Annotated in this window: 54 protein-coding genes and 4 tRNA genes (2 of these 58 cut by a window edge); 38 read left to right on the forward strand and 20 right to left on the reverse strand. The window is 70.4% G+C overall.

The features are described from left to right. Positions 1 to 910, forward strand: the 3' portion of a protein-coding gene (locus ACFSVL_RS18015) for an acyltransferase family protein (protein WP_378305548.1). The gene continues 227 nt to the left of window position 1, outside the view; the window shows 910 of its 1,137 coding nt (coding positions 228-1,137); its start codon lies beyond the left edge, outside the window; it ends in the stop codon at positions 908 to 910. 142 nt (positions 911 to 1,052) lie between these two features. After that, positions 1,053 to 1,724: a DUF4097 family beta strand repeat-containing protein gene (locus ACFSVL_RS18020; RefSeq protein WP_378305550.1), complete on the forward strand. Its 672-nt coding sequence runs from the start codon at positions 1,053 to 1,055 to the stop codon at positions 1,722 to 1,724. Positions 1,725 to 2,138: 414 nt separating this feature from the next. Here ACFSVL_RS18020 and ACFSVL_RS18025 read toward each other — a convergent pair whose 3' ends face one another. Continuing rightward, positions 2,139 to 2,414: a YggT family protein gene (locus tag ACFSVL_RS18025; protein ID WP_378305552.1), complete on the reverse strand. Its 276-nt coding sequence runs from the start codon at positions 2,412 to 2,414 to the stop codon at positions 2,139 to 2,141. Between the two features lie 141 nt (positions 2,415 to 2,555). Between ACFSVL_RS18025 and ACFSVL_RS18030 the strand changes: the two genes are divergently transcribed. The 15 genes from ACFSVL_RS18030 (at position 2,556) to ACFSVL_RS18100 (ending at position 17,809) form a co-directional block, all read left to right on the forward strand. Further along, the gene (locus tag ACFSVL_RS18030) at positions 2,556 to 4,265 is read left to right on the forward strand and encodes an IlvD/Edd family dehydratase (RefSeq protein ID WP_378305554.1); all 1,710 of its coding nucleotides are present in this window, start codon (positions 2,556 to 2,558) and stop codon (positions 4,263 to 4,265) included. Beyond that, positions 4,265 to 5,098 carry a fumarylacetoacetate hydrolase family protein gene (locus ACFSVL_RS18035; protein WP_378305556.1) on the forward strand — a complete coding sequence of 278 codons (834 nt, stop codon included), beginning with the start codon at positions 4,265 to 4,267 and terminating at the stop codon, positions 5,096 to 5,098. Before ACFSVL_RS18030 ends, ACFSVL_RS18035 begins: the two co-directional genes overlap by 1 nt. A gap of 87 nt (positions 5,099 to 5,185) precedes the next feature. Next, on the forward strand, positions 5,186 to 6,490 hold the full coding sequence (locus ACFSVL_RS18040; protein WP_378305558.1) for an alginate lyase family protein: 1,305 nt from the start codon (positions 5,186 to 5,188) through the stop codon (positions 6,488 to 6,490). 49 nt (positions 6,491 to 6,539) lie between these two features. Next, positions 6,540 to 6,875, forward strand: coding sequence for an isoamylase early set domain-containing protein (locus ACFSVL_RS18045; protein WP_378305559.1), 336 nt, complete (start codon positions 6,540 to 6,542; stop codon positions 6,873 to 6,875). Between the two features lie 242 nt (positions 6,876 to 7,117). Then, positions 7,118 to 7,726: a TetR family transcriptional regulator gene (locus ACFSVL_RS18050; RefSeq protein WP_378305561.1), complete on the forward strand. Its 609-nt coding sequence runs from the start codon at positions 7,118 to 7,120 to the stop codon at positions 7,724 to 7,726. A gap of 1 nt (position 7,727) precedes the next feature. Next, the gene (locus tag ACFSVL_RS18055; protein WP_378305563.1) at positions 7,728 to 8,390 is read left to right on the forward strand and encodes an enoyl-CoA hydratase/isomerase family protein; all 663 of its coding nucleotides are present in this window, start codon (positions 7,728 to 7,730) and stop codon (positions 8,388 to 8,390) included. A 128-nt stretch (positions 8,391 to 8,518) separates the two neighbouring features. Beyond that, positions 8,519 to 8,986 (forward strand): fluoride efflux transporter CrcB, encoded by a 468-nt coding sequence (crcB, locus tag ACFSVL_RS18060; protein ID WP_378305565.1) that lies wholly within the window; start codon positions 8,519 to 8,521, stop codon positions 8,984 to 8,986. Beyond that, positions 8,986 to 9,354: a fluoride efflux transporter CrcB gene (gene crcB, locus ACFSVL_RS18065; RefSeq protein ID WP_378305567.1), complete on the forward strand. Its 369-nt coding sequence runs from the start codon at positions 8,986 to 8,988 to the stop codon at positions 9,352 to 9,354. Before crcB (ACFSVL_RS18060) ends, crcB (ACFSVL_RS18065) begins: the two co-directional genes overlap by 1 nt. A 112-nt stretch (positions 9,355 to 9,466) precedes the next feature. Next, positions 9,467 to 10,792, forward strand: a complete 1,326-nt coding sequence (locus ACFSVL_RS18070) for a purine-cytosine permease family protein (protein ID WP_378305569.1) — start codon at positions 9,467 to 9,469, stop codon at positions 10,790 to 10,792. Between the two features lie 25 nt (positions 10,793 to 10,817). After that, complete coding sequence (locus tag ACFSVL_RS18075) at positions 10,818 to 12,368, forward strand: hydantoinase/oxoprolinase N-terminal domain-containing protein (protein ID WP_378305571.1); 1,551 nt, start codon at positions 10,818 to 10,820, stop codon at positions 12,366 to 12,368. A gap of 3 nt (positions 12,369 to 12,371) precedes the next feature. After that, complete coding sequence (locus ACFSVL_RS18080; RefSeq protein WP_378305573.1) at positions 12,372 to 13,442, forward strand: DUF917 domain-containing protein; 1,071 nt, start codon at positions 12,372 to 12,374, stop codon at positions 13,440 to 13,442. Beyond that, the gene (locus tag ACFSVL_RS18085; protein ID WP_378305575.1) at positions 13,439 to 14,533 is read left to right on the forward strand and encodes a DUF917 domain-containing protein; all 1,095 of its coding nucleotides are present in this window, start codon (positions 13,439 to 13,441) and stop codon (positions 14,531 to 14,533) included. The genes ACFSVL_RS18080 and ACFSVL_RS18085 overlap by 4 nt, the downstream gene beginning before the upstream one ends. After that, complete coding sequence (locus ACFSVL_RS18090; RefSeq protein WP_378305577.1) at positions 14,530 to 15,249, forward strand: SDR family oxidoreductase; 720 nt, start codon at positions 14,530 to 14,532, stop codon at positions 15,247 to 15,249. Before ACFSVL_RS18085 ends, ACFSVL_RS18090 begins: the two co-directional genes overlap by 4 nt. A 14-nt stretch (positions 15,250 to 15,263) precedes the next feature. After that, positions 15,264 to 16,334 (forward strand): DUF917 domain-containing protein, encoded by a 1,071-nt coding sequence (locus tag ACFSVL_RS18095; RefSeq protein WP_378305579.1) that lies wholly within the window; start codon positions 15,264 to 15,266, stop codon positions 16,332 to 16,334. Beyond that, entirely contained in the window at positions 16,331 to 17,809 is a 1,479-nt protein-coding gene (locus tag ACFSVL_RS18100) for a PucR family transcriptional regulator (protein ID WP_378305580.1), read from the forward strand. Before ACFSVL_RS18095 ends, ACFSVL_RS18100 begins: the two co-directional genes overlap by 4 nt. A 49-nt stretch (positions 17,810 to 17,858) precedes the next feature. On the opposite strand, the gene ACFSVL_RS18105 is transcribed toward ACFSVL_RS18100, so the two are convergent. Both ACFSVL_RS18105 and ACFSVL_RS18110 read right to left on the reverse strand, forming a co-directional pair. Continuing rightward, entirely contained in the window at positions 17,859 to 19,088 is a 1,230-nt protein-coding gene (locus ACFSVL_RS18105; protein WP_378305582.1) for an alpha/beta fold hydrolase, read from the reverse strand. Positions 19,089 to 19,288: 200 nt separating this feature from the next. Further along, positions 19,289 to 19,582 (reverse strand): hypothetical protein, encoded by a 294-nt coding sequence (locus tag ACFSVL_RS18110; RefSeq protein ID WP_378305584.1) that lies wholly within the window; start codon positions 19,580 to 19,582, stop codon positions 19,289 to 19,291. A gap of 122 nt (positions 19,583 to 19,704) precedes the next feature. Here ACFSVL_RS18110 and ACFSVL_RS18115 point away from each other — a divergent pair, with 122 nt between their 5' ends. Next, positions 19,705 to 19,893: a hypothetical protein gene (locus ACFSVL_RS18115; protein WP_378305585.1), complete on the forward strand. Its 189-nt coding sequence runs from the start codon at positions 19,705 to 19,707 to the stop codon at positions 19,891 to 19,893. 21 nt (positions 19,894 to 19,914) lie between these two features. Here ACFSVL_RS18115 and ACFSVL_RS18120 read toward each other — a convergent pair whose 3' ends face one another. Continuing rightward, positions 19,915 to 20,532, reverse strand: coding sequence for an RraA family protein (locus ACFSVL_RS18120; protein WP_378305587.1), 618 nt, complete (start codon positions 20,530 to 20,532; stop codon positions 19,915 to 19,917). Positions 20,533 to 20,598: 66 nt separating this feature from the next. Between ACFSVL_RS18120 and ACFSVL_RS18125 the strand changes: the two genes are divergently transcribed. Beyond that, positions 20,599 to 21,099: a methylated-DNA--[protein]-cysteine S-methyltransferase gene (locus ACFSVL_RS18125; RefSeq protein ID WP_378305589.1), complete on the forward strand. Its 501-nt coding sequence runs from the start codon at positions 20,599 to 20,601 to the stop codon at positions 21,097 to 21,099. A gap of 4 nt (positions 21,100 to 21,103) precedes the next feature. Here ACFSVL_RS18125 and ACFSVL_RS18130 read toward each other — a convergent pair whose 3' ends face one another. Next, positions 21,104 to 21,901 (reverse strand): siderophore-interacting protein, encoded by a 798-nt coding sequence (locus ACFSVL_RS18130; protein ID WP_378305591.1) that lies wholly within the window; start codon positions 21,899 to 21,901, stop codon positions 21,104 to 21,106. A 609-nt stretch (positions 21,902 to 22,510) separates the two neighbouring features. Between ACFSVL_RS18130 and ACFSVL_RS18135 the strand changes: the two genes are divergently transcribed. The 4 genes from ACFSVL_RS18135 to fgd all read left to right on the forward strand — a co-directional run bounded on the left by ACFSVL_RS18135 (position 22,511) and on the right by fgd (position 26,576). Next, positions 22,511 to 23,434, forward strand: a complete 924-nt coding sequence (locus ACFSVL_RS18135; RefSeq protein ID WP_378305592.1) for a hypothetical protein — start codon at positions 22,511 to 22,513, stop codon at positions 23,432 to 23,434. Positions 23,435 to 23,515: 81 nt separating this feature from the next. Continuing rightward, positions 23,516 to 23,890 (forward strand): YciI family protein, encoded by a 375-nt coding sequence (locus tag ACFSVL_RS18140; RefSeq protein ID WP_378305594.1) that lies wholly within the window; start codon positions 23,516 to 23,518, stop codon positions 23,888 to 23,890. Positions 23,891 to 24,002: 112 nt separating this feature from the next. Continuing rightward, positions 24,003 to 25,430, forward strand: a complete 1,428-nt coding sequence (locus ACFSVL_RS18145) for a glycoside hydrolase family 76 protein (RefSeq protein ID WP_378305596.1) — start codon at positions 24,003 to 24,005, stop codon at positions 25,428 to 25,430. A gap of 141 nt (positions 25,431 to 25,571) precedes the next feature. Continuing rightward, positions 25,572 to 26,576 (forward strand): glucose-6-phosphate dehydrogenase (coenzyme-F420), encoded by a 1,005-nt coding sequence (gene fgd, locus ACFSVL_RS18150; RefSeq protein ID WP_378305597.1) that lies wholly within the window; start codon positions 25,572 to 25,574, stop codon positions 26,574 to 26,576. Positions 26,577 to 26,728: 152 nt separating this feature from the next. On the opposite strand, the gene ACFSVL_RS18155 is transcribed toward fgd, so the two are convergent. Beyond that, positions 26,729 to 29,185: an SdrD B-like domain-containing protein gene (locus ACFSVL_RS18155; protein ID WP_378305599.1), complete on the reverse strand. Its 2,457-nt coding sequence runs from the start codon at positions 29,183 to 29,185 to the stop codon at positions 26,729 to 26,731. 192 nt (positions 29,186 to 29,377) lie between these two features. Here ACFSVL_RS18155 and ACFSVL_RS18160 point away from each other — a divergent pair, with 192 nt between their 5' ends. Continuing rightward, a complete protein-coding gene (locus tag ACFSVL_RS18160; protein ID WP_378305600.1) occupies positions 29,378 to 30,106 on the forward strand; it encodes a hypothetical protein in 729 nt (242 codons plus the stop codon). 8 nt (positions 30,107 to 30,114) lie between these two features. Here the strand turns inward: ACFSVL_RS18160 and ACFSVL_RS18165 are convergent, their stop codons facing one another. Next, positions 30,115 to 31,434: a right-handed parallel beta-helix repeat-containing protein gene (locus tag ACFSVL_RS18165; protein ID WP_378305602.1), complete on the reverse strand. Its 1,320-nt coding sequence runs from the start codon at positions 31,432 to 31,434 to the stop codon at positions 30,115 to 30,117. 233 nt (positions 31,435 to 31,667) lie between these two features. Between ACFSVL_RS18165 and ACFSVL_RS18170 the strand changes: the two genes are divergently transcribed. Both ACFSVL_RS18170 and ACFSVL_RS18175 read left to right on the forward strand, forming a co-directional pair. Next, on the forward strand, positions 31,668 to 32,780 hold the full coding sequence (locus tag ACFSVL_RS18170; protein ID WP_378305604.1) for a Dyp-type peroxidase: 1,113 nt from the start codon (positions 31,668 to 31,670) through the stop codon (positions 32,778 to 32,780). A gap of 78 nt (positions 32,781 to 32,858) precedes the next feature. After that, the gene (locus tag ACFSVL_RS18175; RefSeq protein ID WP_378305606.1) at positions 32,859 to 33,506 is read left to right on the forward strand and encodes a DsbA family oxidoreductase; all 648 of its coding nucleotides are present in this window, start codon (positions 32,859 to 32,861) and stop codon (positions 33,504 to 33,506) included. On the opposite strand, the gene ACFSVL_RS18180 is transcribed toward ACFSVL_RS18175, so the two are convergent. Continuing rightward, complete coding sequence (locus tag ACFSVL_RS18180; protein ID WP_378305607.1) at positions 33,476 to 33,907, reverse strand: winged helix-turn-helix transcriptional regulator; 432 nt, start codon at positions 33,905 to 33,907, stop codon at positions 33,476 to 33,478. The two genes, ACFSVL_RS18175 and ACFSVL_RS18180, sit on opposite strands and share 31 nt — an antisense overlap. An 88-nt stretch (positions 33,908 to 33,995) precedes the next feature. On the opposite strand from ACFSVL_RS18180, the gene ACFSVL_RS18185 reads away from it, so the two are divergent. Next, a complete protein-coding gene (locus ACFSVL_RS18185) occupies positions 33,996 to 35,396 on the forward strand; it encodes an FAD-dependent monooxygenase (RefSeq protein WP_378305609.1) in 1,401 nt (466 codons plus the stop codon). Between the two features lie 66 nt (positions 35,397 to 35,462). Here the strand turns inward: ACFSVL_RS18185 and ACFSVL_RS18190 are convergent. The 4 genes from ACFSVL_RS18190 to ACFSVL_RS18205 form a co-directional block, all read right to left on the reverse strand. Next, positions 35,463 to 35,537: transfer RNA gene (locus ACFSVL_RS18190), tRNA-Val, on the reverse strand. Position 35,538: 1 nt separating this feature from the next. Then, positions 35,539 to 35,609 (reverse strand) — tRNA-Cys (locus tag ACFSVL_RS18195). 21 nt (positions 35,610 to 35,630) lie between these two features. Then, positions 35,631 to 35,703: transfer RNA gene (locus ACFSVL_RS18200), tRNA-Gly, on the reverse strand. A 137-nt stretch (positions 35,704 to 35,840) separates the two neighbouring features. Beyond that, on the reverse strand, positions 35,841 to 36,266 hold the full coding sequence (locus ACFSVL_RS18205; protein ID WP_005159130.1) for an SsgA family sporulation/cell division regulator: 426 nt from the start codon (positions 36,264 to 36,266) through the stop codon (positions 35,841 to 35,843). A gap of 391 nt (positions 36,267 to 36,657) precedes the next feature. Here ACFSVL_RS18205 and ACFSVL_RS18210 point away from each other — a divergent pair. Then, positions 36,658 to 36,729 (forward strand) — tRNA-Val (locus ACFSVL_RS18210). Positions 36,730 to 36,972: 243 nt separating this feature from the next. Here the strand turns inward: ACFSVL_RS18210 and ACFSVL_RS18215 are convergent. From ACFSVL_RS18215 to ACFSVL_RS18240, 6 genes are all read right to left on the reverse strand, one after another. Continuing rightward, positions 36,973 to 38,043: an LLM class flavin-dependent oxidoreductase gene (locus tag ACFSVL_RS18215; protein WP_378305611.1), complete on the reverse strand. Its 1,071-nt coding sequence runs from the start codon at positions 38,041 to 38,043 to the stop codon at positions 36,973 to 36,975. 7 nt (positions 38,044 to 38,050) lie between these two features. After that, the gene (locus ACFSVL_RS18220; RefSeq protein WP_378305613.1) at positions 38,051 to 38,470 is read right to left on the reverse strand and encodes a lasso peptide biosynthesis B2 protein; all 420 of its coding nucleotides are present in this window, start codon (positions 38,468 to 38,470) and stop codon (positions 38,051 to 38,053) included. Continuing rightward, positions 38,467 to 38,724 carry a lasso peptide biosynthesis PqqD family chaperone gene (locus ACFSVL_RS18225; protein WP_378305615.1) on the reverse strand — a complete coding sequence of 86 codons (258 nt, stop codon included), beginning with the start codon at positions 38,722 to 38,724 and terminating at the stop codon, positions 38,467 to 38,469. The genes ACFSVL_RS18220 and ACFSVL_RS18225 overlap by 4 nt, the downstream gene beginning before the upstream one ends. Continuing rightward, positions 38,721 to 40,580 (reverse strand): asparagine synthase-related protein, encoded by a 1,860-nt coding sequence (locus tag ACFSVL_RS18230; protein WP_378305617.1) that lies wholly within the window; start codon positions 40,578 to 40,580, stop codon positions 38,721 to 38,723. The genes ACFSVL_RS18225 and ACFSVL_RS18230 overlap by 4 nt, the downstream gene beginning before the upstream one ends. 111 nt (positions 40,581 to 40,691) lie before the next feature. Further along, positions 40,692 to 40,823 (reverse strand): lasso RiPP family leader peptide-containing protein, encoded by a 132-nt coding sequence (locus ACFSVL_RS18235; protein ID WP_378305618.1) that lies wholly within the window; start codon positions 40,821 to 40,823, stop codon positions 40,692 to 40,694. 62 nt (positions 40,824 to 40,885) lie between these two features. Then, positions 40,886 to 41,023: a lasso RiPP family leader peptide-containing protein gene (locus ACFSVL_RS18240; RefSeq protein ID WP_378305620.1), complete on the reverse strand. Its 138-nt coding sequence runs from the start codon at positions 41,021 to 41,023 to the stop codon at positions 40,886 to 40,888. Positions 41,024 to 41,308: 285 nt separating this feature from the next. Between ACFSVL_RS18240 and ACFSVL_RS18245 the strand changes: the two genes are divergently transcribed. Further along, positions 41,309 to 44,968, forward strand: a complete 3,660-nt coding sequence (locus tag ACFSVL_RS18245) for an nSTAND1 domain-containing NTPase (protein WP_378305622.1) — start codon at positions 41,309 to 41,311, stop codon at positions 44,966 to 44,968. Positions 44,969 to 45,055: 87 nt separating this feature from the next. Here the strand turns inward: ACFSVL_RS18245 and ACFSVL_RS18250 are convergent, their stop codons facing one another. Together ACFSVL_RS18250 and ACFSVL_RS18255 are read right to left on the reverse strand one after the other, a co-directional pair. Continuing rightward, complete coding sequence (locus ACFSVL_RS18250; RefSeq protein ID WP_378305624.1) at positions 45,056 to 45,313, reverse strand: hypothetical protein; 258 nt, start codon at positions 45,311 to 45,313, stop codon at positions 45,056 to 45,058. Next, a complete protein-coding gene (locus ACFSVL_RS18255) occupies positions 45,310 to 45,849 on the reverse strand; it encodes an RNA polymerase sigma factor (RefSeq protein ID WP_378305626.1) in 540 nt (179 codons plus the stop codon). Before ACFSVL_RS18255 ends, ACFSVL_RS18250 begins: the two co-directional genes overlap by 4 nt. Positions 45,850 to 46,237: 388 nt before the next feature. Between ACFSVL_RS18255 and ACFSVL_RS18260 the strand changes: the two genes are divergently transcribed. The 9 genes from ACFSVL_RS18260 to ACFSVL_RS18300 form a co-directional block, all read left to right on the forward strand. Then, positions 46,238 to 47,134, forward strand: a complete 897-nt coding sequence (locus ACFSVL_RS18260; RefSeq protein WP_378305628.1) for a nitroreductase/quinone reductase family protein — start codon at positions 46,238 to 46,240, stop codon at positions 47,132 to 47,134. 563 nt (positions 47,135 to 47,697) lie between these two features. Then, the gene (locus tag ACFSVL_RS18265) at positions 47,698 to 49,251 is read left to right on the forward strand and encodes a sugar transferase (protein ID WP_378305630.1); all 1,554 of its coding nucleotides are present in this window, start codon (positions 47,698 to 47,700) and stop codon (positions 49,249 to 49,251) included. Positions 49,252 to 49,361: 110 nt separating this feature from the next. Beyond that, positions 49,362 to 49,973, forward strand: coding sequence for a malonic semialdehyde reductase (locus ACFSVL_RS18270; protein WP_378305632.1), 612 nt, complete (start codon positions 49,362 to 49,364; stop codon positions 49,971 to 49,973). 147 nt (positions 49,974 to 50,120) lie between these two features. Further along, positions 50,121 to 52,148 carry a threonine--tRNA ligase gene (gene thrS, locus ACFSVL_RS18275; RefSeq protein WP_378305634.1) on the forward strand — a complete coding sequence of 676 codons (2,028 nt, stop codon included), beginning with the start codon at positions 50,121 to 50,123 and terminating at the stop codon, positions 52,146 to 52,148. Continuing rightward, complete coding sequence (locus tag ACFSVL_RS18280; protein ID WP_378305636.1) at positions 52,145 to 52,687, forward strand: HIT family protein; 543 nt, start codon at positions 52,145 to 52,147, stop codon at positions 52,685 to 52,687. The genes thrS and ACFSVL_RS18280 overlap by 4 nt, the downstream gene beginning before the upstream one ends. A gap of 50 nt (positions 52,688 to 52,737) precedes the next feature. Beyond that, on the forward strand, positions 52,738 to 53,268 hold the full coding sequence (locus ACFSVL_RS18285) for a MarR family winged helix-turn-helix transcriptional regulator (protein WP_378305638.1): 531 nt from the start codon (positions 52,738 to 52,740) through the stop codon (positions 53,266 to 53,268). A gap of 100 nt (positions 53,269 to 53,368) precedes the next feature. Continuing rightward, positions 53,369 to 54,016: a phosphatidylinositol phosphate synthase gene (gene pgsA, locus ACFSVL_RS18290; protein WP_378305640.1), complete on the forward strand. Its 648-nt coding sequence runs from the start codon at positions 53,369 to 53,371 to the stop codon at positions 54,014 to 54,016. Next, on the forward strand, positions 54,013 to 54,924 hold the full coding sequence (locus ACFSVL_RS18295) for a phosphatidylinositol mannoside acyltransferase (protein ID WP_378305642.1): 912 nt from the start codon (positions 54,013 to 54,015) through the stop codon (positions 54,922 to 54,924). Before pgsA ends, ACFSVL_RS18295 begins: the two co-directional genes overlap by 4 nt. Positions 54,925 to 54,941: 17 nt before the next feature. After that, positions 54,942 to 55,514, forward strand: the 5' portion of a protein-coding gene (locus tag ACFSVL_RS18300) for a glycosyltransferase family 4 protein (RefSeq protein ID WP_378305850.1). The gene runs 570 nt beyond the window's last position; 573 of the gene's 1,143 nt are visible here — the first part of the coding sequence; the start codon lies at positions 54,942 to 54,944; its stop codon lies beyond the right edge, outside the window.

Raw genomic sequence — 55,514 nt, forward strand, 5'->3', positions numbered from 1 at the left:
GTCGCTCGGGCGGTACTGGTGGGGGCGGATCGCGCGGTTGCTGCCGCCGTTTCTCGCCGCTGTCGTCGTGATCTACTTCGCGCTGCGGTACCTCTCGCCGCCCGGCTGGTTCAGCCCGCGGTTCGGCGATCTCGCCGGCAACCTCCTGATGCTCTGGAACTGGAAGCCCGCCGACTTCCCCTTCCTCGACGGTTCCCACTGGACGATTCCCCTCCAGCTCATGGCCTTCACTGTCGCCGCGCTGCTCTACCGCGGCAGCTGGGGCCACGGCCGGAAGTTCCGCGTCGTCATGTGGACCGCGCTGCTCGTCCCGCTCGCGCAGTGGCCGCTGCGCGTCGCTGGTCCGCCCGAGTGGTACCGCGTCATCGTCGACGGCTTCGGGTTCCACCGCTGGCACCTGTTCGTCGCGGGCATCGCGGTCCGGCTCTGGACCACGAAACGCGTGTCCACGGCCGAATTCGCGCTGCTGGAGGTTCTCTGCGTCGGGGCGCACGCGCTGCACGGCGCGACCGTCACCCCGTCCGGCATCCGCGTCGAATGGGGTTCGACGATCGGCATCGCGATCGGGATCGCGGTGATCTCGCTCGCCGCGGCCGGCCCGGACTGGAACCGGTTCGTCCCGGCGTTCGCCCAGCGCGCGATCACCTGGTTCGCCGGCGTCTCCTACGGCGTCTTCCTCATCCACCAGGCCATCGGCTACCTCGTGCTGCACTGGCTGTCCGGCCTGGGAGCCGACCCGCTGCTGCAGACCGCCGGGATGCTCGCGACCGGCGTCGTCCTCGGCTGGGCCCTCACCCGGCTGGTCGAACGCCCCGCCCACCGCTTCCTCATGCGCGGCTACGACTCCTGGACCGCCCGCAGACGTCCCGGCGACGAACCGATCCCGGTCGCAGCGGGCAAGCCCCGCTGACCCGCGTCCCGCCCCTCGATGTCCGGGACATCCCTGATGCCCGAAAGCCGTTCGCTGCCATAGCGTGGCATTCCGGCTTGACGGAAAACGAGGGGCGAGACAAGTGCGAATCGGTTGGTTGGTCGTTGCTGGCGTCGCAGCGGTGAGCGTCTCCGCGTGCCAACTCCCTGTGGCGCAGGGCGAGGGCGAGCAGGACAGCGGCACGTTCGCCGTGGGCTGGCCGGGCACGGCCCGGGACACGTCGACGCTCTCCGGTTCGGCGACCGCGGTCAAGATCGACAGCGCGGCAGGCTATGTGCGGCTGCGTTCCGGCGGCACCGCCGGAACGATCACCGTCGAGCGCGAGATCCGCTACCAGGGCACGAAACCGGAGGGAACCTGGCACCGCCTGACCGGATCGACGCTCGAACTCGACGGGAACTGCGGAAACCAGTGCATCGTCTCCTACACGGTCACCGCACCCGACCGGATGGCCGCGACCGGCAAAATGGGCGCCGGCGAATTCGAGGCGGCCAAGATCAGCTCGCTGGACCTGACGATGTCCGCGGGCAGGCTCGCCGTTCAAGACTGCGCGGGGCCGGTCAAGGCCGTGACCACCGTCGGCGAAGTCGACATCACCATGAGCACGCCGGCCGACGCCACCGTCAAGACCAACGTGGGCGCCGTTTCCCTCAACGTCCCCGGCACGGACTACGCGGTATCAGCGAAAACCACGGTCGGCGACCGGAGCGGCACCCTGCCGGACCGGCAGAGCGGCGCCCACCGCATCGACGTCAGTTCCTCGGCCGGGGAAATCCGGCTCGACTCCCACTGACCCGCTCGCGTCACTCCACTGTGGACACTCCGGCGGGCGCGGGGCGACTCGCGCTCGCCGGATGGAAAGCTCGTAGGAGCGGGGGAGACCCGCGCTCGCGCAGCGGAAGTCCGGCAGGAGCGCGATCGACCAAGCTGAGCCGCCGACGGCCAGACGGGGGCCGACGACCAGGTCGAGGTGCCGAGAACGAGGTTGGGTCGCCAACGGCGGGGCCAGGGCACCGACGACCAAACCGGGCCGCCGAGAACGAGGCCGCGTGCCGAGAACGAGGTTGGGCCGACGACGAGGCCGGGGCTCCGGCGACCAGATCGGCCGCCGCCAACCAGGCCAGGCCGCCCACACACCCCGAAGTCCCGGCCACCCTCACCCACCGCGAGCACACCCGCCACCCTCACCAAAAACGACCAGCCGACCTCACAACGCGAACGCGATCGACCGCACCACCAGCGCCGCGACAAACACCGCCGTGAACGCCAGGTCAATCGCCACCCCACCAGCCCGCACCGGCCGCAGCACCCGGCGCACCGGGGCGATCACCGGTTCGGTCGCCCGGTGGCTGATCCGGCGCGCCTGGCCGAGCCACGCGGGCCCGGTCGCCACCAGGCGCGTCCAGTCCAGCACCATCCGCACCACCAGCACCAGGATGAACACGGTCAGGACATACCCGACCAGGGTCCCGATCAGGCTCATCGCACACCTCGCGTCTTCGGCAACGTCTTCACCTGGTCCAACGTCCGCCGTCCCCGCGAAGTGTCCGGTTCGGGGGAATTCTCAGCCGATTGCCAGGAGCCGCCCGATCGGGTATCGAGGAAAACGCCGGAGGGAGGCAGCGTGGGAGATCGGCGCAGCGCGGCGTGGTTCGGCGCGTCCGGCCGGGCGGGGATGATCCACCGGTCGTGGATGCGGTCCCAGGGTTTCGGTCCGGAGGTTTTCGACGGCAGGCCGGTGATCGGGATCGCGGTGAGCGCGTCCGAGCTGGCCCCGTGCAACGTCCATCTCGACCGCGTCGCCGAGGCGGTCAAGCGCGGAGTCTGGCAGGCGGGCGGCCTCCCGCTCGCGTTCCCCACGATGGCGACCGGCGAGACGCTCATGCGCCCCACCGCGATGCTCTACCGCAACCTGATGGCGATGGAGGTCGAGGAGCTGATCCGCGCCAACCCGCTCGACGGCGTCGTCCTGCTTTCCGGCTGCGACAAGACGACCCCGGCGATGCTGATGGGCGCGGCGAGCGTCGACCTGCCCGCGGTGATGGTCACCGGCGGCCCGATGCTCAACGGCAAGTTCCGCGGCGGCGACGTCGGCTCGGGAACGCACGTCTGGAAGTTCGAGGAAGAGCTGAAAGCCGGCCGGATGACCGAGGAGGAATGCTTCTTCGCCGAGGGCTGCATGGCCCGCTCGAACGGCCACTGCATGACCATGGGCACCGCCTCGACGATGGCCTGCCTCGCCGAAGCGCTCGGCATGCAGCTGCCCGGATCGGCGACCTGGCCCGCGGTCGACGCGCGCCGTTTCGAGACCGCGCAGTCGGCCGGGCAGCGGATCGTCGCGATGGTGGAGGAGGACCTGCGGCCGTCGGCGATCCTGACCCGCGAGGCGTTCGAGAACGCGATCCGCGTCAATGCGGCGATCGGCGGGTCCACGAACGCGATCGTGCACCTTCTCGCGCTGGCCGGTCGCGTCGGCGTCCCGCTCGCGATGGGCGATTTCGACGAGCTGGGCCGTGCCGTGCCCACGCTGGTGAACCTGATGCCGTCCGGGCGCTTCCTCATGGAGGATTTCTGTTACGCCGGAGGGGTTCCCGTGGTGCTGAGCAGGCTCGCCGAAGCCGGACTCCTGCACACCGACGTCACCACAGTCACCGGCAAGCCCAGGGAAACCGCGGAATGCTGGAACGACGAGGTGATCACGACGGTCGACGCGCCGTTCCAGCCGCCCGGCACCGGAACCGCTGTGCTGACCGGGAATCTCGCCCCGGAGGGAGCGGTGCTCAAGCAGTCGGCCGCGTCGCCGGAGCTGCTCGCCCACACCGGCCCGGCGCTGGTCTTCGACACCGCGGAGGACTACCACCGTGTCGCCGACGACCCGGACCTCGATGTCACTCCCGACACGATCCTGGTCATTCGCGGCGCGGGACCGAAGGGGTACCCGGGCATGCCGGAGGTCGCGAACGTCCCGGTCCCGAAGAAGCTGCTCGACCAGGGAATCACCGACGTGGTGCGGATCTGCGACGGCCGGATGTCCGGCACCGGCTACGGCACGGTCGTGCTGCACGTGAGCCCGGAATCGGCGGTCGGCGGCCCGCTCGCGCTCGTCCGCACCGGCGACCGGATCACGCTCGACACCCCGGCGCGCGAGCTGACCCTGCACGTTCCCGACGACGAACTGGCCGCCCGCCGCGAGTCGTGGACGCCGCCGGAAAGCCCGTACCGCAGCGGATACACCTGGCTCTACCGCGAGCACGTCACCCAGGCCCACCTCGGCGCGGACTTCGATTTCCTGCACGGCGCCCGCGGTTCCGCCGTGCCGAGGGATTCGCACTGATGCGCCGCCTCGTGAAAACCCAGGAGGGCTGGCAGGTCACCGACGGCGAGTCCGTCGGCGCGCTCCCACCGGGCACGACGCTCGGCTCCCTGCTCGCCCTGTCCGCCGATGCTTTCGCCGAAGCGCTGGCCGTCGAGCTGGCTCCAGGAGAACTGGGCGAGCTGCGCGCGCCGGTGGACGACGACACCGAGGTGTGGGCCGCCGGGGTCACCTACGAGGTTTCGCGCGAGGCGCGGATGGAGGAAAGCGGCGACGCCGACGTCTACGCGCGGGTGTACGAGGCGGAGCGGCCGGAACTGTTCTTCAAGAGCGTCGGGCGTCGCGTGCGCGGGCCGGGCGAGCCGATCGGCGTGCGCGAAGATTCCACTTGGGACGTTCCGGAACCCGAATTGGCATTGGTGTGCAACGCGAACGGGGAGATCGTCGGCTACACGATCGTCAACGACGTGAGTTCGCGCAGCATCGAAGGCGAGAACCCGCTCTACCTGCCGCAGGCCAAGATGTACCGCGGCTCCTGCGCGGCCGGGCCGTGGATCGTGCCCGCAGCGGCGATCGAAGACCCGTACGCGCTCGGCATCACCGTGATGATCCATCACGCAGGGGAACTGCGGTGGGCGGGGGAGACGACCACCGCGCGGCTGCATCGCCGGCTCGCCGATCTGGTGTCGTGGCTCTATCGCGGCGACGTTTTCCCGCGCGGCGCCGTCCTGGCCACCGGTACATCCGCGGTTCCCGGCCCGGACGTCAGCCTCGGGGCGGACGACGAGGTCACCATCGTGATCGAGGGCATCGGCACCCTCCGGAACCCGGTCCGGCGCGGCCGTTCCGCCTGACCTCCCCTTGACGCGGTCGCATCCGTTCGGCTATTCAATCTCAGTTCACATATCTGTGGAGTATTCATATTCTTGAACGGAGTTGCGGTGCTGCCTCCTTCACGGTCTTCCCGTCCGCGTCGTATCGCGGCGGTCCTCGCGACGGTCGCCGGGCTGCTCGCGGCCACCGCCGGAGCGGCCGCCGCCGCGCCCGCGCCGAGGTCGTGCTCGTTCGTCTGCGTGCCGGACCCGGTGGTGCTCGACGGCCTGCACCTGGCAGGCAACAAGATCGGCCTGATGGCCGGGAACCCGACGCTGCGCACGTCGCTGTCCAACCTGCTGAAGCAGGCCGACGACGCGCTGACCAAGGGCCCGTGGACGGTCGTCGACAAAGAGCGCGTCCCGCCGAGCGGCGACAAGCACGACTACCTGAGCCTCGCCCCGTACTACTGGCCCAGCCAGCCGAAGACGCCGGAAAACCCGCAGGGCTGCCCGTACGTCGACCGCGACGGCCAGGTCAACCCCGAGATGAAGAACGTGCCGGACAAGGCTGAACGGCTCGTCGCGTTCAACTCGATCTACCAGCTTTCGCTCGCCTGGTACTACACCGGCAAGGCGGAGTACGCCCAGCGCGCGGCGCTCGACCTGCGCACCTGGTTCCTCGACGCGGCAACAAAAATGAACCCGAACCTGAACTTCGCGCAGGGCATCCCGTGCAAGACCGACGGGCGGGGGATCGGCATCATCGAGTTCTCCTACACGTTCACCCAGGTCCTCGACGCCGCCCGGATCCTGGAAGCGGGCGCGCCCGGCTGGTCGAAGGCCGACGGCAAAGCGTTCCGCGGCTGGTCGGCGGACTTCCTGACCTGGTTGCGCACCAGCAAAAACGGCACCGACGAGGCCAAGGCGACCAACAACCACGGCACCTTCTACGACCTGCTCACCGCCGCGACCGCGAGCTACGTCGGACAGCGCGACCTCGCCCGCAAGATCGTCCGCGACTCCGGCAAGGCCCGCATCGACCACCAGATCGACGCGGACGGCGGCCAGCCCGAGGAGTCGACCCGCACCCGGACGTACCACTACCACACGTTCAACCTCGTCGCGCTGACCCGGCTCGCGCAGTTGGGCCGGCACCTGGGCGTCGACCTGTGGTCGTACCGGAACCCCAAGGGCGGCAGCATTTTCGCCGCCGTCGAGCACCTGCTCCCGGCGGCGACCGGTGCTTCGCCGTGGCCGCTGCCGGACATCCATTTCATCCAGTACGCCGCCCTCGACAGCGTGCACGCCGCCGCCGACGCGGGCGACTGGAAGGCGCGGGCCGCCGTCAGCCACATCCCGGCCCCGCCCGGCGGCGACCTGTTCCCGGTGCGCCCGGCGGCCGAGCAGCTGGACGACGTGTCCACGACGTGACTTTCACCCGGACGCGGCACTCGCCGCGTCCGGGCTTTCGGTGCCGGTCATGAAACGATTCAGAAAGACCGATTCGCCGGAACCGGAAAGGGAAACCCCCGTGATCAAGACCAGCCGCAGGAGCGACTCCGGGGCCCGGCGGGTGACGTTCGTGCTGCCGCTCGACACCCCGCCCGGCCCGGTCAGCGTGGTCGGCGACTTCAACGACTGGCAGCCCGGCCGCCACGAACTCCGCAAACGCTCGAACGGCACGCGCTCGGCCGCGGTGGAGGTCCCGCCGGGCGCCCGGCTCCGCTTCCGCTACCTGGCCGAAGGCGGCCGCTGGCTGGACGACCCGGACGCCCCGGCCCGCGACGGACGGGACTGCCTCTACGTGGCGGACTGACGGGGCGGGTCGTGAGTGTTTATGCCGGTTCTAACCGGCATAAACACTCACGAGGCTTGTGACGGCAGCCGGGTGGCGCTTCGGCGGGTCCCCCTGCGTGGGCAGCGATTCCGGCGGCGGGCTTCCGCTGGGGTGTCGTGAGTGGCAATCCCGGTTCTAACCGGGATTGCCACTCACGACCCCCTGAGCCGCACATCACCCCGCCCTAGTTTTGGAGCACCCGCTCCATTACCATTCGCCCCATGCCCCGCCCCCGGATCCACGACCCCGAGCTGATCCTCGACACCGCCGAGCGCCTCATCGCCGACGCGGGTCCCGAGGCGCTCACCGTCCGGCGGCTCGCCCACGAGGCAGGCGTCCCGAACAGCACGATCTACCACGCCTTCGCCAACCTCCCCGCCCTGATCGGCCGGACCTGGCTGCGCGCCGCCACCTTCTTCCTCGACGAGCAGGAACGGCTCGTGAACGAAGCGCCCGACCCGATCGAAGCGGTGGTCGCGGCCGCCGACACTTCCGCCGTGATCGCCGACGCCCGTCCGGATGCCGCGCGGATGATGATCGCCGTCCCGTCGAAGCGCGTGCTCGGCCCGCAGCTTCCCGACGACCTCGCGGAAGCCTTGCACGCCTTGGACAAACGCCTCGTCCGCCTCCTCGTGCGCCTCGCCCGCCAGCTCTGGAACCGCGGCGACGGTCAGGCGGTCGAGGTCATCACCGCGTGCGTCGTAGACCTCCCGACCGCCCTGCTCCGCCGCGAACTCGCTACCGGACCCGCCACTGTGGACAGTCGCCAACGGCTGGCCGCGGCGGTCCGCGCGATCCTCGCTCTCGAACCACCGTCCAGAAAGGACTGAAATGCCCACTCTCACCGCCACCGGCCCCGTCCACGTCCTCGACTTCGGCGCCGACGAAAACCGGTTCGCCCCATCATGGCTGGACGAAGTCCACACCCACCTCGACACCGTCACCGCGGGCAAGGAACCCGCGGCACTCGTCACGATCGGCAGCGGCAAGTACTACTCGAACGGCCTCGACCTCGACTGGCTCACCAGTCATCCCGAGGACGCCGGCAAGTACGTCACCAGCATCCACGACCTGCTCGCCCGCGTGCTCGCGCTGCCGGTCCCGACCATCGCCGCGGTCAACGGCCATGCCTTCGGCGGCGGCGCGATGCTCGCGATGGCGCACGATTTCCGCGTCATGCGCGAGGACCGCGGCTACTTCTGCTTCCCCGAGGCCGACATCAACCTCCCGTTCACCCCGGGCATGGCCGCGCTCGTCCAGGCGAAGCTGACCCCGGCCGCCGCCGTCGCGTCGATGACCACGGGAAGCCGCTTCGGCGGTCCGCAAGCGAAAGCGCTCGGCCTGGTCGACGCGACCGCCGCGCTGGAAGACCTGCGGACGACCGCGATCGAACGGGTCGCGCCGCTCGCGGGCAAGGACCGCGGCACGCTCGAAGCGATCAAGTCCACTATGTTCGGTCCGGCGCTGACCGCGTTGCGGGAGGCGGGGAACTGATCGGGTAGGCTCGCGTACGCGCGGCGGTGGGGCTCGCCGCTCCGGGAATCTCCCGGACAACCGCGGCCGAGGCCGCCAACAGTCCCTACTCGAACCGTGACCCCGTGTCCGTGGAGTAGGAGAAGACTGTGCCCGAAGAACCCCTCGACCCCGACGTCGACCTCCGGGATCCCGTGCAGCAACGCGAACTCGTCCGGCACCACGTGTCGGTGCTCGGCGTGATCGCGCTCGGCGGCGGGCTCGGCGCGCTGGCCCGCTACGGCCTCGCGCAGGCCCTTCCCGCCGAGCCAGGCGGCTTTCCCTGGGCGACCTTCTGGACGAACATCGCCGGCTGTTTCCTCATCGGCGTGCTGATGGTGCTGGTCACCGAGGCGTGGTCGGCACACCGGCTGGTGCGGCCATTCCTGGGCGTCGGCGTCCTCGGCGGCTTCACCACGTTCTCCACGTACGCGGTCGAAGCGCGCAACCTCCTTCAGCCCGACACTGTGCCGCTCGCGTTCGGCTACCTCGGTGGAACACTCATCGCCGCGCTGCTCGCCGTCCTGCTGGGACACGCGGTCACCCGCAAGCTGGTCCCGGCGAAGGTGGCTGCCTGATGACCGTGCTTCTCGTTTTCCTGGGCGCCGCGGTCGGCGCACCGATGCGGTACCTCGCGGACCGGGCCGTCCAGTCCCGGCACCAGAGCCTGTTCCCGTGGGGCACGTTCACCGTCAACCTGCTCGGCTGCGTCCTGCTCGGCGGGCTCGCCGGTGCCGGGACCGCGCTGCCCGCCGCCGTCTACTCGCTGCTCGGCACCGGATTCTGCGGTGCGCTGACGACGTACAGCACGTTCAGCTACGAAACCGTCCGGCTGGCCGAGCGCCGCTCCTACTTCGCCGCGGCGGCGAACGTCGTGGTCAGCATCGCGGCGGGGGTCGGCGCGGCAGCGTTCGCGTACGAGGCTGTCCACGCCTTGGTCGGGTAAAAGTGCGATTCGCACAGTCGGACTACCCAGGCTGTGCAGATCGCACGGTGACCTTGCCGGAGCTGCTGCTTACCGTGCTGGGAACCGTTCCCCTCCCTGATGAGGAGTCGCCATGGCCTCGGCTGTCGGTGTCGACGACTACGCGCTGACCAGGGTGCCCGATTCCGCCCGCTACTCGTGGTGGTCGGTCGCTGTGCAGCGGTTCGGCCAGGTTTCCGCGCTGTCGCAGTTCCTGCTCGGCGCCACGATCGGCTTCGGGATGAGCTTCTGGAACGCCGTGCTGGCGTTCACGCTCGGCTCGGTCATCCTCGAGCTGATCACGATCCTCGTCGGCGTGATCGGCGTCCGCGAGGGACTGACCACGTCGATGATCGCGCGCTGGACCGGCTTCGGCCGCGGCGGCTCCGCGCTCATCGGGCTGGCCATCGGGATCAGCCTGATCGGGTGGTTCGGCATCCAGTCCGCGGTGTCCGCGCAAGGCCTCGCCGCGCTGGTCGGCGGTCTGCCGGAATGGGGATGGGCGCTCGTGTTCGGCCTGGTGGTGACCGCGATCGTGGTGCGCGGCTTCCACTCGATGGCGTGGACGGCTTACCTGATGGTGCCCGCGTTCCTGATCCTGGTGGGCTGGTCGGTGATCTCCGAGCTGACCCGGCACGACCTCGGCGACCTCGTGGCGTCCGCGCCGCCGGGCCCGCAGCTGAGCCTGCTGCAGGGCACGACGCTGGTCGCGGGCGGGTTCATCGTCGGCGCGGTGATCACGCCGGACATGACCCGGTTCAACCGCACCACCGGCGACGTCGTCAAGCAGACGCTCGTCGGCGTCACCCTCGGCGAGTACGTGATCGGCCTGGCCGGCGTGCTGCTCGCGCACGCGGTCGGCACGGAGCAGATCACCACCATCGTCACGTCGTCGGTCGGCTGGGTCGGGCTGCTGATCGTCATCGCCGGCACGATGAAGATCAACGACTGGAACCTGTACAGCTCCGGGCTCGGCGTCGTGAACTTCATCGGCACGGTGTCCGGGAAACGGGCGCACCGCGGCCTGGTCACCGCCGTGCTCGGCGTGGTGGGGAGCGTGCTCGCGGCGGCCGGAATCCTGTCGAAGTTCACCGATTTCCTGACCGTGCTCGGGGTCGCGTTCCCGCCCATCGCCGGGATCATGGTCGCCGAGTACTTCGTGGTGAAGCAGTGGCGCGGCGAACTGGCGGAGGCGAGGGCCCTCGGCGCGGTGCCGTCGGAGGCGCCGGTGTGGGTGCCCGCGACGATCGTCGTCTGGGTCGCTGCGGCGCTGTTCGGCGAGTTCGTCGAATGGGGTCTGCCCAGCATCAACTCGCTCGTCGTGGCTTTCGTTCTGTATGTGGTCGCCGGGAAGCTCGGGCTGGTTCGCGGGGTGGGCAAGAGTGCCACCGCGGACGCCGAACCGGCCCCGGCCGCCTGATTCCGTTACCCCGAAAGGAGTTTTCGTGCGCATCGGCATCGACGTCGGCGGCACCAACACCGACGCGGTCCTGCTGGACGGCCGCGAGGTGCTCGCCTCGATCAAGACCAGCACCACCGAGGACGTCACCTCGGGCATCGTCGCCGCGATCGACGGGCTGCAGCGGCAGCGGGCGTTCGACCCGGCCGCGGTGCGGGCGGTCATGATCGGCACCACGCACTTCATCAACGCGCTCGTCGAGGCGCACCGGCTGGCCCCGACCGCGGCGGTGCGGCTCAGCCTGCCCGCCGGCGCGTCGCTGCCGCCGATGGTCGACTGGCCGCAGCGGCTGGTCGACGCGGTGTCCGGGCGCAGCTACCTGGTGCACGGCGGCCACGAGTTCGACGGGCGGCACATCGCCGAACTGGACGAGAGCGAACTGCGCAAGGCCGCCGAGGACATGGGCGAGGCCGGGGTCCGCAGCGTCGCCATCACGTCGGTGTTCTCGCCGGTGAACGCGGAGTTCGAGGCGCGGGCGGCGGAGATCATCGGTGCGCAGCTGCCGGGCGTCGCGATCTCGCTGTCCCACGAAATCGGCCGGATCGGCTTGCTGGAGCGGGAAAACGCGACTGTCATCAACGCCGCGCTGCGCGAGCTGGCGGCGCACATCGTGGACGGCCTGGCCGCGTCGGTGACCGGTGCGGGCATCACCGCGCCGCTGTACCTGAGCCAGAACGACGGCACGCTGATGGACGTCGACTTCGCCCGCCGCTACCCGGTGGCGACCTTCGCGTCCGGCCCGACGAACTCGATGCGCGGCGCCGCGGTGCTGTCCGGTTTGGACACGTGTGCGGTGGTGGACGTCGGCGGCACCACCAGCGACGTCGGCGTGCTGCGGCAGGGCTTCCCGCGCGAGGCGACCACGGACGTGAGCGTGGCCGGGATCCGCACGAACTTCCGGATGCCGGACGTCCTTTCGATCGGCATCGGCGGCGGCAGCCGGGTGCGCGGCGACGCGTCCGGCGTGACCGTCGGACCGGATTCCGTCGGCTACGAGCTGACCTCGAAGGCGCTCGTGTTCGGCGGAGACACCTTGACCGCCACGGACATCGCGGTCGCCGCCGGGCGGGCCGAGATCGGCGACCCGGCGCTGGTCGCGCACCTCGACCGGGACTTCGTGAAGGCGGCGCTGGACCGGATCGCGGCGGACGTTTCCGACGTCGTGGACCGGATGCGCACGTCGTCCGAGCCGCTTCCGGTGGTCGCGGTCGGCGGCGGTTCGGTGCTGCTGCCGGACGAACTCGCCGGCTCCGGCGAGGTCCGCCGTCCGGACCACTACGCGGTGGCCAACGCGATCGGCGCGGCGATCGCGCAGATCGGCGGCGAGGTCGACCGGGTGTACGTGATCGAGCCCGGCCGCCGCGAAGCCGTGGTGGACGAGGCGAAGCAGGAGGCGGTCGACCGCGCGGTGGCGGCCGGGGCGAGCCCGGCGTCCGTCGGCATCGTCGACTTCGACGAGGTGCCGATCCCGTACCTGCCCGGCAACGCCACCCGGATCCGGGTCAAGGCGGTCGGCGACCTGCAGCTGGGGGCCTGAACGATGGCTGAGATCACTGCGAACGATCTGGACGACATCGCCCGCGGCGCGGCGATCCTCGGCACCGGCGGCGGGGGAGACCCGTACATCGGCCGCCTGCTGGCGCTCTCCGCGGTCCGCGAGCACGGTTCGGTGCCGCTGGTGCAGCTGTCCGAATTGGACGACGACGCGGTGGTGCTGCCGGTCGCGATGATGGGCGCGCCGACCGTGATGGTGGAGAAGCTGCCGTCCGCCGAACAGGTCGGGCTCGCCGCCCGGACGCTGGCCACCTACCTCGGCAAGGAACTGACGCACATCGCGTGCGCCGAAGCGGGCGGCGTGAACTCGCTGATCCCCGTCGTCGCGGCGGCGCAGCTCGGCCTGCCGCTGGTGGACGCGGACGGCATGGGCCGCGCGTTCCCGGAACTGCAGATGGTTTTGCCGACGCTGTACGGCATCCGCGCGACCCCGATGTCCATCGCGGACGAGAAGGGCAACCGCGGCGTACTGGACACTGTGGACAATCACTGGGCGGAGCGGCTGGCCCGTTCGGCGACCATCGACATGGGCTGCTCGGCGATGATCAGCAACTACGCGATGTCCGGCGCGCAGGCCCGCGAATCGATGGTGCCCGGCACGCTGACCCTGTGCGCGGAACTCGGCGCGCTGGTGCGGCAGGCGCGCGAGGCGCACGAGAACCCGGTGGAGCGCGTCGTGGCGCGGCTGCGCGGCCGGACGCTGTTCAGCGGCAAGGTCGTCGACGTCGCCCGCCGCACCGTCACCGGCTTCGCCCGCGGCGAGGCACGACTGTCTGGAATGGACGGTGACACCGGGTCGGAAATGCTGCTGCGCTTCCAGAACGAGCACCTGGTCGCCGAGGTCGACGGCGAGGTGCGTGCTTCGGTGCCGGACCTCATCTGCACCCTCGACCGCGAGTCCGGCGAGGCCGTCACCACCGAAGGCCTGCGCTACGGCCAGCGGGTGACGGTGATCGCGGCCCCGGCCGACCCGCGCTGGCACACTCCGGAAGGCATCGCGCTGGCCGGTCCGCGGTACTTCGGCTATGACCTCGACCCGATCGGGGTCGCCGGATGAGCTGGACACTGACCGAAGACCACCTCGAAGACCTCGCCCGGGGCGCGGCCGTCCTCGGCACCGGTGGCGGCGGCGACCCGTATGTCGGGCGGCTGCTGGTGCGCGAGGCGATCCGCGAGCACGGCCCCGTCACCGTGCTCGACCCGGACGACCTGGACGACGACGCGCTCGTGATCCCGACCGCGCAGATGGGCGCGCCGACCGTCGTGCACGAGAAGCTCCCGAACGGCGCCGAACCCGAGCTTGCCTTGCGGGCGCTGGAAAAACGCCTCGGCGCGAAGGCCGACGCGACGATGCCGATCGAATGCGGCGGGATCAACTCGATGATCCCGCTGGTCGTCGGCGCGCGGCTCGGGCTGCCGGTGGTCGACGCCGACGGCATGGGCCGGGCGTTCCCGGAACTGCAGATGGAGACGTTCGGCGTGTACGGCGTCCCCGGTTCGCCGATGGGGATCGCCGGGGAGCGCGGCGAAACCACGGTGATCGACACCGGCGCCGACAACCAGCGGATGGAATGGCTCGCGCGCGGGATCACCATCCGGCTCGGCGGCGTCGCGCACATCGCCGAGTACTCGATGAGCGGCGCGGACGTGAAACGCACGGCGGTGCCGCGGACGTTGTCGCTCGCGCTGAGCGTCGGCCGGGCGATCCGCCTTGCCCGCGAAGCGAATGCCGACCCGGTGGCCGCGCTGGCGAAGGCGCTCAGCGACACGTTGTACTCGCATCTGCGCGTGCTGTTCCGCGGCAAAGTGTCCGATGTGGAACGCCGGACCGAGGAAGGGTTCGCCCGCGGCCGCGCCGCCGTGGTGTCCTTCGACGGCGAGCACAAGCTGGAAATCCTGTTCCAGAACGAAAACCTGGTGGCGCTCGTCGACGGCGACGTGCGCTGCCTCGTCCCCGACCTGATCTGCGTGCTGGAGGCGGAGTCCGCCGAGCCGATCACCACCGAGACGCTGCGCTACGGCCAGCGGGTCACCGTGGTCGGGATCTCGACGCCGCCGCTCATGCGCACCCCGGAAGCGCTGGCCACGTTCGGCCCGGCGGCGTTCGGGCTGGCGCACGAGTTCGTCCCGGTGGAGGTGGCTTCGTGACTTCGCTCGACGGCCGGGTCGTCGTGGTGCTCGGCGGCGGTTCCGGGATCGGGCTGGAGGTGGCCCGGCGCGCGACCGCGGCCGGCGCGCTCGTGCACCTCGGCGGCCGGACCGGCGACAAGCTGCGGGCCGCCGCGGCGGAGCTGGGCCCGACCGCGACCTGGCAGGCGGTGGACAGCACCGACCAGGCATCGTTGGCGGAGTTCTTCGGCGCGCTGGACCGGGTCGACCACCTGTTCACGCCCGCCGCGTCCTACACCGTCGGCCCGATGCGCGCGCTGTCCGACGAGGAGGCGGAAAGCCCGTTCGTCACCAAGTTCTGGGGCCAGTACCACGCGGTGAAACACGCCGCGCCGAAGCTGTCGGACGACGCTTCGGTGGTGCTGATGTCCGGTGTGGCGAGCGTGCGCCCGCCTGCCGCAGCTCCGGCGTACGTGGCGTGCAACGCGGCGATCGAGGGCCTCGGCCGGGGGCTCGCGGTGGAGCTGGCACCGGTCCGGGTGAACGTGGTGTCGCCGGGCACGATCGACGGGAACCTGTGGGCCGGGCGTCCGGCCGCCGCGCGGGAGGCGAGTTTCGCGCAGTACCGCGCGGACACCCTGCTGCACCGGGTCGGCCGGGAGTCCGAAGTGGCCGATGCCGTGCTGTACCTGTTCACCAGCACTTACACCACCGGCTCGACGCTCTATCCGGACGGCGGTTACAGCTTCCGCTGATACGCTGACCAGCCATGCGCATCACCGCCGCGGACGTGCCCGCTCTCGAACGCGGGGTCGCGCTGCTCGGGTCCGGCGGGGGCGGGGACACCGTCACCGCGGCGGTGCTGCTGCGGCGGCTGACCGAATCCGGCCGCGAGCCCGTCGTGCACCGGGTCTCCGAGCTGCCGCCGGACACCCTGGTGGTGCCGGCCGGGATCGTCGGCGCGACCGCCGCGTTCGCCGAGAAACTGCCCAGCGGCGACGAGTTCGCCTCGGCGATCGCCGCGATCGAGCGCTGGACCGGGCAGCGCGCGCAGGCGCTGATGACGATCGAGATCGGCGGGCTCAACGGCCTGCTGCCGCTGGTGGTCGCCGAGGAGCTGGGGCTGTCCTATGTGGACGCGGACCTGTCCGGGCGCGGGCTGCCAAGGCTCGACCAGTTCTCCGTCGCCGCGACCGGCCGGGGCGTCGCTCCGGCGGCGATGGCCGAACCCGGCGGCCGCGTCGTGGTGCTGGCCGCCGCGGCCGACTCGGTGGTCGAGAACGGGGTCCGTGCCTTCCTCACCAGCTCCGGCGGCTGGGCCGCGATCGCCCTCGCCCCGATCCCGGCCGGCGAACTGGCCGGGCACACCGTGCTCGGCACGACGAGCGAGGCGCTCGCCCTCGGCGCCCGCGTGCTCGCGGCGGGGGAGGCCCCGGACCTCGCGACGCTGGAAACCGCGCTGGGCGGCCAGGTGCTCGCCCGCGGCCGGGTGCTGGAGGTGTCCCGGCACATCGGCCCCGGCCAGCACGGGCACCCAGGCTTCGGCCGCGGTTCGGCGACGCTGACCGACCACCGCGACGGTGCGTTGCTGCGGCTGGAAATGGAGAACGAGTATCTGCTGGCGCTGCGGGACGGACTGCCGGTGGCGTCCACTCCGGACGTGCTCTCGGTGCTCGACCGCCGCACCGGCGTCCCGCTGCAGTGCGACACGATCCGCGCCGGAGTGGAGGTGGACGTCGTGTGCCTCGCCGCGTCCCCGTTCTGGACCGACCCGCGCCGTCGCCCGCTGCTGGAGCCGCGCGCGTACGGGATCGACTGCGATCCGGTGGTGGCACAGTGATTCTTCGCCAGCTGCTCGCGCTGCCGTCGTGGGCCGGTCCGGTCCGGGTGTGCTCCGGCGAGTCCGGTTTGGACCGTCCACTGCGGACAGTCAAGGCAGCGTTGGACGCTTCCGGCGCGCCCGCGCTCGGCGAGCTGGTGGTGCTGGTCCGCCCGCTCGGCTCGGACTGGCAGATCGATGCCCTCCTGCGCCGATGCGCGGACGCCCGGGCCGCCGGAGTCCTGCTTCCCGGAACGGAACCGCTTGCCGCGTCAAGACTTCTGGCCGAACGGCTCTCGGTGCCGCTGCTGGTCACGTCCGCCGACCCGCTCGATCTGCTCGTGGACGCCCGCCTCGCGCTGGCCGCCCCGGACGTCGACCGCGCGGAGGCGGTGCTGGCCGCGCACCGGGCGCTGGGGGAGCGGCTGCGTCCGCCGGAAGAGATCGTGACCGTCCTGCGCCGTCTCCTGGACGCACCCGTCGCCGTCCTCGACGACCGCGGTGAGGTGCTGGCCGGTGAACTCGCCGAGGCCGCCCGCGTGCGCGTCCACGAGCCGGTCCCGCAACGGGTGGTGCTCCCGGATGGCGTGCTGCTCGCGCATCCCGCCGCGTCGGTGTGGCTGGCCGCCGAGCTGACCGGCACGAAGGCTCCGCGCGCGGACGTCGTCGCCGCGACACTGGCCGTCGCCGCTGGCGCGCTGCAGCGCTGGCTGCTCGCCCATCGCCTGGAGCTGGAACGCGACGCCCGTTCGAGGTCCGCGCTGCTGGGAGACCTGCTGCGCCAAGACACCGAACCGGGTTCCGACCTGCGTCGCCGTGCGGCTGATGCAGGCTGGCGGCTCGGCGGCTGGCACGTCGGCCTGCGCATCGGCGTGCCCGCGGACGTCGACACCGTCGCCCGCACACAGGAAGTCGTCCGTGCGTTGCGGGCCGAGTCGGTCGAGGCGGTCACCGTCGAACACGGCGAGGGCTGGACCGGCTGGGTCACCTTCGACCAGGAACCGACCGCGGAACGGGTGCGCGCCCTGTCCGCGCGGCTGCGCGCCGTGCACCGCAGCCTGCGCCGGACCCTGGACGCGCACCTGGGCGTCGGCCGCCCGCACGCCGACGGCCTCACCGCGACCGTCGCCGAGGCCACCGACGCCGCCCGCCTCGCCGCGACCCGCCCGGAGACCGGGCACTTCCTGCACGTCGACCAGCTCGGGATGGCTCAGCTGCTGCTGGAATGGACCCGGACGGACACCTTCGAACCCGCCGCCCGCGCCCTGCTCGCCCCGCTGGCCGACGTGCCCGGCGACCTGATCCGCACGCTCGCCGCCTACCTCGACGCCGAGTCCTCGCTGGCGGAAACCGCGACCGTGCTGGGGATCCACCGCAACACGGTCGCCGCGCGGATCAGCCGGATCGAGCAGCTGCTGCACGTCGACCTGTCCCGCCCCGACGAACGCCTGGCCCTGCACCTGGCCGCCCGCGCGGTGATCCTCGCCCGTCCGTGAGGGGAACCCTGAGGGAATCAGAGTCCCTCAGGGTTCCCCTCACGGCACGTCAGACGCGGCCGCGCACGAGGTCGATCAGGCGGCCGAGCACATGGTCGCCCGACGCGCGCAGGCCGTTGTGCTCGTATTCGCTGGTGATCCACGGCCGCAGCGTCGGGATCAGCCGCGCGGTCTCCTCGGAAAACACTCGCTCGACGTACATGTCGTTGGCGTAGATCGCGGCCGCCGCCGGGACCGTGCACTCGCGCAGCGCGTCGGCGTCGTACAGCCGCGGCCACTCGTGCGCGGCGAGCAGTTCGGCGGTCTCCTTCATCGGCTGGAGACCGTGGAAGTCGTCGAAGAGCCAGGGGAACACGTGCTCGCCGGTGAACAGCGTCCGGTCGGTGCGGAACTCGTCCGGCAGCACGCGCTCGGCGGACCAGCGGGTGGAGAACCCGTCGGAGTAGGAGGACTCGTGGATCACCGAGTACAGCGGATTGCGCGCGCTGAACGGCAGCGAGCTGGCGACGTCGTGCGCGAAGGCGGGGGACTTCGGGTCGCGTTCGATCAGGTAGTGCAGCGCTTCCTCGCCGCCGCTGGCCCCGAGGACGTACCCGAGCTGCTGGAACAGCCGCGCGGTGAGCGGACTGCCGTCGGGCAGCACGACGGCCCCGTCGTCGAGCATCGGCAGCAGCGCCTCGACCCGGGCGCGGTCGTCCGGATAACGCAGGTAGTACTGGCGGTTGCGCTCGATCATGTTCGCGAACGTCGCGGTGTAGACCTCGTCCGGATGCCGCGCGATCGGCGGCAGCCCGCCGGTGAAGAAGGCCTCGGCCAGCCCTTCGGGCGCGTGCGAAAGGTAGGCGAGCGTGCAGAACCCGCCGAACGACTGCCCGAGCACGCTCCACTTCTCGACGCCCAGCTGCTTCCGCACGAACTCCGCGTCGCGAACGATCGCGTCCGCCCGGAAGTGGGTGAGGTACGCGGCCTGCTCGGCCGGCGTGCCCGGCAACGTGCCGACCGGGGTGGACCGTCCGGTGCCGCGCTGGTCGAGCATCAGCACCCGGTACTCCCGCAACGCCCTCGGCAGCCAGCTCGGCACCCCGAGCGACGGCCGCGGCGCTTCGTGCCCGGGCCCGCCTTGGAGGTACACGAGAAACGGCCGGTCGAGCCCGTCCGGATCGGCGACCTCCCTGGCGAAGACGGTGATCTTCGCGCCTTCGGGACGGGAATGGTCGAGGGGGACGGAGAACTCGTGCTCGGTGAGCACCAGGCCGGGAACGCGCACGGTGGTAGCCATACGGGCGATTCAACCAGAACGGGCGCAGCGGCGGCCACGGAATTGACCTTGGGAGTCCATTGTGGACTCAGGCTTCGGCGGGCGCTGGTGCGGGCATCCGGTCGCGTCGGCGGCGGAGTGTGCGGGATCGGGTGCCGAGGGCGCAGGCAGAAGACGCACCCGCCGGGGCACAGCCGAACGCGTCCCGCCGGGCGAGGCCGCTACTCCTTGCCCATCGACCGCCGGATCTCGGCCAGCTTGTCCTTCGCCGCCTCCTTGCGGTCGGCGATCTTCTTGTCCAGAGACTGCAGATCCTCCGGACCGCCGATCCCGGCGAGCTCCTGCGCGCCGACCGAGGTGTTGTACCGCTTCTCGATCCGGTCCCGCACGAAGTCGAACGACGGCGCGCCGCCCTCGCTGTAGTCGGGTTCGGGCAGGGCGGCGGGCGGCGTGCCGGGGCTCTCCACGATCTCCGCGTCGAGCGGCTGCTGCTCGCCGGGCTTGTCCGCGCTCATCGTCTCGCCTCTTCTCAGTCGTCGGCTCCGCCTTCGACCCTAGCCGACCTCGCGCGGACGGGGACGGATGTTTCACCGCCGCCGGTCTGCGGTAGCCCATCAGGGACGGAAAGGAGTCCTCGATGCTTCGTCCCCGCTCGACCGCGCCGCCCGCCCCGCCCGAGCCGGTCACGCCCGGCCCGCTGGACCCCGACCCGGAGTCGCCGGCCCCGGAGCGTCCGCTGCCCGATCCCGAACCCCTTCCGCCCGAATCGGAACCCGGCCCCGAGCTGGCGGCTGCGGGTCCGTTGTGGACGGTCGAGCCGGAGTAACCGCCGCCGGCCTGGGGAACCTCAGCCGGTGAATCCGCCCGCCGCCAGCGCGGCGTCCACCCGGGCCCGGTGCGCCTCCGCCCACTCGTCGAGCGTCTGCGCCTCCTCCTTGGCCAGCTTCGCCCGCGCGTCGGCCAGCACCTGCGGGGCATCGGCCGCGGGCACCACGACCACGCCCTCCTCGTCCGCCACCACGACGTCCCCGGCGTGCACCGTCACCCCGCCGCATCGAGCGGGCTCGCCCAGCGGCGTCACCGCGGACTTCGTGCCAGGAATGGGAATCACGCCGCGCGCGAACACCGGGAACCGCGCCTCGCGGACCTCCGCCAGGTCGCGGATCACGCCGTCCAGGACGAAGCCCGCGATGCCGCGGCGCTGGGCGGTCGCGCAGACGTTGCCGCCGGCCAGCGCGTAGTCGACGTCGCCGGACTCCGCCACGATCACCGCTCCGGCCGGTGCGCGGTGGATCGCCGCGTGCAGCATCAGGTTGTCGCCCGGAGGGCAGCGCACCGGGTACGCGGGCCCGGCGATCCGCGGCACCGGGCCCCACAAGGGGCGCACGCCGAAGTCGAGCACCTGGCCGCGGCCGAGCAGGTCGGCGAGGGTCGTGGTGGGGATGTCGTCGAAACCGTCGTCCATGGACGGCGATGCTCTCACTCGCGGCGCGTCCGGATACCGTTCCGTGGCACCGATCACGGAGGACAGATGGCTTTCCGGCACACCGTCGCCGCATCCCCGGTCGGCGACCTCACCCTGGTCGCCGACGGCAGCGCCCTGGTCGCCGTCTACTTCGACGGCCACAGCCGGACCCCGCGCTTCCCCGACTTCGGCCCGCGCACCGACGACGGCTTCGCCGACGCGACCCGCCAGCTCGGCGAGTACTTCACCGGCCGGCGGCAGACCTTCGACCTCGACCTGGACCTGCGCGGCTCCGACTTCGAACAGCGCGTCTGGCACCTGCTGACCCGCATCCCCTACGGCGAGACGCGCACCTACCGCGACCTCGCCGTCGAACTGGGCGAACCCGGCGCGGCACAGGCGGTCGGCAACGCGAACGGCTGGAATCCGCTGAGCATCGTCGTCCCGTGCCACCGGGTGGTCGGCGGCAGCGGCGGCCTGACCGGCTACGCGGGCGGCGTCGACCGGAAACGGTTCCTGCTGCAGCTCGAAGAGCCGCCAGCGCAGGACGCGGGCCGGCTGTTCTGACGGCTCATCCCAGCGACGCGCGCCCGTGCTTCCAGTACCCCTGGAACGCGATCGCCTGCTTCGGCACCCCGCGCTCCCGCGTGAGGAACCGCCGCGCGCCGGTCGCGAGCCCGCTCTCGCCCGCGACCCACGTGTAGCCTGGCGGATCGGAGAGATCGAGCTGGGCGAGGACGTCGAGCGCGAGCCGCCCTGGCAGCCGGTCGTCCTCGCGGACCAGCCACTGGACGTCGGCCCCGAGCGGCGCGTCGACCTTCCGGACGTCGTCCCGCGACCCGACCTCCAGCAGCACGGTGGCCCGCAGATCCGCCGGTGACGATTCGAGGATGGCCAACGCCGCCGGAATCGCGCTCTCGTCGGCGAGAAGAAGCTGCCGCACGCCGTCCGGCGGCAGGAAGGTGATGCCCTCGTCGAGAATCCCGATCTCGTCGCCGGGCCGGGCGTTCTCCGCGAACCGCGACGCGGGCCCGCTGTCGCCATGGACCGCGAACTCGACGTCGACCTCCCCGGGCCTGCTCGCCCGGATCGTGTAGTTCCGCACCCACGGCCGGGACGCGGCGCTCATGAGCATGTGCTGGGCGAGCCAGCGGTTGCTCGACGCGGTGGGGAGGCGCAGCCCCGGCTGGCCCTCGCGCGGGAAGAACAGCCGGCACCATTGATCGAACCCGAGCGGCGCGAAGTCTTCGAGGTCCTCTCCGCCGACAGTGAGGGTCACGAAATGCGGGGAGGTCCGTTCGGCGCGCAGAACGGAGGTCCGGAGCAGCCGTCTGCTCTCGGGCGTGCGGCGCTGGGGGAGGGTCGGCATGGTGGGTTCCGATTCAATTAGGTAAGGCTTGCCTTCTTGACGGTAGCCGCTGGCTCGCCAGGACGGCAAGGACCGGCGCTGCCTCTCAAATGCACCCGTCGGTGGGCATTGCCCCGAACGGAGGCGTCCGTTCGGGCGCTCTCGCCGACTGTCGCCTCCGCCTGGTGATCACTCTCCGTGTCACTCATGTGGGTGACGGTTGACTGCTCAATAACTCGTCCGGGCGTGACACTCCGTGTATCACCGCACTGCGGCCTCGCTTGGCGCGGCTGCGTCCCGTGGTGGTGTGAATGTGCGGATGAACGTGCATATTCCCGTGTCAGCGCCGGTTCGCCGCTGTTCGCGGATGTGTCAAGAGGTCTGGACAAGAGGACGGGAGCGTGGTCGGGGACGCCCGAATCGGTGACCGCGAAGAGTAGCGAAAACCGTCACTCGAACCGCTGGGCGACGCGGGAGGACCGTTCACCGCGACACTGCCAGTAGAACTGGTCGGTAACGCACCGTCTTCGCCAGGATGAGCGCATCCGGGACCCGCGCCGCACGACAGCCGGGGGCCGGACAGCTGTCGGAGCCGGTCCGCCGGCCGGAAGAGAAAGGGACGACGACCTCATGACGGTGGTTCCCTGCCTCGCCGACCAGCCGCGCCACACCGGGCAGCCGCGCCAGACCGGCGCACTGCCCGAGTCGCAGGAGGGCGCGGTGCTGGTCCGGGCGCATCGGCGAGAGCCCGCGGACGGACTGGAACGCGAGGCAATCCAGCCGCCGCGCGTGGCCGACCTCGGCGAAATCGCTCCCGCCGAGCCGGACGATGCGACCGCGACCGCTGCTGTGCCGACAGCCGCTTCCTCGACCGGTGCTGCCAAGACTGGCGAAGCCGCAAGCAACGCGGCGGCATCCGACGCAACTGACGCGCCCCGGGCAGCCGTCGCGGACGAAGCGGCCGACGTGGCGGAATCAGCTGGCCCGAGCCGCTCAGCCGAGGCGGCCGCGTCAGCCGGGCCGGGCAGCTCAGCCGAGGTGGCGGAGTCAGCCGAGCGGGGCCGCTCGGCGGATGCGGCGGAATCAGCTGATCCGAGCCGCTCCGCCGACGCAGCCGAACCAGCTAACCCGAGCCGCCCAGCAGAGCCCGCCCGCTCTGATCCAGAGCACCCCGACGTCCACCCCGACCCAGAGCACCCCAGCCGGGTCCGCGTCGTAGTCGACTGGGATCTCTTCACCCGCCCGCCCCGTCGCGTCGCCACCCGGGAGGAGATGCTCGCCTCCGCGCACAGGGTGCTCGCCCGCCGCAAGCACGGCCGCCACCGCAAGCCCGAAACCCGCGAACCGTGGGCCTCGCGCGCCGCGGATTTCGTCGTCGCCTGGGCGGCGACGCTCCGGATGGCGTTGCTCCTCCTGGCCGGGACCGCGTTCCTCACCGGCCTCGTACTGATGAACAGCCCGATCGCGGGCGTCGCCGTCACGTCCGTGGTGCTGGCCGCGGGCGTTGCCGCGTGGGTGGCCCGGCCGCGAAGGTCGCCGTCGCATCGTTGCTGACCCGTGTCGATTCCGCGCGGGGCCGTTCGACGAGGATGTGAGCGGCTGGGATCAGCACCAGCCCCGACCCGAGGAGCGGTCATGCGTTTCCTGATGATGCACCGGCTTGACGAAAGCGTCCCCGAGGCCTGGAACCCCAGCCCCGAGTTCATGGAGAAAATGGGCGCGTTCATCCAGGACTGGACCGAACGCGGCATCCTGATCACCGCCGAGGGCGTGCACCCGTCGGCGAAGGGCGCGATCGTCCGCAAGCCGCGTGGCGCGACCCCGGCCGCGACGGACGGGCCGTTCACCGAGGCCAAGGAGGTCATCGGCGGGTTCGCGCTGGTCAATGCCGAGGACCGGGCGCAGGCGGTCGAGTACGCGCGGCAGTACGCGGACCTGTTCGACGAGATCGAGGTCGAGGTCCGCCAGGTCGTGGAGTTCGACGACCTCCCGGACCTGACGGCGCACTAGCCCCGCGCATCCGGCGTATTCGCGCGCCAGGTCTTTGTCATTCGTTGACCCGCACCGCGCCGCGCGGGGATCTTCGTTCCAGGAAACGGGCGGGGAGGCAGCGGTGCGGGTCATGCTCACGGCGGTCTTGACAACGATGTCGGCGCTGGCGCCGATCCAGGCGAAAACACCTCAGCCGGCCGCGAACCTCGTGGTGTGCAACAAATACTGCGACGACCGCGCGGCCGATCAGGCGTCCAGCGACCGGATCGCGGTCACCACGCCGCTCGACGGGCGGGTCCTCCAGCTGCACTTCGCCGACGGCGATCCGATGGGCTGGGCGGTCATCGACCACTCGCACCCGGGCGACCAGGTGTGGCTCGACCGGTCGTTCGACGGCGGCGCGACCTGGGACGGCGGCGCGCAGCTCGGCATCACCACCGCGCCGTCCGGGGTCGGCGGCTGGCGTACCCAGATGTACAACAACGACGACTGGAGCAACCGTGGTGTCGGCGCGTTGCGCGCGTGCGGCCGCGCGGTCGACACCGGCCGGATCGCTTGCACGCCTTGGGCTCGTACCCGCTGGAACGCGGCGAACCGCGCGCAGGCGGCGGCGACCGCGATGATGGCGCTCTACGACAACAGCACCGGCTACTTCCGCGACGGCGGCGGCTGGGGGACCGCGGTGTCGCTGGCCGCGGTGATCCGCAACGCCGCGGTCAGCCGGATGGCCAGCTACGACTACGCGATGGCCACGACGTACGACAAAAACGTCAACGCGGGCCGCGGCCAGTTCCGCAACGAGTTCTCCGACGACACCGGCTGGTGGGCGATGGCGTGGCTCGACGCCTACGACCGCACCGGCCAGCAGCGCTACCTCGCCACCGCGAAAGCCGATGCCGACCACATGCAGACCTTCTGGACCGGCGACTGCGGCGGCGGCATCCGCTGGAAGGAAGGCCTGACATACAAGGCGTCCATCTCCAACAGCCTGTACATCCAGGTCAACGCCGCCATCGCGGACCGCACCGGCGACGCCGCCTACCGGACGCGGGCCCAGCAAGGCTGGGACTGGTTCCGCGGCAAGAGGCTCATCGGGTCCGACGGCCTGGTGGTGGACGGCGTCGACGGCACCAGCTGCGCGGCGGTCGGCCAGCGCTACACCTACAACCAGGGCGTGTTCGTCTCCGGCCTCACCGCACTGTCCAAGGTGACCGGTGACCAGAGCCTGCTCGACACCGCCCGTTCGGTCGCCGATGCGACGACGCGGACCGGGTCGTTCTTCACCGGTGCCGACGGCATCGTCCATGACCCCGGCGAGGGCAGCAGCTGTACCGACGACGGGTCGTACTTCAAAGCCGGGCTCGTCCGCGGTCTGTCCGAACTGGACGCCGCGACGCCCGGCGCGCCGTACCGGGACTTCCTGGCCCGGCAAGCGGATTCGGCCTATGCCCGCTCCCGCAACGACTTCGACCAGTACTCGCGTTCGTGGTCCGGCGGCGTCGGGAAGGGGCCGGGTTGCCAGGCCGCCGGGCTCGCGTTGATGAACGCGACGTCGTGAGTGGCGTTGCCGGTTAGAACCGGGATCGCCACTCACGACCCCCCGTGATCGACAGCACACCCGTCTTCGCAAGGTCCGTCCGGGTACGGTTGACGGTGCCACGGAAACCTGCGTGGCTCATGCGGACGGGGAAGGGCGATCGTGGAGCTGAAGGTCGGGTACAAGGCGTCGGCGGAACAGTTCGGGCCTCGCGAGCTGGTGGAGTTCGCGGTGCGGGCCGAGGAGCTGGGGCTGGACTCGGTGTGGGTGTCGGACCACTTCCTGCCGTGGCGGCACGAGGGCGGGCACGCGCCGTGGGCCCTGGCGTGGATGCCGGCGGTGGCGGAGCGGACCAGCCGGGTGCTGATCGGGACCAGCGTGCTGACGCCGACGTTCCGGTACAACCCGGCGGTGATCGCACAGGCGTTCGCGACGATGGCGCTGCTGTCGGGCGACCGCGTGATCCTCGGCGCGGGCACCGGCGAGGCGCTGAACGAGATCGCGGTGTCGGGCCGGGAGTGGCCGGAGTTCAAGGAGCGGTTCGCGCGGCTGCGCGAGTCGGTGCGGCTCATGCGCGAGCTGTGGAGCAAGGACAGCGTCGACTTCGAGGGCGACTACTACCAGCTGGTCAACGCGAAGATCTACGACCGGCCGGAGCGTCCGGTGCCGGTGTACATCGCGGCGGGCGGCCCGGTCGTGGCGAAGTACGCGGGCCGCGCGGGGGACGGGATGATCTGCACGTCCGGCAAGGGCATGGAGCTGTACACCGAGAAGCTGATGCCGGCGATGGCGGACGGCGCGGCCGCTGCTGAGCGCGATGCGTCCGGGGTGGACCGGATGATCGAGATCAAGATGTCGTACGACCGGGATCCGGAGAAGGCGCTGGCCAACACCCGGTTCTGGGCCCCGCTGTCGCTGAGCGCGGAGCAGAAGCACACCGTGTCGTCGGCGGAGGAGATGGAGCGGCTGGCCGACGAGCTGCCGATCGAGCAGGTCGCGAAGCGGTGGATCGTCGCGTCCGACCCGGACGAGGCGGTCGCGCAGATCAAGCCGTACCTCGACGCGGGCCTGAACCACCTGGTCTTCCACGGCCCCGGCCACGACCAGGAGCGCTACCTGTCGCAGTTCGCCGAGGACGTGCTGCCCCGGCTGCGCGCGCTGGCCTGAGAAACTCGCGCGGAAACCCCCGTCCGGCTCTGGCCGGGCGGGGGTTTCCGTCTTCGCTCGCGTCCGCCGCGGGATGGACCAAGCCGTCCTATATGGACGAATCAGCGTTCGCCGATCGAGGTCCGCACGAGGCGTGCGGACCCCGGCCGCCGTCACTGCTTCGTGAACCGCCTTCTCCGGCTCGCCATCAGGAACGCCGTGCCGCCGGCGAGCAAGGCTCCGCCGAGGATCAGCAGCATCGGCAGCAGCGGAATGCCGGTCGAGGCCAGCGAATCCGTGTCCGTCGTGCCCGGGGCGGGCGGATGGGCCGCCGGGGGAATCGGGTTCGGGCTCGTCGGCGGGGGAGCGGACGTCGTGGGCGGGCCCGGCGGCAGCGGAAGGTAGACGCCGGCGTCGATGGTGTGGTCGACCCCGCCCGCCTCGGCCGGAGCGGTCACCGGCGCGTAGCCGTTGCAGAGCCGCCCGGTCTTGGGAAGTGCGACGTTCGAGTCGTGCGCCCGGTCCGGACCGGCGACCGGGAGCGTGAACCGCAGATCGGCCGCCGGCGGCGTCCCGGGCACGTTGTCCGTCGCCGCGGTGCAGACGTCGAACTGCACGGTGTACTTCTCGCCCGGCTTCAGCTGGTACTCGGCGCCGACGCCGCCGAAGTAGTACTCGCCCGCCTTGTCGGTGCGCGTGGTGGCGACCTTCTTGCCGTCGGGGTCGAGCAGGTGCACCGTCGCCTCCGCGAGCGGGACCTCGTCGGTGCGGTTCGGGTCCTGGACGCCGTTGTGGTCGCCGTCGAACCAGACCAGGTTGCCGATCTGGATCGGGGCGTTCGCCGCCTGGTAGGCGATGTCGCCGAGCCCGCCTGCCTTGCCGAAGCTGTTGACCGGGCCCACGAACGCGTACCCGTGCTTCGGATTGTCCTGCCCCGGCCCGATGCCGGTGCTGACGTCGTAGTAGCCGACGCCGTCGGAGCTGACGTACTGCGCCGGGTCCATCTGGGTGCTGATCACCCACTGCTGCTGCGGGATATAGGCCACGGAACCCTGCGCGGACTCCTGGTGCACGCCGTTGCCGGACCGGCTCGGATCGTAGAAGTCGCCGGGGAAATACTCGACCACGCCAGCCGTTTCGTGGCCGTTCGTCTCGGGTTTGCCGTGGTTCGGGCAGATGCCGGTGCCTTCCCAGTCGTATCCGCCGCCGGGAGCCGCGCACGCCATCGTGATGTCGCCGCCGGACATGCCGGTCGCAACGCCGGTGCGGCCCGGCCGCGGGTCGATGCCGGAGCCGAAGACGTCCATGAACCGGTCGCGGAAGCCGAGGATCATCGAGCCGTCGCGGGTGAACGCCAGGCTCGCCAGTTCCGGCTGCGGGTTGATCCCCGGGCCCTTCCTGGTGAACTTGTCCCAGGAGGAGAAGGAGGTGTCCCAGGGATTCCAATGATCCATGGTGTCGTCCGGGTCCGGCACGGTGATGACGTAGCCGCGGCGGAAGTCGAGGCCGTGCTCGAGCACCGGCGTGAACTTCCCGCCGGCATAGGTGTAGACCACGGCCTTCAGATCCTCGCGCCGCTTCGTGCTCTCCGCCGAGCAGATGCCGCCGACGTACAGCTTCGCGTCGTGCGCGGCGACCGCGAACGGCCGCCAGTCATTCGGCACCGCGCACTCCGGCGAGGGGATGGGCACCGTCTTGTCCGGCTTCGCGGCGGACCCGGTGGCGTCGAAGCTGACCAGGCTCCGGTTCCGGAGGTCTACCGCGTACAACGTCTTGCCGTCCTCGGTGAGCGCGATCCCGCCGAGGCTTTCCTTGCCGGGCACGTCGACGAAGTGCTCGTCCTTGCGCATGTCTACGGCGCCGTGCTCGGTGACCGTGGTGTCCGGCACCTTCGCGAACAGCGTGGGCGCGCCGCCGCCGAGCGGGGTCGTGTAAATCGCTCCGCCGCCTTCGGGGCCGTAGACGGTGAACCGTTTCGCGAACGCCGACTGGAAGATGCGGCCGCGGTGCTTGTCGTACGCCAGTCCCCACGTGGTGCCGACCTGTGCCTGGGTGTTCAGCGGGGTCGGGCACTTCGAGTCGGCCGGGCAGGTGCCGCGGAACGCGCGGTCGAACGCGACCAGCGCGCGGTCGTTCGGATCGGCCGCGCTGCCGTCGCTGTTCACCGCCGGGTTTTGCACCGGCACGTAATAACGGGCGTCCGGTGGCGTGTGGTCGGCCGGATTCCAGACGCCGGTGACGACCGAGACGTCCTTGTCCTCCCGCAGATCCACGAACGTCGTGAAACTGTCGAAGTGGTTTTTCTCCGTCGACGCGGGCGCGGCCTGCAAATAGGCGCGATACGGCTCCGGAACGGAGACGTCGACGCGGTACCGCCCGCCGGCGAGCGGCGCGGCCGGCTCCACCACGACCTTGCCGGCGGCGTCCGTCCGGCCGCGCACCTGATGCCCGGCGGAGTCGGTGACCAGCACCGACATTCCCGGCTGCGGCGTGTCCATCGTGGCGTTGACGATGCCGGTGCCGAAGAAATCGCGGAGCACTTGAACGGTCAGCGTGCCGTCCTCGGCGGCGCCCGCCGTGCCGGTGACCGTCATCGCGCTGCCGCCCAGCAAGAAAGCGACGGCGGCCACCCGGGCCAGCCTGGATCTGCCGCTCGTTCTTCTGCCACCTCGGTTCATGACTGCGGGATCTCCGTTCTCTGCGCGGAATATTCGCGCGGCGTGCCGCAAAGCTGTAACAGTGAACCAGAAAACGGTCTTGCCGGATACGGCAAGCGGATAAACGGAACGGGTGAATCGAAAACCCTGCTACGGTGACTCGCTGTGGCTGCCAAACGGATCGCGCGCCGGTGGATCGCAGTCGCGGCGGCGGTGGCCGTCGCGCTCGGCGCGGGAATATTCTGGTATTCTGCCGCCGGTTCGGCCGATTCCGGCCCGCGTGCGGTGACCGCGGACGAGGCGAGCCGTCTCGCCATCGCGCGATTCCGCAATTACCAGGCGCGCGGCCGCGCGGTGACGATCAGCGTGCCCGGCGCGGCGGGCGAACTCGTGATCACCGGTTCGGCCGATTACCGCGCCAAGGCCGGTTACGGAGTGGTGAAAGGCAAGGGGCGCAACGACTCCGGCACTGGTCTGATCCGGTGGACCGCCCAGCGGGTCGAGCTGCGCCCGCTGCCCGCCGTCCCCGAGTTGCCGCCCGCGCGTCCGCCTGCGGACGGCTGGTTCGGCCGTCCGCTCAACCCGGCGGCGGGGGAACTGGACCGGGCATTGGCGATTCTGCTCGGGCTCGGCAGCGACCGGCCGGACAACGCGCAATTGCTGCCGCAGAACGGCGCCGCATGGATAGCGGCCGATCAGGTGAACGGGCGTCCGGTTGACGTTTTCGCCGGCCCGGATTCCCGGGACCGCCCCGGAAGCGCGGAATCCGTCCGGTACTGGCTCGACGCGGACGGCCTCATGCTCCGCGTGCAGGCTACGGTCCCGGGAGAAAAGAATCCGGTCGTCATTACCTTCGACACTCACGAATTCATCGCGGTGCCGCCGGACCGCTGACGTATTCCTCAGGAAACGGCGACCGACGCCCGATCCGCCAGCAGCGAGGCCGCCGGCACCGGGATCTTCGCGACGTCCGGAAACTCCGGCACCGCCGGGACGACCGTGGGCCCGGCTGTGCGAGCGTTGGGGAATTGGGGCTGCTGCGGCGGTGCCGCGACGTCGCTGAACGGAATGCCCGCAGGCGGCTTCGGCCCGGCCCACGCTCCCGAGGGCGAAGCGGCCGCTGTCGCGGGACAAGCGGCGCTCGTCGCCAACCCCTCCGGAATCGTGCGCGCTGCACCGGAACCGAGACAGTTTCCGCTGCCCTTCGTCGCGCCAGGAAAGGTCCAGCCCACATCGACGCCGTTCGCCGCGAAGACGTCGCCGACGATCTGGTTGCCCTTCGGCGGCACGTCCTGGGTCGCGGTGAGCACGAGCCCGGCGTTCGGGTTCCCGGCGATCCGGTTGCGCAGCACCTGGTTGCCGCTGCCGCCGTCGATGCCGATCCCGATGCCCCAGCCGCCGTCGGCCTGCTCCGGCGTCGCCGCCTGCCCGTTGGCCGCGACCAGATTGCCGGCGAGCACGGAATCCTGCTGCGGCAGCAGCTTCTCCTGGTGGTCGGAGTTGGCGGTGAGCCCGACCCGGTTCCCGCTGAACCGGTTGCCCGCGACGTACATCTCGCCGCTGGCGTTCGTGCCCTCGAAGCCGACCGCGTTGAGTTCCGCGACGTTGTCCCGCACGACCGTCCGGCACGGTTTGCACTGCCCGACATAGATCCCGGAATCCGCGCCGCCCGAGGCGTACGACTGCTCGATCACGCCGTTCTGCGCGGAAAACGCATAGATTCCGTAGAGGCCGTTGCGGGTGGCGGTCACGTGCGAGACCAGGAAGGAACTGAGGAACCGGATCGGCTCGTCGCCGGTGTCGTACCCGCCGCCGCGCCCCGGCAGCCCCGCCGCGGCCTTCACCGAACCCGTGACGAGCACGCCGTTCTGCGTGTGGTTCCGGACGGTCAGGTTCTCCACCGCGACCGCCGGCGCGGACACGACGACCCCGTTGTCCCGCTTCAGCTGGCCGTCGATGACCACCCGCTCCCGCACTTCGCCGCGCAGCGTGACCCGCGGCGTCGCGAGCTTCACCGTTTCGCGGTACTCGCCGGGCGCGACGAGCACGAGATCTCCCGGCTGGGCAAGGGAAACGGCCGCGGAAATCGTCGGCGCGTCGGCGGGAACGCGGATCGTCACGCCCGCCCCGTCCGGCCGGTGCCCTTCGGCGGAGGAAGAACCACAACCGCTGACCACTGCCGCGGACAGCACCAGGATCGCCACCATGGCGGGAAAACGCATGCGCCCAGTCTGGCACGGGGGCCGGATTCCGTTGGGGTGATTGTCGGCCGGGCGCTTGATCGGGCGGCGGTCCGTGAAGGGAACCCTGAGGGAATCAGAGTCCCTCAGGGTTCCCCTCACGGACGTCTGCGGGGGCGGCTCCACACCGCACTGTCGCGTCTGGGCAAGCATCCTGCCGGGGTTCCGCGGAGCCGGATTCGCCTGTGGCGCCAGGATCTGTCACGCTGCCCGTCGTGAATTCCGCTGAGCGCCGCCCTTCCCGCCGCGCATTTCTCGGGGCGGCAGCCGGGCTCGCCGCTGGCTGTCACGCGGCCTCCGACACCCCGGAGAGGAAGCCCGCGCCGGTCCCGCCCACCGGCATCCACCAAGCCGGGATCATCCTGCCGCAACAGCCGCAATCGCAGTTATTGGTCGTCGTCGCGGATGTTTCCGTTGCGCCAGGCCTCCTGCTAGCCGAATTGGGTCGTCGCATCCGGACGTTGACCGCGGGCACCGACGACCGCCTGCTGGGCTTGCCCGCTGGCGACCTGACCGTGACCGTCGGAATCGGACCCCGCCTCGTCCAGTCCCGCGATCCGCAGTTGCCCGGTGCGAAGGACCTCCCGCCGGCCGCCCACGAAACGATCGCACCGTCAGATCGCGGCGGAGATCTCCTCCTTCAGCTGTGCGCGAGCGACCCCCTCGTCCCGCCGGTCGCCGCGGCCGCACTGCTGGCTCAGCCCGGAGTACGCGAGCGCTGGCGCCAGTCCGCCGGACGTGGACCGCACCTGCCGGTCGCAGACGGACTCACCGCGCCGCGCAATCTGCTGGGCTTCGTCGACGGCATCATCGGCCCGCACACTCCCGCCGAGCAGCAACGGGACCTGTGGCTCACCGGCCCCGCTCCGGTAGCGGGCGGCACGATCGCCGTCGTGCGGCGGATGACGCTGGACGTGACCCGGTTCGCCGCATTGCCGGTCGCCGCGCAGGAAGCCGTCTTCGGCCGCCGGCGCGACACCGGGATCCCGCTGTCCGGCGGCGTGATCGCGGACGGTCCGGATCTGGGCGCGAAAACCCCGGACGGCCGCTACCTCGTCCCGGCCGGCGCGCACATCCGCCGCGCCCACGCGAATGTCGTCGGGGCCGGGCTCATGCTGCGCCGCAGCTACAGCATGGACACGCCCGCGCCCGGCCTGCTGTTCATGAGCTTCCAGAACGATCTGCACACGTTCACCGCCACCCTGGCGAGCATGGAAACCGCGGACGCGCTGCTGCCGTTCACGACCACCACCGCGAGCGGAACCTTCCTGATCCTCCCCGGCTTCGACGAGCAGCGGCCGCTGGGGTCGACCCTGTTTCCGGCGTGACGCACCTGAAAGTGCCTTTTGTAAGCCCTCCAATACTCACCCATCATGGTGTTACGCACTACTAGTGAGGTGAGGAAGATGGTCGCACGACCCGAGGGGTCGCAGGTCGTCATCGAGATGTGGGCCGACCTCGGCTGTCCTTGGTGCTATCTCGGAAAGCACCGGCTCCGGACTGCGATCGCGCAGCGCCCGGACGCGGAACGGTTCACGATCGTGCCGCGGTCCTTCGAACTGGACCCAGACGCGCCGCGAGAGCCGGAAAAGAACGAGGAGAGCTTCCTCCGGACCCACGGCGGCACGGCCGCGCACGTCCTCCGGGCAGAGCGCCAGATGCAAGCCATGGCTCGCGAAGAGGGGCTCGAATACACTCCGGATCGCTTAACTGCCAACACGTTCGACCTGCATCGCGTGGTGCAGTACGCCAATGATCAGGGCCGCGGCTTCGAGTTTTTCTCCGACGTGCAGGACGGCTTCTTCGCCGGCACCCTCAACCCCTTCGACCCGGACGCGCTGGCAGCCGTCGCGGAGTCGGCCGGACTGGACGGGCGGCGGGTACGCGAGATCCTCGCGAGCGACGAGTACGCCGACCGGGTGCGCGCCGACCGTCGCGAAGGGACGGAGCTGGGCGCGACCGGCGTTCCGTTCGTTGTCCTCGACGGCCGGGTGGCCGCCCCGGGCGCGCGGAAAGTCGCTGCCTACGCGGAGTTGCTGGAGCGGGTGTCCTGAACAAGCTTGGCCCGGCCGACTCCGGTCAGCTCGCTGGCGGCCCGATTGCCGGCGATCTCGCCGTGGTGCGCGACAGCCCAATCAGCCATCGCCCGCACCGCGTCGATCAGCGACCGGCCCAGGTCCGTCAGCGCGTACTCCACTCGCGGCGGGACCTCGGCGTACGCGGTCCGGGTGATCAGGCCGTCGCGTTCGAGATGTTTGAGCGTCTGGGTCAGCATCCGCTGGGAGATCCCCAGAACGCTCGCCTGTAAGTCGGAGTAGCGCAGCGAGCCGGCGCTCAGGGTGCTGATCGTCAGCACCGTCCACTTGTCACCAATGCGGTCGAGCACTTCCCGGACGAAGGCGCTGTCCTCCGGCCATGCCTGGCACGGACCAGTGATCTGTCGGGCTGGTGCCATCTCAATTCCCTCTCCTCCGGGTGCAACCGCACTACCAGTATGTAATGCCGCGCGCACGCGGCCCACCTCAACTCAGCGGAGAACAACTGTGAACACATACGACACGGTCGTAGTCGGCGCGGGCCCGGTCGGGCTGTGGACGGCGGCGGAGCTGGCCCTGGGCGGCGGGCGGCCGCTGGTCCTGGAACGGGCCGAGCAGCGCAGCCCGCATTCGAAGGCACTGGCCATGCACCCGCGCACGGTCGAGGTGCTGGCGATGCGGGGGAGGGAACAGGCCTTCCTCGACGGCGGGATTCCCGTGCCGGAGGGGCACTTCGGCATGCTGCCCGCCCGGCTGGACTTCCGCGGGCTGGACACGCCGTTCCCGTTCCTGCTGGCGCATCCGCAGGTGCGCACCGAGGAACTGCTCGAACAGCACGCACTGGCCGTCGGGGCGGTGATCCGGCGCGGGCACCGGGTTTCCGGGCTGAGCCAGGACGAACATGGTGTGACACTGCGAGTCAACGGCCCGGACGGCGAGTACGAGATCACCGCGGACTACGTGGTCGGGACGGACGGCGCGGGCAGCACGGTGCGCCAGGCGGCGGGCATCGCCTTCCCCGGCACCGACTCGACCGTCTTCGGCTTCCTCGGCGACGTCGACCTGACCGACCCGCCGGAGCGGCTGGGCTTCTGGCACAACGAACACGGCGCGCTGCTCGTCGCCCCGCTCCCGGGCGGGCGCTACCGCGTCACCGGGTATGCCGCAGCTGACGTCGAGCCGACCCTGGATTCCCTTCGGGAGACAGCGAAACAGATCGCTGGCACCGACTTCGGCCCGCACTCGCCGGAGTGGCTGTCCCGCTTCGGCAACGCCACCCGGCTCGCGGGGGAGTACCGGAAGGGCCGCGTGTTCCTGGCTGGCGACGCCGCGCACATGCACTTCCCGGCGGGCGGCGTGGGGCTGAACGTGGGCCTGCAGGACGCGATGAACCTGGGCTGGAAGCTGGCCGCGGTCCAGCAGGGCTGGGCGGACGCGTCCTTGCTGGACACCTACCACGCGGAACGCCACCCCGTCGGCGTCGCACTGGGCGAGCACACCAAGGCCCAGACCGCGCTGATCACCGCCACCACCGAAGAAGGCCAAGCCCTGCGCCGGTTCATGACGGACCTCCTGCGCGCCCACCCCGACGTGGCGACCGAGCTGGCCAATACGGTGACCGCGCTCGACGTGCGCTATCCAGGCGCCCATCCGCTCGCCGGCCAGCGCTTCCCGGCCACCCGCGAGCAGCTGCACCTGGTGCGCGAGGGCCGCCCGGTGCTGCTGGCCGGGCAAGCCACCCCGGAGGTCAAAGACCTGGCCGCGAACACGGACCTCCGGCTGTACGAGACTGAACTGCCCTGGCCAGGGACCGCCGCCGTGCTGCTGCGCCCGGACGGCCACGTATGGGCCGCCGGGGACACCGCCGCGCACCTGGCGGACGCCATCGCCGAACTGCCCCTGACCTGACCGGCGAACCCCGGCAACGACGGAAGCCCTGCTCCTCCGAAGAGAAGCAGGGCTTCCGGATCACGATGGTGCGCGATACTGGGATTGAACCAGTGACCTCTTCCGTGTCAGGGAAGCGCTCTCCCGCTGAGCTAATCGCGCGAGGTGGAGACGGGATTCGAACCCGTGTACACGGCTTTGCAGGCCGTTGCCTCGCCTCTCGGCCACTCCACCGCATGGGGCTTGAGCCCTCCGAGCGGACGACGGGATTCGAACCCGCGACCCTCACCTTGGCAAGGTGATGCGCTACCAGCTGCGCTACGTCCGCGTACCTGCGGCTCCGGGGCGCACCGGGAATCTCGCGATTCCGGCCCGCACCTCGTCGCCGTGGTGTGAAAGAACCATATCCGACCCCGGCGACCGCCGTGCCACCGGGGGGTTGCCCGCCCGCCCGCGGGCCGGTGATCAGGCCAGATCGTTCGGGATCAGGTGGGTGAGCGCGTCGTCGACGTCGACCCACAGATGCTCGTTGCCCGGCAGCACGACGTCGTAGGTGCGGTCCAGGAAGTCGGCCAGCTCCTGCGCGGACGCCTCGAACATGGCGTGCCCGGACGGCGAGTTCAGCTCGATCAGGACCGACTCCGGGTCCTCCACCGAAGGCCGGATGCGGACGTCCCCGTCGCCCGCGTCGGCGAGCAGGCCGTCGGCGAGCAGGTCGCGCGCGTAAACCCATTCGACCCAGCCGGCCCGCCCGGTGCGGAAAGCGGCGACGACGGCGTACGGGTCGCGGGTGTCGTAGCGCAGCTCCACCTTCACCGGAACCGCCGGGGTCCGCGGCGCCAGCAGGTCGAAGACCGCCGTCGAGCGGAGCGTCACGTGATCGTTGCGCATCGTCCTACCCTTCGTCTCCCTTCCCGGCCCGGACGACCGAGGACAACGGTGAGACGCACCGAGGGCCCGGATCCGTCGCGAGTGCGCTCGAGATCACCCGTTCGAGACCGTCTGCCCCGAGGTCCGTCCGGTCCGTCGCCGTCCGTGCCGCGCAGCCTTCAGCGGGCGCCCGGTGGGGAGCCACCAGTACATCTTGCGCGGTTCGGCCGCTGTGCGATAGCACCGTCGCACGGATGTCGCGGACGGCCGCACGCGCCCCCTCCCGGACAGGGCCTCGGCTAGCTCGGGATTGTTCGGACCGTATTCGCAGGCAGACGCGCTGTAGTCAGGCCAAACCACCCGTTTGCAGGCCCCCGAAAGTCGTGCGGTACTCTGACTTCGCACCGCGAGCGGGCGATTAGCTCAGCGGGAGAGCGCTTCGTTCACACCGAAGAGGTCACTGGTTCGATCCCAGTATCGCCCACAGCACTATGCGACGGCCTGCCAGCGAACTTCGCGGCAGGTCGTCGGCGTTTCAAGGACTGAGGACCGGCGCGCTGGCCCGTCCCTCTCGTCCGTAATGGGCAGATCGCGTCGCGGATCGTCGCGCACCGAAGAGACGGCGGCGGGCGCGTCAGCGGCCCGAGGACCCAGGCCGGGTCCGTCGCCGCGGACCCGGATCCGGTCGGCGCGGCTTGCTGCCAGGCAGTGATCGGGCGTTGCGTGATCATCGCGGCGTCAGCCGAGACGAGTGCGCCCCTTCCACTTGTTTCCGTACCTGAGGGAACACCTCGCTGGCGAGCCGATCGAGGTTGCGCAGGGAGCTCCGGTGGTCCGGGCCCGCTTCGACCTGGCACAGCACTCTGGTCGCGCCGCAGGTCCGGATGGCATGTGCGAGGTGGCCGGCGCAGGTGTCGACATCGCCGACCGCTTGGGTTTTCAATAGCTGGCTGGAGATCTGGTCAATCGCCTCTTCTTGTTGCCGTTCGCTCAACTCCGGCTTTGCCCGCCGGTCGAGAAGGCTGTGGAAATCGTTGTTCGCCAGGACCGAACTCCGCGCCTTGTTACGCACAATCGCCCGTGCTTGCTGCTCGGTGTCGACGACGTGGGTCATGACTGCGAACGCGTGGTCGAAACCGGCCGGTGCGCAATGGCCGCTCGCGCGTGCGATCGCCGCGTGGCGGTCTATCATTTCCTTCTTGGCCGGCGCGTCCTTGTCGAAATAGAGCAGCATCGGCAGGCCCCGGGTCGCGGCGGCGGCGATCGAGTCCGCTGAACCGGCAGCGAGGTAGGTCGGCGGCCCGTCGGCGCTGCGGGGAGTCGGAGTAACAGTGACTGCTCCGAACCGGTAGAGGTCGGAGTCGGCTTCGACGCTCCCCGCCCATGCCCGCCGGACCACGTCGAGGGCTTCGCCGATGCCGCGGTTCCAGTGTTCGAGGCTGCTGCCGAATACCTCGTACTCGACGAGCGGAAGTCCCCGCCCGACGCCGAGCACGAACCGTCCGCGGCCGAGATGGTCGAGAAGCGCCGCTTGCTCCGCGATGTGCACCGGTGAGTGCAGGGGGAGGAGGGTGACCGCTGTTCCCACGTTGACCCGTGTGGTGACGCCGAGCAAATGGGAGGCGAACACCATCGACGAAGGTGCCACCACCGAGCCGAGGAAGTGATGTTCGGTCACCCATACGTCGCTGAAACCGGCGGCTTCTGCGGCCTGTGCCATCGTGACCGAATGGCTGAGCACCTCGCTGTCGCTGAGTCCCGGGTGCTTTCCGGAAGCGAGGAGAATCCCGAAACGCACGGAACCGTCACCTGGCACGGGAACGAACCTCCATGACTTTGACGTACAGACTCATGTCGCTCTCTTCGCCCACGGGTTGTCCGCCGGCTTCGATCCAGGCATGGGCTCGAAAGGGCTGGACGCGGATCCCGGTGCACCAGGTGGGCCAGCGACCGGACATCCGGCACAGGAGGGCGGCGGCGACGGACCGTTGCAAGCACTGCTGCGCCGCGCACCTCTTGCTCACGGCGACGACAGCGTTCCGAGCCAAGAGCGCTCGATCGGGGTCGGTCGGACCCGCACCCCGGCTCGCGGTTGTCAAGACGGCCCGCAGCCTTCGCGGACTCAACCGGACGAGGCCGCGCGCGAGTGCGACTGCGAAAATCGCCCTGACGCGACGGGCGCCGCGCACTCGGGCGGTCGGTTCGAGCGTCATCCGCATGGTCATGGGAGCACCAGCTTCGCCTCGCGCAGCGATCCCACCAAATGCTCGAGATCTGCGATGATCTCCTCGAATGCGGGTGACGCGCTTCCGCGCAGCCGGTCCGCGGCTTCGGCCAGGGTTTTCCCGTCCAAGAGCAGTTTCAGGGAGATCGCCGCAGTCCGGTTGAGCTGAAAGTAGCGGCCGTCGTTCTCGCTGAGCATGACCGTGCCTTCGCCCGTGTCGACGAGGTTCACGTGCGGGGCGAGTCTGAGTGTCATAGCGCTTCTCCTGCCGGTGACAGCTTGTCCGCGGCGAAGGCAGCCACACGGCCGGAATGGAAGGCGTCGACAGAACGCAGCCATGTTTCGGCGGCCAGCGTCTGCACGAGGGGTGCCATCGTCCAAGGCTGCGGGTGCGGCATCAGCACCGCCGCGCGCAATCGGACTTCGTCGACCAGCCCGTACCGCCCGAGACGAGTGTCTTCGCACAATTCGAGCAGTTCGCCTCGGTGCGTCTGCAAACCCTCGTAAAGGTCGATGCTGGACTCGGCTTTGGTGGGACGGGCGAGGAGCGCTTCCGGCACGGTTTCCTGCATTGCCGAAGCCAGCGCCGGCTTGTAGGCATCGGGGGCCGCGCGGTCGGACAGCCTGATCGACAGGGCAGCGTGGAGCACCTGGTCGTCGGCGTAGGGGCTGTGCCACGGCACGCCGAACCGCTCGCCGATCCGGCTGGCACGGCGCAATTCGTCGGCACCGTGGCGGGCGAACTCCAGGACCGTGTGCTGAGCGCGGATCGGGTGGAGCGGCATCGCTCCCGCGCACGACCTGAGGTCGCCGGCGACGGAGGCACCGCACTCTTCCGTTGCCCACGGCGGCATTCGCAGTTCCGCGCCCCAGTCGTAGTCAGGCCGCGCCGGGCCTGACTGCGGCTGGGCGAGGGAGTCCGCGGCGTCGGCGAGCCATTGCCCGTAGGAACGGTTGTCCAGCAACGCGCGTGCGGCAGGGATCAGCTTCCAGCGGCGGGCGATCCGGTTGACGTGCAGGAGGCGCCAGGCTCGGAGCGGTCGCTCGCGCAGCAGCGCGTGGTCGACGTTCGGCATGGCGTAGAACAGTTGATCGCCGTTATGCCCGGTCAGATGGCCGCTCGAACCAGCCTTGGCAAGATAGCGCGCTTGGTCTTCAATCCTGGCGCGAGTGCGTATCCAGGGAAACGGGGCTTCGAGGTCGGGGTCCGGTTCCAGCAGACCGGCGAAGTTGGCGGGCAGCGAACCGCGCGCGACCACGCGATGGTCGGCGGCGGGCAGCGAGCGAGCCGCGTTCTCGGCCCAGACGCGGTCGTCGTTGGCGGGGTCCCCGGCTTCGATCCGATAAGTGACCAACCGGGGAACGACTGCGGCGGCGAGGAAACACACGCTGGTCGAGTCCATGCCTCCGGACAGGTCCGCGGTGACCTCGCCGTGCCGGGCCCGGACCTCGACCGCTTCCAGCAACGCTGCGCAGATCGCTTCTCTGCCTTCTGCCAGCGGAATCGCGGGGTCAGGCGGCGTCCACCAGAGCGTCTTGGCGCTGCCGTGCGGCCGGAGCACCCAGTAATGATCCGCGGCCAGCCGATGCACGCCTTCCCAGACGGTCTCGTCGTTGAGCGGCCACGGAATGACCGAGGACAGCAACTGGCGGGCAAGCGCGCGCTTGGCGACGCGGGAACCGATCAACGCGGCGATCAGATCGGCCCGGTCGCCGGCGACGGACACTCCGTTCCGGCTGCCGTGGAAGACCCGGCGGCTTCCCCCGGCGCTGCCTTGCACCCGGCAACCGTCGCCGATGGCCGCGACGAGGTGGAAGCTGCCTGCCGTTGACCGTGCCAGCTGATCGAAGTCGCTGAGATCGCGCACAGAGTCCAGCACAGCTGCCAGCGAACGCGGACTCGCCGCAGCGGGACCGAACAGCGCGACCCGCCTGCTGCCGGCTTCCGCGCACGTGACTTCCTCGCTCGACCAGCGGCCGACGATCCAGGGCCGCCCCGACGCGTAGGTCAGGTTTCTGATGCGGTCGGTGCCGGTTCGGACCGACGCCGCGTTCACGACGCTGGCCAGGCGCGCGCCTGCCGGAGAATCCGGGAAAACCATGAACTCCATCTGAAGGCCTCTCGTCCGATGGGCGCCGTGCCGGGCGGAGAGTCCGGCCGGCACGACGCCACAGTTCACCGAATCCTCAGCGAGGATCAGCGTCGATTCCGCGGCGAAACGTCAGATCGCACAGTTGAACAGGCACCTGCCGTCCAGTTCGAACCCGTAATAGGGCAGCCCTAGGGTGATTTCGGCGAAACGGCCTGCTTCCACGACCGTCGGCGGTGCGTAAACGAACAGATCTTTTTCCATGACGACTCCTCATCGCTGGTTCTTCGTGCAGGCTCGTGCCCTGGCTCGTCGGCGAGGCGCGGTCAGCGGCAGGCGAACAGGCACCTGCCGTCCAGTTCCCAGCCCAAGTTGGGCAGTCCCAGGGTGACCTCGGCGAAATCGCCGGCTTCGGCCATCGTGGGCGGCTCGTAAGCGATTGTTTCGATACTCGTCCGGGACATCCGGCACCTTCCTTTGCTTCTCACACGACGAGCACCGCCGGTGCGCGGTGCCGAGATCAGGTCTAGCTGCCGGATGTTGTTCGATGTCGATGCGCGGCGGTCGAACGACAATCGCCTGACAACCGCACGTCGTTTGCCCGGAAAGAGAACGCACGGCCGGTTCGGTGTTCACGCTGGGCGAAATCTCCGAATGCCAGGTCCGGCCTGGCGCGTTGTTCCGCGTCGGCCCCTGGACTCCGAACACCATCATCCGAATAATGGCAACCGGGCGGAGGGAGAGGGCGCATGCCGAGGCGTGAGCAGCCACTGGATTCGGACGGCGACGCGTTGACGCAGTTCGCGCTGGGTTTACGAGCGCTGAGGGAGAAGGCAGGCAGCCCGACCTACCGCGAATTGGCGCGTCGCGCGCACTACGCGCCTGGGACGCTGTCGGACGCCGCGGGCGGCCGGAAGCTCCCGACACTCGGGGTGACGCTCGCTTACGTCCGTGCGTGCCAGGGCGACGTCGGCGAGTGGGAAAAGGCCTGGCACGATCTCGCTGCGGAACTGTCCCGCGAAAGCGCGCCGAACTCGCCGGAACTGGCCGAAGACGCACCGTACGTCGGTTTGAGCGCCTTCCGCGTCGACGATGCGTACCGGTTCTTCGGGCGCGAGCGCGTGCTCGACGAATTGGACGTCAAACTCGCCCGCAGCCCGTTCCTGGCGGTCTTCGGGCCGTCCGGGGCCGGAAAGTCGTCGCTGTTGCGGGCCGGATTCGTTCCTCGCCGGGCCGGCCGCGTCGTGGTGTTGTTCAGCCCGGGGTCGCATCCGTTCGAGGAATGCGCGCTCGAACTCGCTCCGCTGGCCCGGACGACCGCGACGCGAATACTGCACGAATTGAAGGCAGGTCCCGACAACCTGCGGCTTCTGCTCCGTCAGGTCGGCGGCGACCGGACCGCGGTCGTCGTGGTCGACCAGTTCGAGGAACTGTTCACCATGTGCGTCGACCCCACCGAACGCGCCGCGTTCCTCGACGCTCTGATGGCCGCCGCGTCCGGACCGGCCGAGGTCGTCATCGGCGTCCGCGCGGACTTCTATCCCCGGTGCGCGGAGCATCGCGGGCTGGCTGAAGCCGTCGCCGAGTCCCAGGTGCTGCTCGGCCCGATGAGCACCTCGGAACTGCGGAACGCGATCGTGAAGCCGGCGGCCCAGGCCGGACTCGTCGTGGAGGGAGCCTTGGCGACCGAACTGGTTGCCGAGGCACATGCCGAGCCGGGCGTGCTGCCGCTGCTGTCCCATGCGCTGCTGGAGACGTGGCGCAGGCGCCGCGGAACCACGCTCGCGTTATCGGGTTACCACGCCACCGGCGGCATCCGGGGCGCGCTGGCCAACACGGCCGAAGCAGAGTATTCGGCGATCGCCGAGGACGAGCGGCCGATCGCCGAGCAGCTCTTCCTCCGGCTGATAGACCTCGGCGAAGGCAGCGGCCCGACCAAGCGGCGGGTCTCCCGGGACGAACTCGGCGACGATCCCCGTGTCGGCGCCGTCCTGGACCGGCTGGCCGCGGCCCGGCTCATCACCCTGGACGCTGCCGCGGTCGAACTCACCCACGAGGCCCTGATCGGCGCCTGGCCCCGCCTGCGCGACTGGCTTGCCGAGAACCGGGCGGGCCTGCAGGTCCACCGGCAGCTTACGGCCGCAGCCGCGGCCTGGGAGGAGATGGACCGGGAACCCGACGCACTCGTCCGCGGGACCCGGCTGGCGATCGCGCGGGAGTGGGCGGAAACCGGCCGTCGCAGCATGACCTCGCGCGAACGGCAGTTCCTGGAAGCCAGCCTGACCGCGGAGACCGCTCAGCGGCAGCGGACCGAGCGCTGGACCCGGCTGCTGCGCTGGCTCGCGGCAGGGCTCACCGTGTTGCTGGTCGTCGCGGTGGGCATGGCGTGGGAAGCGCATCGCAGCCAGGTGACCGCGACCGAACAACAGCAGCTCGCGCTTTCTCGTCAGCTCGCCGCCCAGGCCGAGGCGACCGTCCGGGAAGACACCGGTCAGACCATCCGGCTGAGCCTCGAAGCGGTGGGAGCCGCTGAGACAGCAGAGGCGCGCAGCAGCCTGCTCAGCGCTGCAGGACGTCCCGCGATCCACGGCCTCCTGCCCGCTCGCGTCCCGTTGGCGTTGTCCAAGGACGGCGCTCGCTTGGCGTCGGTGGAACAAAACGGCATTGCCGTCTGGGATGTTCCTCGCCGCGAACGCGTCGCCCTGCTTGCGGCCCCGCCGGAGGCCAACGGCCCTGGCGGCTCCGCCACGACTGCAGCCTTCGACGACGGTCGGAACAGGTTCGTCACTGCGTCGTCGTCGGGCCGCCTCGACGTGTGGGATCTGCGCACCAGCAAGCATGCTGCAGGAGCTATGGCTGGCGAACGGATCCGGAGCTTAGCGTTCAGCAGGGACGGCAGCCGGATCATCGCCATCGACGGGCACCAGGGTTTGTCGGTGTGGGACGCAACGACGCTTGGATTGGTGAGTCGCGTCGCGGCGGACAGCGGTGTCGAGAGCGCTTCTTCTCTCGCGTTGTCCCCGGACGGCGGCAGTTTGCTCACGACGAGCGGCTACGACCGCGCCGTGCTGCGGGACGCGGTAGCGGGCACGCCCCTCGCGGAGTTTCCCGGCAGCGCCCTCGGCAAGCGCCCCCTCGCCGTCGATCCCACGGGTTCCCGGCTGGCCATCCCGGCCGGACCGAACGACGTCAAGATCTGGAGCGCGGAAACGCACTCGTTTGTCGCACAGTTGCCGGGCACCGGCGAGGTGGACTCCCTGGCTTTCCTGGACCGCCGGACCCTCGTGGTCGCCAGCCTCAGCAGCGGAATCGCGATATGGGACGTGGATCAGCAGCGCTCCGTACGACTGAGCAGCGAAGGGACGGACACAGTGTGGGCGGGCGCCGGCACGGTGGTTGCCGCGAGCCGGACCGCCACCCGCGTCTGGGAACTCGCGAAGCTTCCGCTGGTGACCCGAAATGACGGAGACGCCGTCGCGTTCGCCGACGGGGACCGGAGCCTGCTGGTGGCCGGCCGGACCGGGTTGAACGGAGCAACGGTGCAGAAGTGGCATTTGTCCGAGCGCACTCACGACGACCTGGTGACGAGCGCACGGGCAACCAACAGCACATACTCCTTCGCGTACGGCGGGTCGCGGCTGGCGGAACTCGACGAGGAACGGTTGACGATCCGGAACCTCGCAGGCGACGCCGCGCCGGTCGCGCTTCCCCTGCCTGGCAGCTCTCTCCCCAGCGTGTCGGCCTTCAGCCCGGACGGCTCCCGTCTGGCGGTCGGCTACCTCTCCGGTGCCAAGCGCACGGTGATCTGGGACATCGCGGGCCGGCGCGCGATCGCCGAGCTTCCGGTTCCTGCCCGGCATCTCGCTTACAGCCCGGACGGGCGCCACGTCGCGATCGACGACGGAAATCGCCTCGCGATATGGGACAGCACGACGCGCTCGGCGGATCTCGAACTGGCGCACGGTTCCGAACCGCTGGGTGCGCTCGCCTACAGTCCGGACGGACAGCTCCTGGCGATCGCGCACGGCAACGCGCGGATCGAGGTGTGGAGCGTCGCGGAGAACCGCCACATCGTCGACCTTGCCGAGCTCACCGCCCCGGCCGGCCTGCTTGCCTTCAGCCCGGACGGACGGTTCCTGGCAGCAGGCGGCGACGACAAACTGGTCGTCTGGCAGACCGGAGACTGGAACCGGTGGGCCACCTTGGTCGGGTCGAGTTCCGAGATCAGCGGCGGTGCGTGGAACGGCCGCAGCGACGTCCTCGCGACCGCCGCAGCCGACGGCACGGTCAGTCTGTGGCCGATCGACGTCGGCCAGGCAACGGACCGGCTGTGTGCGGTGCTGGCCCGCGACTTCCCCGCGAGTGCGTATCCGTCGCCGGCCGTTTGCTCCGACGAACGCTCTCCTTAGCGGCAGACACGCGGGAAGACTGCCGGATTCCTTGTGCGTCGCGGAGCCGGAATGTCGTCTGCGGTACCGTTCGCGGCTCCGGCGAGTTCAGGAACCTCTCGTCGAGATCCGGCACTGCCCGTCCTCGCAGGTCCGCTCCAGCCGGCCGCGCGACAGGGTCTGCACCAGCCCGATCGCCCAGCACGTCGGACAGCCGCGCAGGGCCAGCACGCCCACCGGCAGCGCCAGCAGACTGGCCCATCCGACGACCGGGGCCAGTGCGATCGACGCGGCGATCAGGCCGAATCCGATCGCCCCGCGGGCGAGATGGACGGGCAGGGACTTGCTGGCGAACGACGTGCTCATCGGTCTTCCTCCGGGAGATCCAGGCAGGCACGGACCGCGGCGCGGGCGCGGTGCAGCCGCGACTTCATCGCCGCCGTGCTCAGCCCCAGTGACTTGGCGACGGTTTTGCCCGGCAGGCCCTGGATGTCGCGCATGATCAGCACGCCGCGCTGGTCGTCGGGCAGTGCCGCGATGGCGGCGGACAGGCGTTCGACTTCCAGCCTGCTCAGCACGTCGTCTTCGGCGGACGGGCCTGCGGGCTCCGGGAGCGGCTCGTCGCGGTGTACCAGGGCGCGCGCTCGGCGCAGGCATTCGTTGCGCACGATGCGGAACATCCACGACGCCAGCGCGGCCGTAGCCCGCAGGGTGCCGATCTTGCGGAACAGGACGATCATCGCTTCCTGGGCCGCGTCCTCGGCGTCCTGGCTGCTCGCGCACAACGAGAACGCGAACCGCCGGACATGCGGGTACGCGCCGGAGACCAGTACCGCGATCGACGCCTCGTCGCCGCGCTGCGCGGCCTGCACGAGCTGGTCGGCGGGCCAGGGCTCAGCCACGCTTCGACCTTCCGCGCGCTCGCAGGAACACCACGCAGCTGCACACCAGAACCGCCACGACCACCGCCGCGACAATGACTACGGTCATCGAACCTCCTTCAACGCGTCGGCCTCGTGGCCGCACGTTCATAAGAGCGGCCGGTCCGGCGAAAGGATTCAGCCTCGGTCGCCCGAGGTTCCGCGGTTCTGCTAACTTAGCTGTGCGCCCCGTATGGGCCTACGCATGGAGGTAGCGGCTACCCAGCCAGCACAGAGATCGGGCTCTCCGTCTCTCGCAGTTTCGCGGATCCGTCCCCTGGATCGCTGCGCCATGCTTACGCCTGCGGGGTCTTTTGGCGTCCCATCCTGTGCTCGATGCCTCCTTCCGGAAAAAACCGAAAGGGATTGTGTGAGCAACGATTTTTCCCGCCGTCTCATCGAGGAGTTCCGTGCGAACCACGGGAAGCTGGGCGGCATGTTCGAAGGCTGGTCGCTGGCGGTGCTGACGACGACCGGCGCGAAAACCGGTCTGCGCCGGGAAGTGCTTCTCGGCTATGTGGAGATCGATGGCAACGGGGCAGTGGTCGCTTCGGCGAACGGGGCGGACCGGAATCCCGGCTGGTATCACAACATCCGGCGGAATCCGATTGTCACCGTGGAAACCCGCGATGGCACTTATCGCGCGATCGCCGCTATTCCGCAAGGCGCGGCGTACGAGAAGCTTTTCGCGCGAGTGGTCGCCGAAGCTCCGGGATACGGCGATTACCAGGCGCAGACGACGCGCGAGATTCCGGTGGTCGTATTGCATCGGATCGAAGCCCGGCCCGGGGAAGAACGGGTCAAGGGCATGGGGGACTGGCTCGTCGAGGTGCACGAGTGGTTCCGCGGCGAACTGCGGACGTTGCGCGAGCAGGCGGACCGCGTCGTCAGCGGCGCCGCGACGGCCGTCGTCCGGCCGAAACCGGATCTGGCGCAGGAGATGCGCACCCATTGCCTCAGCTTCTGCACCGCGCTGCGCCGGCATCACGTCGGCGAGGACACGGTGGTGTTCCCCTCGCTGGCCGAGCAGTTCCCGGCGCTCGCCCCGGCCCTCGCGCAGCTCGCTGACCAGCATCAGGCGGTGGCGCGGCTGCAGGACTCGATCCGGGAGCTGGTCGACGGTTTCGTCCCGGGCGAATCCGACCCGCTCCGGTTGCGGGCGGACCTGGAGCGGCTGGCCAGTGAACTGGAGGCGCACTTCGACTTCGAGGAGCAGGCGGTGGTGACCGCGCTCAACGCGACGGCCGCGGCACCACCGAACGCCTGACGCCGAGGGTATGTCCGTTGTGGACGGCTAGTCCGCCAGAAATGCACGGGGCGCATGCCTGCCGGGAGCGGGCGTCGTCGGAATGGTTCGGACCACTCGAATGGCCGCAGGCCGGCCGGTCCGCGCGTTCCGGCGCGGATTGCCCTGCGGGCAAGGGGAATCGGCGAGTCGGCGCAAGGCATGTGCCCGAACGGGGGTGCGCCCGGGCGCCGGAGCGGCGGATGACCCGCCCGGGTGAGCTGGATCGGCTGCGGGCCTGCTGGGCCGATCGGTGTAGGTAGTGGGAAACTTGACTACTGCGGGTAGTTCCGGTTGCCGGGCCGGAGTGACCCATCGTGACATTCCCGTTATCTTCCCGGTGCTTCTTGACCGGGAAGACTTGCAGGCTGTGGCTGGAAAATCTCTGTAACGCCGCTCGCTGACCACCCGATACCTTGGCGAGCGTCACACCTTCGGCGACAGCGAGCCGGACCCGATCGTGATCACTGACGGTGATTGCGGGTCCTGACTCAGCGTGCCGGGGGAGATCCGGTCCGGGGAGCTTGCGTAGCGCGGGAGGACTGATGGAAGAACCGGTGCGGCCATGGCCTGCGGACGGCGTCGCGCTGCCGCGGGTCGACCTGAGGGCGGTCCCCGCGCCGCCGGTCGACGTGGCGGCCCCGTCGTCGCCCGGCCGCGGCGCGGGCGAGCCGCTCGACCCGGCCGGGGTCTGCCCGGCCGAGGGCGATCCGCCGAAAACGCACGCCGCGGAATGGGAAAAGCGGTACCGGCGGACCGTGATCGCTTCGGATCTCGTCGCGGCGTGTCTGGTGATCGCGCTCAGCGCGTTCGTCATCGACCGGCTCGCGCCGCACGACATGCACGCGTTCGGCACCGCGTTCGCGATTCTGTGCGCCCTTCCGGTCAGCCGCGCCTGGAGTCCGCGAGTTTTGGGCGAAGGCCCGGAGGAATACCGGACGCTGGGGCGGGCATTGATCACCGCCGCGGTTCTGGTCGCGTTCGGCGGATTGCTGTTCGGCGCGCTCGAAGTGCAGCCGTGGGTGTTTTTCGTGGTGCCGGCTGTCGCATTGGTGCTGTTCCCGCAGAGATATGTGCTGAGGCAGATTCTGCACCGGAGACGGCGGCGCGGGCTGTGCCTGTTGCCGGTGATGGCGGCGGGCAGTGCGGAAACCGTCGCCGACCTGATCAAGCGGACGCGGACCGAAGCGCACGTCGGATGGCGGGTCGAGGCGGTGTGCACGTCCACCGGGACCGGGGAGATCGAAGGGGTGCCGGTCGTCGGGCGGCTTGAGGAGCTGTCCCGGCACGTGCGCCGCGGCGGCTACCGGGTCGTCGCCATCACAGGAGACCAGTACTGGAATCCGGAGCGGCTGCAGCGACTGGCCTGGGATCTCGAAGGCACGTCGTCGGAAATGGTCGTCGCGCCGGTGCTGATGGAGGTCGCCGGGCCCCGGCTGAACGTCAGCGGGGTGCTGGGCATGCCGTTGCTGCGCGTCACCGCGCCCGCGTTCACGGGCGGCCGCCGCCTGGTCAAGGAGGTCGTCGACCGGTGCGGAGCGGCGTTGCTGCTCGCACTGTTCTCGCCGGTCCTGCTGGCGATCGCGGTGGCGGTGAAGGCGGGCGACCGCGGTCCGGTGATCTACCGGCAGCGGCGCATCGGCAAGGACGGCGAAGCGTTCACCATGCTCAAATTCCGCACGATGGTGGTCAACGCGCATTTGATCCGCAACGACCTGGAGACCGCCAACGAAGGCGCCGGGCCGCTGTTCAAGATGAAGAAGGACCCCCGGGTGACGAAGGTCGGCGGCTTGCTCCGGCGGTACTCGCTGGACGAGCTGCCGCAGCTGTTCAACGTCGTCGCCGGCCGGATGTCGTTGGTGGGGCCCCGGCCTCCGCTGCCGGAGGAGACCGCGACGTATGCTCCGGCGGCGCGCCGCAGGCTGCTGGTGAAGCCCGGGCTGACCGGGCTGTGGCAGGTGAGCGGGCGCAGCGATCTGTCGTGGGACGAGAGCATCCGGCTCGACCTGCGCTACGTCGAGGACTGGTCGCTGGCGCTCGACCTGGTGATCCTGTGGAAGACTTTCCGCGCCGTGCTCGCCGGGCAGGGGGCCTACTGACCGCCCGCGCGGTGCGCTGAGTCACATCCGGCCCGGCGGCGAAATAGTCAAGCGTTCAACCATGTTGGTGCCCTGCGTAGGCGACAGCACGGGAAGGAACGACGGATCCGATGACTACTTTCGCAGAGTCCGAGCAGCTGCAGGTGCCCACTGAGGTGCAGGACCTGCTGTTCCGCGAGGCGCGCACGGCCAACAGCTTCAGCACCGAGCCGGTGACCGACGAGCAGGTCCGGGCGATCTACGACCTCGTCAAGTGGGCCCCGACGTCGATGAACACCCAGCCGCTGCGCGCGCTGGTGATCCGCAGCGACGAGGCCAAGCAGCGCCTGCTGCCGCTCATGGCCGAGGGCAACCGCGCCAAGACCGAGGCCGCGCCGCTGACCGTGATCCTGGCCGCGGACGTCGACTTCCACGAGAACATCCCGCAGACCTTCCCGCACAACCCCGGCGTGAAGGACAACTTCTCCGACGAGGCGGGCCGCGTCGAGTTCTCCAAGCTGAACTCGCTGCTGCAGGTCGGCTACTTCATCATCGGCGTGCGCGCCGCCGGGCTGGCCGCCGGCCCGATGACCGGCTTCGACGCCGCGGGCGTGGACAAGGAGTTCTTCTCCGGCAACAACTGGCGTTCGCTCGTTGCGGTGAACATCGGCAAGCCGGGCGACAACCCCTGGTACGACCGCCTGCCGCGGCTCGACTTCGACCAGGTCGTCGACACGCTCTGACCCCATCGCTGTCGCCGAGAGGGNNNGGGGGGCCCCCCTCTCGGGGTTTCCGGGAGTGCTGGCTGACGGCGGTCGAATCGGCGATCCCGCCGCCGACTAGCATCAGCGGGAGCAGTTTCATTCCACTTCTCCCGAAGGAGCCCGATCGTGTCCCAACCGTCGTCAGCTGCCGCCGTACCCGCCCCGCGCGTGGTGGTGCCGGCGGGCACTACGGCGGGCGCCGCGGTGCGCGAAGCCGGGCTGCCCACCAAGGGCCCGGACACGATCGTCGTCGTCCGCGACGCCGACGGGAACCTGCGCGACCTCGCGTGGGCCCCGGAGGCCGAGGCCCCGGTCGAAGCGGTCGCGGCGAACACCGAGGACGGCCGCAGCGTGATCCGGCACTCCGCCGCGCACGTGCTCGCCCAGGCCGTGCAGCAGGAATTCCCGGACGCCAAGCTCGGCATCGGCCCGCCGGTGCGCGACGGCTTCTACTACGACTTCGCCGTCGAAAAGCCGTTCACGCCCGAGGATCTGCAGAAGCTCGAGAAGCGGATGAAGCAGATCGTCAAGGGCGCGCAGCAGTTCTCGCGCCGCGTCTTCGCTTCCACCGACGAGGCCAAGGACGAGCTTAAGAACGAGCCGTTCAAGCTGGAGCTGGTCGACCTCAAGTCCGATGTGGACACCTCCGAGGTGATGGAGGTCGGCGGCGGCGAGCTGACCATCTACGACAACCTCGACCCGCGCACGAAGGAACGCGTGTGGAGCGACCTCTGCCGCGGCCCGCACGTGCCCACCACCAAGTTCATCCCGGCCTTCAAGCTCACCCGGGTGGCCGCCGCGTACTGGCGCGGCAACGAGAAAAACCCGCAGCTGCAACGGATCTACGGCACCGCGTGGGAATCGGCCGAGGCGCAGGACGCCCACCTCGAGCGCCTCGCCGAGGCCGAGCGCCGCGACCACCGCAAGCTCGGCGCCGAGCTGGACCTGTTCTCCTTCCCCGAGGAGATCGGCTCCGGGCTGCCGGTGTTCCACCCCAAGGGCGGCATCATCCGCCGCGAGCTGGAGAACTACTCGCGCCGCAGGCACGAGGAAGCCGGCTACGAGTTCGTGAACACGCCGCACATCTCCAAGGGCGACCTGTTCCACACCTCCGGGCACCTGCCGTACTACGCGGACACCATGTTCCCGCCGGTGCAGTTCGAGGAAGAGGACTACTACCTCAAGGCCATGAACTGCCCGATGCACAACCTGATCTTCCGCTCGCGCGGGCGGTCCTACCGCGAACTGCCGCTGCGGCTGTTCGAGTTCGGCACCGTCTACCGCTACGAGAAGTCCGGCGTCGTGCACGGCCTCACCCGCGTGCGCGGCCTAACCATGGACGATTCGCACATCTACTGCACCAAGGAGCAGATGCCGTCCGAACTGCGGTCGCTGCTCAAGTTCGTGCTGGACCTGCTCGCCGACTACGGCCTGTCGGACTTCTACCTCGAACTGTCCACCCGGGGCGACTCGGACAAGTTCATCGGCGAGGACTGGGAGTGGGAGGAGGCCACCGAGACGCTGCGCCAGGCCGCCGTCGACTCCGGCCTCGAACTGGTGCCGGACCCGGGCGGCGCGGCCTTCTACGGCCCGAAGATCTCGGTGCAGGCGAAGGACGCCATCGGCCGCACCTGGCAGATGTCGACCATCCAGCTGGACTTCAACCAGAACAAGCGGTTCGGCCTGGAGTACACCGCCTCCGACGGCAGCCGCCAGCGGCCGATCATGATCCACCGCGCGCTGTTCGGGTCGATCGAGCGGTTCTTCGGCGTGCTGACCGAGCACTACGCGGGCGCGTTCCCGGCGTGGCTGTCGCCGGTGCAGACGGTCGCCATCCCGATCACCGCGGACCAGGTCGAGTACCTGCGCGACGTCGAGAAGGCGTTGCGCGCCAAGGGGATCCGCGTCGAGGTGGACGCGAGCGACGACCGGATGCAGAAGAAGATCCGCACGCACACCACGCAGAAGGTGCCGTTCCTGCTGCTGGCCGGCGCGAAGGACGCGGAGGCGGGCGCGGTGTCGTTCCGGTTCCGCGACGGCGGCCAGATCAACGGCGTCCCGGTGGACCAGGCGGTCGAGGCGATCGCCGAGTGGGTGCGGCTGCGCGAGAACGCGTCGCCGTCGGCCGAGGCCGTGGAGAAGATCCTGAAGTGACCGAGCCGGAACTCGTCGAACAGGACGGGGTCGGGGTCCCGGACGCGCTGCAGCGGCTGTGGACCCCGCACCGGATGGCCTACATCCGGGGCCAGGACAAGCCGGACGGCGACGAGCCCGGCGGCTGCCCGTTCTGCCGCCTGCCCGGCCTCGGCGACGACAAGCGCGCGCTGATCGTCGCCCGCGGCGAGACGGTGTTCGCGGTGCTGAACCTGTACCCGTACAACCCGGGCCACCTGATGGTGGTTCCGTACCGGCACGTCGCGGACTACCCGGACCTCACCGTCGACGAGACGCGCGAGCTGGCCGAGTTCACCCAGCACGCGATGGGCGTGATCCGGGCGGTGTCGGCGGCGCACGGGTTCAACATCGGGATGAACCAGGGCGTGATCGCCGGCGCGGGCATCGCCGCGCACCTGCACCAGCACCTGGTGCCGCGCTGGGGCGGCGACGCGAACTTCATGCCGGTGATCGGGCACACGAAGGTGCTGCCGCAGCTGCTCGGCGAGACCCGGGACCTGCTGGCGGGCGCGTGGTGAGGCCCGTCGCGCGGCGGTAATTGAGTGCTCAACCAGCGTATGATGACGATATGTCCGAACCACGCTGGCTGACCGACGAAGAGCAGCGGGTCTGGCGCGCCTACGCCCAGGCCAGCTCGCTGCTGCACGCGCACCTCGAAGGACAGCTGCAGCACGAGTCGGGCATGCCGCACACGTACTACGAGGTGCTCGTCGCGCTGTCCGAGGCCGACGGCTGGCGGCTGCGGATGAGCGAACTCGCGTCGGTGCGCGGTTCGTCGCGCAGTCGGCTGTCGCACGCGGTCGCGCGGCTGGAGGCCAAGGGCTGGGTCCAGCGCGAGTCGTGCCCCACCGACAAGCGCGGCTCGTGGGCGGTGCTCACCGACGCCGGGTTCGCCGCTTTGGAGGAGGCCGCGCCCGGGCACGTCGAGGCGGTCCGGGAGACGCTCTTCGACCAGTTGACCCCCGAACAGGTGAGCCAGCTCGGCGAGATTTCCGAGGCGATCCTGGCCGGGCTGCGGCCCAAATGCCAGGCCGTGCGGGAGGCCGAAGAGGCTGCGGAATTCGCGGCGCCGGTCGCCGAACTGCCGAAATCCGGCTGACGTTCCGGCGGGTCGCGGGCGGGCGGGTCCGGTTCGGACAGCGGGGTCGATAGGCTTTCGTCGCCCACCCGCCCCCGAATCAGGTGCACAGACGAGGAAGATGCTCAACATTTTCGCCCGTGCCTCGGTCTCCCGCGTGACGGACCCGATCGGCGCCACCCTGGTCCGCGCCGGACTGACCCCGAACGCGATGACCGTGCTCGGCACCGCGGGAGCCGTCGCGTGCGCGCTGGTGTTCTTCCCGCAGGGCATGCTGCTGTGGGGCACGTTCACCGTGTGGGGCTTCGCGATGCTCGACCTGCTCGACGGCGCGATGGCGCGCGCCCGCGGGTACGGCACGCCGTTCGGCGCGGTCCTCGACGCGACCTGCGACCGGCTGGTCGACGGCGCGCTGTTCGCCGCGATCGCGTGGTGGTGCTTCGTCCAGGACCACAACAACCGGGCCGCGGCCGCCGCGCTGATCTGCCTGGTGCTGGCCCAGGTCATCTCTTACGTGAAGGCGCGCGCCGAAGCGTCCGGCCTCGAAGCCGACGGCGGGCTGGTGGAACGCGCGGAGCGGCTGATCATCGCGCTGGTCGGCACCGGCCTGCACGGACTGGGGGTGCCCTACACCGTGGAGATCACGCTGTGGCTGCTCGCCGTGCTGTCGGTGGTCACGCTGCTGCAGCGGGCTGCGGCGGTGGCGAGCGCGGCGCGGGCGGCCGCGGCGAAACAGGCCGACTCGTCGGCGGGCGGGAAGCAACCGTGAGCACACTGTCCCAGCGGCTCAGCGAGTTCGGCTACGCGACGGGCTGGCGGCTCACGCGGAGGCTGCCGAGGGGGTTCGGCTCGGCGACGTTCGCCTTCGGCGCGGACATGGCCGCCCGGCGCGGCGGCGGGGGCGTGCGGCAGCTGCGCGCCAACCTCGCCCGGGTGGTGCCGCAGGCCGGGGAGGCGGAGCTGGACGAGCTGGTGCGGCGCGCGATGCGGTCGTACGCGCGGTACTGGTTCGAGACGTTCCGGCTCCCGGCGATGGACCACGCGGCGGTCGCGAAGCAGGTGACGGTGACCGGCGCGGAGAACATCGACGCGGCGCTCGCCGAGGGCAACGGCGCGGTGATGACGCTGCCGCACAGCGGGAACTGGGACATCGCGGGCGTTTGGCTGGCCAGCTACGCGGGCACTTTCACCACCGTCGCGGAGCGGCTCAAGCCCGAATCGCTGTTCCGCCGGTTCGTGGAGTTCCGCGAGTCGCTCGGCTTCGAGATCGTGCCGCTGACCGGCGACAGCGCGGCGATGCGGCTGCTGCTGCGGCGGCTGCGCGAGAACAAGGTGGTGGTCCTGCTGGGGGACCGGGACCTGACCTCGTCCGGGATCCCGGTGCGGTTCTTCGGCGAGAAAACGCACCTGCCGCCCGGCCCGGCGCGGCTGGCCGCCACCACCGGGGCCGCGCTGCTGCCGACCGGCTGCTGGTACACCGAGGACGGCTGGGAGATCCGGATCCACCCGCGCATCCGCGTCACCGCGCGGGCCGAGGTGCCCGCCGCGACACAGGCGCTGGCCGACGTGTTCGCCGGCGACATCGCCGCGCATCCGGCCGACTGGCACATGCTGCAGCCGTTCTGGCCCGCCGACGCGGCGGCAGAGGGGCCCAAGCCGCTGGAAGAAGCGAGCTGACCCGGGTGGCGCGCGGGTTGAAGATCGGGATCGTGTGCCCGTACTCGTTCGACGTGCCCGGCGGCGTCCAGGGGCACGTGATCGACCTGGCGAAGGCGCTGCTGGAGCGGGGGCACCGGGTGTCGGTGCTGGCCCCGGCGGACGAGGACGCGCGGCTGCCGGACTTCGTGCACCCGGCGGGCAAAGCATTGGGGATCCCGTACAACGGTTCGGTCGCGCGGCTGCAGTTCGGGCCGGTTTCGTATGCCCGGGTGCGGCGGTGGATCCGGGACAACGGCTTCGACGTGCTGCACCTGCACGAACCGGCCGCGCCGAGCCTGTCGCTGCTGGCGCTGAAGGTCGCCGACGGGCCGATCGTGGCCACGTTCCACACCGCGACGACGCGCTCGCGGACGCTGTCGGCGTTCCAGCCGGTGCTCCGCCCGCTGCTGGAGAAGATCACCGCGCGGATCGCGGTGTCCGCGCTGGCCCGGCGGGTGCAGGTGGAGCACGCGGGCGGCGACGCGGTGGAGATCCCGAACGGGGTGGACGTCGAGTTCTTCTCCCGCGCCCGGCCGCTGGACGGTTACCCGCGCGCGGGCGGGACGATC

The organism is Amycolatopsis silviterrae (assembly GCF_042684085.1).
In the GTDB taxonomy this organism is placed as follows: Bacteria; Actinomycetota; Actinomycetes; order Mycobacteriales; family Pseudonocardiaceae; genus Amycolatopsis; species Amycolatopsis silviterrae.

Coding starts and splice junctions, on each gene's coding strand:
- ACFSVL_RS18025 (WP_378305552.1), bottom strand. CDS start 2,414: ATGAGCCTGATCGGGACCCTGGTCGGGTATGTCCTGACCGTGTTCATC.
- ACFSVL_RS18035 (WP_378305556.1), top strand. CDS start 4,265: ATGCGCCGCCTCGTGAAAACCCAGGAGGGCTGGCAGGTCACCGACGGC.
- ACFSVL_RS18045 (WP_378305559.1), top strand. CDS start 6,540: ATGAAACGATTCAGAAAGACCGATTCGCCGGAACCGGAAAGGGAAACC.
- ACFSVL_RS18050 (WP_378305561.1), top strand. CDS start 7,118: ATGCCCCGCCCCCGGATCCACGACCCCGAGCTGATCCTCGACACCGCC.
- ACFSVL_RS18055 (WP_378305563.1), top strand. CDS start 7,728: ATGCCCACTCTCACCGCCACCGGCCCCGTCCACGTCCTCGACTTCGGC.
- crcB (WP_378305567.1), top strand. CDS start 8,986: ATGACCGTGCTTCTCGTTTTCCTGGGCGCCGCGGTCGGCGCACCGATG.
- ACFSVL_RS18070 (WP_378305569.1), top strand. CDS start 9,467: ATGGCCTCGGCTGTCGGTGTCGACGACTACGCGCTGACCAGGGTGCCC.
- ACFSVL_RS18080 (WP_378305573.1), top strand. CDS start 12,372: ATGGCTGAGATCACTGCGAACGATCTGGACGACATCGCCCGCGGCGCG.
- ACFSVL_RS18085 (WP_378305575.1), top strand. CDS start 13,439: ATGAGCTGGACACTGACCGAAGACCACCTCGAAGACCTCGCCCGGGGC.
- ACFSVL_RS18095 (WP_378305579.1), top strand. CDS start 15,264: ATGCGCATCACCGCCGCGGACGTGCCCGCTCTCGAACGCGGGGTCGCG.
- ACFSVL_RS18105 (WP_378305582.1), bottom strand. CDS start 19,088: ATGGCTACCACCGTGCGCGTTCCCGGCCTGGTGCTCACCGAGCACGAG.
- ACFSVL_RS18110 (WP_378305584.1), bottom strand. CDS start 19,582: ATGAGCGCGGACAAGCCCGGCGAGCAGCAGCCGCTCGACGCGGAGATC.
- ACFSVL_RS18115 (WP_378305585.1), top strand. CDS start 19,705: ATGCTTCGTCCCCGCTCGACCGCGCCGCCCGCCCCGCCCGAGCCGGTC.
- ACFSVL_RS18120 (WP_378305587.1), bottom strand. CDS start 20,532: ATGGACGACGGTTTCGACGACATCCCCACCACGACCCTCGCCGACCTG.
- ACFSVL_RS18125 (WP_378305589.1), top strand. CDS start 20,599: ATGGCTTTCCGGCACACCGTCGCCGCATCCCCGGTCGGCGACCTCACC.
- ACFSVL_RS18130 (WP_378305591.1), bottom strand. CDS start 21,901: ATGCCGACCCTCCCCCAGCGCCGCACGCCCGAGAGCAGACGGCTGCTC.
- ACFSVL_RS18135 (WP_378305592.1), top strand. CDS start 22,511: ATGACGGTGGTTCCCTGCCTCGCCGACCAGCCGCGCCACACCGGGCAG.
- ACFSVL_RS18140 (WP_378305594.1), top strand. CDS start 23,516: ATGCGTTTCCTGATGATGCACCGGCTTGACGAAAGCGTCCCCGAGGCC.
- ACFSVL_RS18145 (WP_378305596.1), top strand. CDS start 24,003: ATGCTCACGGCGGTCTTGACAACGATGTCGGCGCTGGCGCCGATCCAG.
- ACFSVL_RS18165 (WP_378305602.1), bottom strand. CDS start 31,434: ATGCGTTTTCCCGCCATGGTGGCGATCCTGGTGCTGTCCGCGGCAGTG.
- ACFSVL_RS18175 (WP_378305606.1), top strand. CDS start 32,859: ATGGTCGCACGACCCGAGGGGTCGCAGGTCGTCATCGAGATGTGGGCC.
- ACFSVL_RS18180 (WP_378305607.1), bottom strand. CDS start 33,907: ATGGCACCAGCCCGACAGATCACTGGTCCGTGCCAGGCATGGCCGGAG.
- ACFSVL_RS18205 (WP_005159130.1), bottom strand. CDS start 36,266: ATGCGCAACGATCACGTGACGCTCCGCTCGACGGCGGTCTTCGACCTG.
- ACFSVL_RS18220 (WP_378305613.1), bottom strand. CDS start 38,470: ATGACCATGCGGATGACGCTCGAACCGACCGCCCGAGTGCGCGGCGCC.
- ACFSVL_RS18225 (WP_378305615.1), bottom strand. CDS start 38,724: ATGACACTCAGACTCGCCCCGCACGTGAACCTCGTCGACACGGGCGAA.
- ACFSVL_RS18230 (WP_378305617.1), bottom strand. CDS start 40,580: ATGGAGTTCATGGTTTTCCCGGATTCTCCGGCAGGCGCGCGCCTGGCC.
- ACFSVL_RS18235 (WP_378305618.1), bottom strand. CDS start 40,823: ATGGAAAAAGATCTGTTCGTTTACGCACCGCCGACGGTCGTGGAAGCA.
- ACFSVL_RS18240 (WP_378305620.1), bottom strand. CDS start 41,023: ATGTCCCGGACGAGTATCGAAACAATCGCTTACGAGCCGCCCACGATG.
- ACFSVL_RS18245 (WP_378305622.1), top strand. CDS start 41,309: ATGCCGAGGCGTGAGCAGCCACTGGATTCGGACGGCGACGCGTTGACG.
- ACFSVL_RS18250 (WP_378305624.1), bottom strand. CDS start 45,313: ATGAGCACGTCGTTCGCCAGCAAGTCCCTGCCCGTCCATCTCGCCCGC.
- ACFSVL_RS18265 (WP_378305630.1), top strand. CDS start 47,698: ATGGAAGAACCGGTGCGGCCATGGCCTGCGGACGGCGTCGCGCTGCCG.
- ACFSVL_RS18270 (WP_378305632.1), top strand. CDS start 49,362: ATGACTACTTTCGCAGAGTCCGAGCAGCTGCAGGTGCCCACTGAGGTG.
- ACFSVL_RS18285 (WP_378305638.1), top strand. CDS start 52,738: ATGTCCGAACCACGCTGGCTGACCGACGAAGAGCAGCGGGTCTGGCGC.
- pgsA (WP_378305640.1), top strand. CDS start 53,369: ATGCTCAACATTTTCGCCCGTGCCTCGGTCTCCCGCGTGACGGACCCG.